This window comes from Pseudoalteromonas sp. BZK2 (genome assembly GCF_014349195.1).
GTDB classification, from domain to species: Bacteria; Pseudomonadota; Gammaproteobacteria; order Enterobacterales; family Alteromonadaceae; genus Pseudoalteromonas; species Pseudoalteromonas simplex.
In genome coordinates, this window is record NZ_JACSOG010000025.1 from 1 (window position 1) to 57,671 (window position 57,671).

The window sequence follows — 57,671 nt, forward strand, 5'->3', positions numbered from 1 at the left end:
TACTTTGCAAGAATGGCAGTCCCTTTTAAGAAGTAACAACGATGAGAGTAAGTGCCTGTGAAGCGCCCAAAGGGTTGGTTTAAAAGCGATTTATACTGCGTTCTTGATTTTAACAATAGAACCACTATTATTTGCAATCAATGCCTTGCCTAAATCGCTTTTAATTCCAACTGAAACTCGCATATTGAGGTAGTTTGGGTATATTTATACCAGCTAACAGTTTTTGAACAAGTTAAAAAAATTCATGCTAGGATCGCGCTCTCGTTTTTTTACTCAATAGCGACACCTATGCCAGCCAGTTTATGCTTAATTATTGCGACCTTTTTATGGGGTAGCTCTTACATTGCTTTAAAGCATGCAATCAATGTTTATGATCCTGTGTTAGTGATTTTTTTAAGAATGCTAACCACCCTATTGATTAGCTTATGTTTATGGCGCTATATAATCCGCTTTGAGTTCAAACCAGGCGACTGGAAGTACTTAATTGGTATGTCACTGGCTGAGCCTTGCTTTTATTATTTATTTGAAGGGCATGCCCTTGAATACACTTCGGCATCGCAAGCTGGGGTGATTGTCTCTTGTTTACCAATTATCGTCGCTATTTTGGCGTTCTTAATTTTAAAAGAGTACATCAGTAAAGCCATTGTCGTTGGTTTTACCTTATGTATTGGCGGCAGTATTTTATTAACGCTATTATCACCAAGTACTGAGCAAGCCCCTAACCCACTACTTGGTAACTTTTTAGAATTGATGGCAATGGTGTGCGCGGCGTTTTATACGGTGAGCGTAAAACACTTAGTCGCACGTTACTCACCGCTGACCTTAATAGCAATACAAGGGTTTAGCGGTAGCTTATTCTTTGCGCCTTTTTTATTATTTATCGAACTACCCAGCGAAAATCAGCACGATTTAAGTGCCCTACTGAGCATTTTATATTTAGGCTCATGTGTCACTTTAGGCGGCTATGGCATGTACAATTACGCCATCAGTAAGGTGTCGGTATTAACCGCTGCTGCTTACTCAAACCTCATTCCAATTTTTGCGTTAATTTTGTCTGCCATTTTACTTGGCGAAGTACTCACACTTTGGCAATGGGTGAGTATTGCGGTGGTATTTGCCGGTGTTATTGTTAGCCAACGTCATCAAGAACTGAAAGTTGACGTAGACGATAATTTATCAGCCGACACCAATAGCCTAAACTCAGTCCCAGAAGCTAACGAGTCAAAAGGGTAACAGGTTAATAAATAAAGGCCTGATTGTGCTAAAAACCCTTGCTCGCTTTGATGAATAACATCAACGCTGCGAACTTGATAGTGCTCAATTTGGCCATTTTGCAATTGCATACTGAATTGCTCACCCACTTTGACATGTTTTAGAAATGCAAAGTGGGTGTCGTTATGACCCGCAATCAACACCCCATTTGTGCTGCCAAGTTCACCGCTTGGCAAAAAATGCCCGGGGGCAAACGCGAGGTTTCGCCCCGATGCACCAGCAAGTACAGTCAATTCTTGCTGCTGGCTTGGCCATTCTATGTGTGCAGTGACATAACCATCGGCGTAAAACCAAGGCCTCACTTGCTGATTAGGACTTTGCAAAGCTTGCTGCCAAGCAGATTCAATCAGAGCCTGAGCCAGCCAAGCTTTCGCCTGCATATAGCCACCATTCACAAACAATGCCATGCCAAGTAAGGCGCTGCAAACTGGCAGCACTTTTTTTAGCGTCGCCATTGCCATAACCACGAAAAAGCGAGTAATAGTAACCCGATTAGCATAAACACGCGGCTTTGTCCGTCGGTTTGCGGTAGCGTCATGCCGTTAGGAAGTTTGTTTCTCACTTGCATTGAACGCTCTGCAATCTCATTATCCGCATAGTTATCAACTGCAATAAAGGCTGTAAAAGGGCTAAGTAAATGATGCTGAAGTGCTAATGTCTCGACTTCTGCGCGTACCGCATCCTTTTCATTATAGAGCAGTAGTGACTTAATTTTTTGTCTTGCCCAGAGTCTAGCGATACCTTCGCCGTTTGCGGCATTGGCCGTTGCTAAATTAATCGTCATTGGCCCTGTGTTTGTTTGCCCCTTTAATGTTAAGTGCTGACTGCCATCAAGCTTCACAGCAACCAAAACCGGCTCTGAAAAATACAAGTCAGGTAATGGCGATGGCCAATACTCAAGGGCTGCTTTGTCGCCTTCAAGTGCAAGTTCTGTAACCGCGGGATGCGCTAATTTATCAAATAGCAGCTGCATTTTGGGCTGTACTTGGCTGGTGCTACTTATAAAAGTGAATGTACCACGGCCAATATCAGCAGCTCTGGTCATAAAAAAGCTATTAGGTGCGCTACCAATACCGACGGTAAAGAGTCGGCTGTCACCTAAATCTGTTTGAATTTGTTTAAATAGCTGCGTTTCGTTACCCACACTGCCATCGGTTAAAAACACCACTTGGCGTACAAAGCCATCATGCTGTTTACCATCAAGTACCTGAGTCAGTGCTTTTGCTATTTCGGTGCCGCCACCGGCTTGTAAGCCATAAATAAAGCGCTCTGCACGGCGAATGTTAAAGTCATTGGCAATCATTGGCGTGTCACTTAATACCGACACTTCATTATCAAAGCCTATGATGTTAAAACTGTCATTTTCATCCAATAATGAAAGAGCATAAAACAAGGCTTGTTTAGCCTGCTCCATTGATTGGCCATGCATTGAGCCAGAGGTATCTACAACAAACACCATTTCGCGAGGCAGACGAGCTTGCGAAGTAAAGTGATCGCTTGGCGGTACTAACATCAGCAAACCATATTCTTGCCCTGCTACTGTTTCGGTAAAAAATGCAGCCTGAGAGTGGGCTTTATCAAGGGGCTTAAATGTCAGCTCAAAGTCTCTATCCATTGGAACATCACGATTAAGTGATAACTGGTACCGACCAAAGCTTGGGTTATCGATTTGCATGCCCGCTAAATTAGCGCTGATATCACTCAGCTCAAGACCAATATCCATCGAAATAGCAAGGTTTAGGCTCGCATCAGACTCTTGGCTTTGTGCACGATGAAAAACAGGCTTTAGCCACGCTGATGCCAATTGCGCTGTGTTAGCTGTTGCGTCGCTCTGTTGTTCTGTGTCTGTTGTTTCTAGATTCACTTTTTGCTGTAGTTCTGCCGTTAAAGGTTCGTAGCGCGGCGTAATAGTGGTTGGAAAACGCAGTGAAAACACACCATCTCGAAAACCGATGATCTCTTGGTATTGCAAGGTAATTTCAATCTCTTCCCCTGCTCCAAGGTTTGCTACATCAGTAGAGAAAATGTTCGCGCGTTGCTGACGTACTAAAGCAGCGCGCTTTCCCTGTTTTTGAGCTTGCTCAAATTGCTGTTCAGCCTGCTGCTTAAGGGCAATGTTACCGGTGATAATGCGCTCACCAATTTGCATTTGCATGGCATGAACTGCGCTTTCATCTGGTAACGGAAACACATAACGGGCATTTACTGCAAACGGGTGCGGGTTTTGATAACGCTGTTTAACAACAACATGATTAATAAGCCCAGTGAGCGTCATAGTGACATCGTTTTTCACTAATAAGCCCGACGACACTTGGCTATTAGAATCATCATAAAAACGTAGTTCGGCACTGGCATTGGCTGCAAATGCAGGGTTAACTGCATAACCTAATAAGAGGATAAAAAGGCTCCCAAAAAGGAGCCTTTTGGTACGGTTACTCAACATAATATGTCACTCCATCGACCGATGAATTAGTGGTTACTTTGTGCTGTGCGTAAGCTGCTTTGTGAAACAGGGCGTGTCGTTAAGGTTACGCGGCGGTCAAACACGTTGTCTTCGTAGTTATTTGAATCGGCAACACTTTGCTGCTCACCAAAGGCGGTAGCGGTTAAGCGCGTATGAGGCACACCTTGTTTAATTAAGTAGCTTTGCACTGCATTTACACGCTGTTTTGAGAGCATTAAATTAGCCAACTCATCACCACGCTGATCTGCAAAGCCATTTAAGTCGATAGCCAGATTTGGCTGAGCAATAAGTAACTGTGCGACTTTATTGAGCTGGTTAGCAAAGTGTGGGGCAATTTCGCTAGAGCCAGTTTTAAACTGTACCGTCATGGCCAATAAGGTGTTCAATTGGGCTTGTAGTAACTGCTCTTTTTCGTCAGCTAATAATTCAAGCTGCTCACTTAAGGCGGCGTTATCGGCAATTACTTGTTGGTAATCAGCGGTTTGCTCTTTCATTACAACTAATGCGTGTGCTTGTTCATCAATGGTGTTGTCTGCCGCTTCTTTTTCGCCAATTAAGCCACCAGCAAACGCGCCAATAAATGCACCCACTGGGCCGCCGACTAGGCCGCCAACAACGGCACCTGCACCTAAGCCAATGGCTGTTTCTTTTGGTGTTTCTTGTTTAGCTTGACTCGCAGCGTCTGCAAAAGGGGCTACAGATACAGCAGACGTGATAACAGCGGCAATAATTAATTTTTTCATGGTTTAATCCTTTTTCTACTTAATTGCTTGGCAACATTGGTTGGTGTTGCGAACTTGGTATGGAGCTATTAAAACAAGTCGAAATGGCAATAAAGGGGAGCAAAAAAGGCAAACTGCTGAGCAATTGTGGCAGAAAAATGGCAATCGCGTTTTTGCCAGTACGCAAGGCAAAAAATTAGGTATAGTTCGCTATAGAAAGAATTTAAGTAAGTATTAACAATGAAGAAAATAGCAATCGTTGAAGATGAAACAGCAATCCGCGAAAACTACACAGAAATGCTCAGCGCTCAGGGCTATCAGGTTGTAGGCTTTGCTGACAGAGCCAGTGCTGAATTAGCATTTAGTCAATCTTTACCAGATTTAGCCATTGTTGATATTGGCCTTGGCCATGAAGTGGATGGTGGTTTTTTACTTTGCCAAACATTACGCAGTCTTTCTAAAACCTTACCGATTATATTTTTAACCGCCCGGGATAGCGAAATTGATACCGTATGTGGCCTGCGCATGGGTGCTGACGATTACTTAACCAAAGACATCAGTATGGCGCATCTTGCTGCTCGCATTGGTGCCTTGTTTAGACGCCTTGATGCTTTCGATCAACCCGCCGATCAAACTGCTCTTTTGCATCGTGGCCCGTTAAAGTTAGATACCCAGCGCATGCAGGTTTTTTGGCAAGAGCAACTGGTTGATTTAACTGTGACAGAATTTTGGATGGTACATTCACTTGCACAGCGTCCAGGCCATGTAAAAAGCCGCAACGAATTAATGAGTGATGCGAAAATTTATGTTGATGACAGCACTATTACCTCACACGTAAAACGCATTCGTAAAAAGTTTATTGCTTTAGATGGTGCATTTGACTGCATTGATACCGTTTACGGTATGGGTTATCGCTGGGAGCAAGCTTAATGCTGCGTTTGGGGCTTAGAACAAAGTTTATTTTCTTATCCTGCTTTTTATTTTTATTGCCTTGGCTTGGCTATGAATATGTTTGGGAAATGGAAAAATTCTTAAGACAAGGGCAAGAAAAAACCTTAGTGGGCACCACCCGCGCACTCGCAACCGCATTACATGAGCGCCCTGCTTTGTTTGACTCGCAAACCAACTTTTTAGATCAAGTTGTAAAAGGCCGAGATTTATATGCCTATAATCTGAATAACCCGATTCAACTTGATGGTAAATTGTCAGAGTGGCAGCCTTATCAAAGCTTATTTTGGCATTACGACAAGCGCTACTTACAGGGGTTAAGTAATGATCATCAAGAGAGTGATCTAAGTTTTGATCACATGGTAGGCAAATACGAAAACTACCTTTATGCGGCATTTAAAGTCACTGATAACTCACTGGTGTATCGTGCTAAAAATGTGCTCAGCTTTACCCGTAATGATCACTTACAGATCATGTTAAAAACACCTGAAGGTGAATTTAAAAGCTATGTGGTGGCCGCCCGTCAAGATGGTTGGGTTAATGCCTTTGATGCTTCGACACAAGAGCCGGTCACTAAAATCCAAGGCTATTTTAAAAGCACCGACACGGGTTACAACATAGAGCTGCGTTTTCCGCTTTCGATGCTAGGGAATAAGCTTGGTTTTGCGATTGAAGATTGGGATGAAGACAAGGTTGAGCCTCAGCTTATGTCGACCTCAAACCTACAAAATCCCAATGATATCGGCTCTGTTTTAGTACCTTCGCCAGAAATTAACCGTATTTTGAAAGGCATGGGCCACAGTGGCAGCCGAATTTGGGTCGTCGATAACCATCATCGCGTACTTGCACAATCAGGCTCAATTCATCATGCCGATGGCGTTTGGGCTGACGGCCTAAAAGAGGAGCCCGCAACAACCTGGTGGCAACGCTTTGAGCAAGATTACTTACACCCACTTTACTATAAAATTTTAACTCGCCCAGAAAATGAGTTTATTGATACCTTACATGATGTCGCAGCGATGCAAGGTACTCACATAGCCAGTGCTTTAAATGGGAAACCTGCATCATCATGGCGCTTAACTCCAGATAACAAAGCCGTTATTTTATCGGCGGCCTACCCTATTTGGATCCAAGATAAAGTCATTGGTGCAGTAATCGCAGAAGAAACCACCAATGGCGTGCGCACTCTGCGTAATAAATCGTTAGAAAAGCTATTTAATGTCATTTTAGCGGTGATGCTTGTTGGTACTGTGACACTGTTCTTTTTTGCTTCAAGAATTTCCAGCCGTATTCGCCGCTTACGTGACAACGCCGAACAAGCCATTGATGCTCAAGGGCGGATCACCGGCAAAATTACTTATGCCGATTCGAATGACGAAATTGGCGATCTTTCTCGCAGCTTTGCCAACATTGTTAGCCGTTTAAGTGGTTATACTGATTACTTAGAAAATATGTCATCACGACTCTCCCATGAGCTGCGTACGCCCGTGGCTGTTGTGCGCTCATCGCTTGAAAATTTACAAATGCAGCCGCAATCTGAACTGAGTCAAAAATACCTCGACCGTGCTAGTGAAGGGGTTGAGCGGTTAGGTAAAATTATTACCACCATGAGTGAAGCAACGCGCCTTGAACAAAGTATTCAAAGTGCCGAGGCAGAAGAGTTTGACCTGACCAAGGTGATCACCGGCTGCATGCAGGGCTATCAAATAACCTATGGTGAAAGCCTATTTACCTTGTCGCTTTGTAAAGAGCCGTTAAATGTTAGTGGCGCACCAGAATTTATTGCCCAATTACTCGATAAGCTCATCAACAACGCACTTGAGTTTAAAACCTCGCAAAGCACAATTTCAGTTAGCTTAACCAAGCAAGAGCACCATGCATTATTGACAATCAGCAACCAAGGGCCTTTGCTCCCTGACGGTTTAGTTGAACACATTTTCGACTCAATGGTCTCGGTGAGAAGTCAGCAACATCAGCAGCAGCCCCACTTGGGTTTAGGTCTTTATATTGTAAGGCTTATTTGCGATTACCATCACGGTAAAGTATTGGCAGAAAATTTAGATGATGGCACAGGTGTTGTGTTTACTGTGGAGCTGCCTATTAAATAAGCATATTTGCGTTACATATGATTACAGTTTAGTGACGCGATGTTCACCGATAATTCAGATTACAGGACGTAATATTTGTAATACAAAAGGTAAATTATTCTTTGGAGGGCATCATGCGATCTGGATTACAACGTGAAGAGATTGAATTCATTATGGGGCTGTTTAGCTATAATGAAGCAACCGATAAACCAGCGGCTCCAAAAAAGCAGCCTGTAAAAGCTGACACTAAAAAAGTTGATACAGCGCAATATAAAGCAAACTACAAAGCAACTTATTTGACCTGAGTAAGCTGAGATCATTACAATGGCGCACCTTTGGAATATAACGCTTTGTAATGAAAAAACACTCACCTAAAAAAGAACTGATTTTACTGCCCGTTTTATTCGTGGCTATTTTACTTTGTGTTGCAGGTCACTTCCTACTCCAGCCCAACTATCAAGACAGCCATACCGTTGAGTATTTACTCGCTGCACTGCCATTTGCTTTGTTTGGATTGGTGATTATCGCCTTTAAAGTTGCCAGTAAAAACGATAACCAAGAATAGATCACAACACATGATAGCCAAACCAATCAGGCTTCATTGCTTGAGCTTGCCCGCTTGGCGTTAATTTGATTGATAAGTTGCTATCTAACAAGTCAATCGCAAAACAATCGTCTACATCGTGTAAGTCATCTTTATGAAGATGAGTCATCCCAGCCAGTAAAGATTCTTTAGCGCGTTGCTTTGCTTCTTCACTGCTACGGGCAACGTACAATGCAAAATCATGCTGCTCTGCAAGGCTATCAGCTCGGTAAGCACCCAAATTCACAAAATACAGTTTTTCAGCTTGGTGATGCGCACTATCAACCACTTCGACCTGATAACCATCAATGTGCTTAATTTGCATGTAACTATCCATGTGCACATTGCTTTTATCACCCACCCATTGTGCTTTTAGTTTTGAGTAGGTTTGCTCAATGCTATCGCCTACGACAAATCGAACGTCGTGCATTTCAATGTGGCAACCTTGAATACGACCGCCCAGATAGACTAAAAAAAGCGCCATGTTTTTCCTTATATTAAGCTTTCAACATTAATGTTGTGCTTTTTGATTAATTTATAAAAATCTGAGCGATTACGTTTCGCAAGCTTTGCGGCTTCGGCAACATTACCCGCTGACATTTTCAGCGTATTAATTAAATAATCTCGCTCAAATTCTTTTTTTGCATCATTTAACGAAAGTGGCTCAGCAATACTAACATTACTATTTAATGCACTCTCAACTAACTGAACAGCTATCACTTTACCAGGTGTAAGGGCTACTACCTGCTCTATCACATTTTGTAATTGACGGATATTACCCGGCCAATCATAGCGCACCAAAGCATGCATCGCATCATTGGCAAACTGCTTTTGCTCTTGCCCCATACGTTTAGCAATTAGACCTGCAAAATGCTGTGCTAGCAAACTAATATCTTCTCGGCGTTCACAAAGCGGAGGCAGTTTTAAGTTCACCACATTTAATCGGTAATATAAATCTTCACGGAACTGCTGATTATTGATTGCCTCTGGGAGGTTCTTATGAGTCGCTGACACCACCCGCACATCAATTGGGATTTCTTCTTGAAAGCCTACAGGACGAATGGTTTTCTCTTGTAAAACCCTAAGCAGCTTTACTTGTAAATTTAGCGGCATATCACCTATTTCGTCCAGAAAAAGGGTCCCACCTTGAGCTTGTTGAAACAAACCTTGATGGTCTTTTACTGCGCCTGTAAACGCGCCTTTTTTATGCCCAAACAATTCAGACTCTAAAAGCTCCCCCGGCACAGCGCCACAGTTAATTGCCACAAATGGCCCATCACTAACATGGCTATGTTGATGTATCGCTTGTGCAAGCAGCTCTTTACCTGTGCCGCTAGCACCGGAGATCAACACATTCACTTGCGTTGGACCAAGCAATTTAACTTGCTCAAGTAAATGCAACATCGCGCCGCTACGGGTGACAATATTTGTTTGTGTCGGTGTTTCATCACCGTGTACACCATGGATCTCAATAGCTTTAGCAAGGCTGTCGAACAGCTCATCTTTATCAACTGGTTTGGTAATAAATGCAAAAATACCTTGCTTCGTCGCTTCCACTGCATCAGGTATCGAACCATGTGCTGTCATCATAATCACCGGCATTGAAGGGTATCGACTTTGTAACTGGCGATGTAGAGCCATGCCGTCCATTTCATCCATTCTTAAGTCAGTGATCACCGCATCATAGGTTTGGTTTTTTAACGTTTGTAATGCCTCAATGCCACTTTCGACTGTGCTTACCAAATAGCCTTTAGACTCAATTCTAATCGCCAGTAACTTTAATAAACTCGCATCGTCATCTACTAATAAAACCCGTGGTTTTGTTACTTCATTCATGGTTACTGCTCCTTGGTTTCTTCACGTAGCAGAAGTTGTTGTTCGATAGTCGCAAGCGACGATAAGGTTTTTTCCATTTCATCACTTAGCGCCTGCTTAGCTTGTTTTGCTGCTAAATTCTGTTGTAAATATTGCTTTTGTAACCATAGATACTGCTTAATATCATCTGGCCAATAAAAAGCATGGTCACTTTTTTCAAGCTGACTAAGAGCTTTTTCTGGCTCTGAAGCACCGAGTAAACAAATCGACTCAAACAGACGCTTTAGCTCATTTTCGCCAACATAATTTGCTTTATCAGAGCTTGCCTTAAAGCCACCGCACTTGGCAGCATGCCAAGCAATAACTGTACTTGCAGGCGGATATAACGGCTCACTTTTCGGCCGAGGCTTTGGATTAGGTTGCCCTTGAGGTTTCACTTCTGTTGTCGGCTCTATTTGCTCTGCCTCAACATGCTTTTGCGTGATCGTGCACCCTGTTATAAAAAGTGTGCCTATAACAAGCATAAAACTGGCTTTATTCGCTAAGCCCATATCAGTTAACTCCTTGGGTTAATTGAATTGGTAAAATGGCTGTAAATACACATCCTTGTGGGTCATTATCAGTAATAGAGAGCTTACCGTTTAATTGTTCAACGGTTTCTTTAACTATGGTTAAACCAAGCCCGCTGCCCATTTCAGTATGTTGTTTTGCATTCTTACCTTGGTAAAAAGCCCCAAACACAGCGGCTTTTTCTGTATCCTCTATCCCTACCCCTAAGTCGCTGACACTCAAAATTAACTGTCCCTGCTTTAAGCTTGCTTTTATTGTCACTGACTCATGTTCTGGCGAAAACTTTAGCGCATTTGAAGTCAGCTGAATGAGCACCATTTCAAGTAGCTCAATTGAGATAAACAAGGCTTTATTTGGTAACTCGTTCACCCACACAATGGATAAGTCACGCGCTGATAATCGGTGCTCAAAATGACGCTCAATTTTATTCATCATCAAGTTAAAATTAAGCTCGCTTAGGCTTTGCTTACTCGTGCGAATGGCGTTGTAACTCAATAAGCTTTCAATCATGGCTCTGAGTCGCACCATACTTTGCGTTATTAGCTCAAGAACGGCTTGTTGCTCGCTATTGATAGGACCAACAATTTCATCTGCGAGTAAGTCTGTGCCTTCAACCATCGAAGCTAGGGGCGTTTTTAATTCATGTGTCACATGGCGTAAAAACGTATCTTTTTGCTGCTCAAGCATATGTAACTGCGCTTGAACCCACTCTAATTTATTACCTAATTCAACTAACTCTGACGAGCCGCGAACTTGAATTTTTTGCTGCCAGTGACCTTGTCCAAGTTTATCAATCACATGTGTGAGTTCTCTGAGCCGCCCGCTGATCCGCCAAAGAAAGCCGCCCCCGACCAATAACGTGAGTGGAATTAACGCAACTAACCAATTAATAAATGAAGCTTGAAGTGCTTTTAATTGCTGCTGATTTTTTGTGATGCGCAATTCATTTTGCTCTTTGAGCCAATTTGTTTGCTCACTGATAAGCTTACTAGCGGGTGCAAACAGCTCACCATCTTGCTTTTGTTCTATTAATAAATGCTGATGCGCAAATTGTAATACCTCAGCCAATTGCCGCCACTGCGAGACATAATCAGCGGTTGGGCTTAAGAAAATGAGCTCATCGACACTTTGCAATGACGATTGCCACTTGTTGGCAATCAAGCTATCGAGGGATTCACTTTTAAGCACCCAGTTTTGTCGAGTTGCTCGTTCAAGGCTATTTAAGTCTTGTTTGAGGTTGTTAAATGCTTTAGTAATCTCGTAATTGTCACCGACGATTTCTTGAGTCACCGCAAGCTGCTTATTAAGCGCATTTAAAAATAAAATCACCACCAAAGATAACGGTAGTAAAGACAGCAAAATGCTACAGACAAACTGGCCAATAAGACTAGGTCGCCAATTGAGTAACTGTTTTATTTTTATCGCTACTTTATTTTGCATATTCACTCTCAACATAATTGCAGATGCTGATTATTAGTGAACAAACTTAGACACTCGCTGAATCCGACCTTAAAAAGTACTGATTCCCCCCCCAAAAACCGATACAAAGTTGCTATTTGGCAACAAACTAACTCATTGAAATAAAATAGATAAACTTTTAACACCTGAAAATCGTTGCAAAAAAGACACAACACCCTGTAACTATTTCGCATTCAAAACCACACAAAAACCATAACCACCTGATAATTAATAACTTTTAATATTGGCACTGATTTTGATTAGTACTAAGCAAATTAGTTATTTAGGACACAAAATGAAAGTAACGGCCCCGGTAGCCACCCTGCTTATAAGTCTCATCTCGTTAAGTAGTTATGCACTTGATTTGCAAACAACGTTTAACGAACTCGATAAAGACAGCAATGGTTTTTTGAGTGAGGCAGAAGCATCTGAAGATGCCTTGTTGCACGGCAACTTTACGCAAATTGATAGTAATCAAAATGGCCAAATTTCATTTTCTGAGTTTCAGTCGTTTATTCAATAGGAGATTGTAATGAAACAACTTTTAGCTGCATTCTCGCTGATGTTTTTAGTTATCAGCGCCACCGTTTTAGCATCACAAATGGATGTTCGATTTGCTCAATTTGATACAAACGCCGATGGCGAGATTTCATTAACTGAAGCAACCAAACACGATAGCTTACTTAAGCAATTTGCCGATCTGGATGAAAACGGCGATCAGGTTTTGTCTGAACAAGAGCTTGAAAAATTCAAACCTTAACGGCTTAAAGTGCTTGCCATAATCCCAGAGGGAATGTGTAAACGGATTTAAATTTTGGGAGTTAAATTATGGCAAGCACTTTTATTTAGGAGACAATTATGAGAATTTTCTGGCTTGCTCCATGCACCTTAATTACTATAAGCTTCAATAGCTTAGCATTGGACGTAAAACAACGCTTTGATCACCTAGATAAAGATAAAAATGGCTTTTTATCTGAGCAGGAACTGTCGTCGCAACCGCACTTGCAAAAACGCATAGCGCAGTGGGATACAGATAAAGATCAACAAATCTCGCTCCTTGAGTTTAAACACTATTTAACAAACAAGAGTTAAAGTAATGTCAAAATTAACCTTTGCCAGCCTAGTTTTAAGTTGTGCATTTAGCACAATGAGTTTTGCTGCAGATAGTATTGGTGAAAAATTTAAACAACTTGATCGTAATGACGATGGTTACCTGACTCGTTCAGAGTCTGCGAGAGACCCAGCTCTGTGGTCGCGATTTAAAAATTACGACAGTGATAAAGATAATAAATTATCCCTCAGTGAGTTTAAGATTTATGCGAGCAAATAAAGAGTTATAGTTAATTATTAATCTCTGCTGAGTTGCAGTTTACTGCAACTCTGATACTGTTTTCATAAATCAATAAAAACTATTAGAAGATTATGAAACTCATCATCAGCTTACTCGCAACAGCTTCACTTAGCTGCTTTGCCAACACCACTGTTATTTATAATGTAAATGGCTATACGCCTACCTATAAAGGCGAAACCCAACACTTTTCTGCACTGGTTTTTAAAGACGGTAAAATCGTAAAAACAGGCAATGACTCAATTAAAAATAGCTTTCCTGACGCCACCGCAATTGATGGCAAGCAAGCCACATTGTTACCAGGCTTAGTCGATGCTCATGGCCATGTGATTGGTTTAGGAAATAACCTTTCACAACTTGATGTCAGGAATACGCGCTCGGCAGATGAGGTTGGCAAAATGCTGGCTGAGTTTGCCAAAGATAAACAAAGTTGGATCATTGGTCGCGGTTGGAACCAAGAGCAATGGCCTGGCGGTAAGTTTCCAACTGCAGCTGATTTAGACAAATACGTAAAAGACAAACCTGTGGTACTTTCTCGCGTTGATGGTCATGCTGTGTGGGTTAACTCAAAAGCCATGGAACTTGCAGGTATTACCAAACAAACTTCCTCTCCTGCCGGCGGTGAAATTTTAAAGCTAGATTCTGGCTTACCTTCTGGGGTATTCATTGATAAAGCCGAAACGCTTGTTACCCAACATGTACCAAAAGCAAGCCATGCCAGCATTAATACAGCCTTAGATAATGCAGGTAAACATCTACTAAGTTTGGGTATTACATCAACCCATGATGCCGGTATCGATTATGACACGTGGCAAGTGTACAAGCAGCGCACTGAGCAAAATACCCTTCCTATAAGAATCGTAGCCATGCTAAGTGCTGCCGATCCTCAATTAGAAACCATGCTCAAAGCAGGCAAATATAAAGACATGAATGACATGCTGTCGATTCGCAGTGTCAAAGTGTATGCGGATGGCGCTTTGGGAAGCCGAGGCGCAGCCCTCATTGAAGAGTACGCTGATCGTAAAAATCATCATGGCTTAATGCTTGAAACTCAAGAAAAGCTTGAGCAGCTATTTAACCTAAGCTTTTCCCATGGCTTTAGTGCAAACACTCATGCAATTGGTGATAAAGCCAATCACGTAGTACTCGATGCCTATGAAAATGTATTTAAAAAAACCGGTGGTATTTTACTTCGTAACCGAATTGAACATGCACAAATCGTGACTCCTGAAGACATTCCTCGTTTTAAAACATTAAAAATTATTCCATCAATGCAGCCTGTTCATGCAACCTCTGATATGCATATGGCAGAGCAGCGTCTAACTGAAAAACAGCTTGAAGGGGCGTATGCTTGGAAGACCTTTTTAGCACAAGGCTCAGTGATTGCAGCGGGTTCTGACTTTCCAGTGGAGCTTGCTAACCCATTTGATGGTTTATATTCGGCCATCACCCGAATGGATCATAATCAATTACCAGAAGGCGGCTGGCGACCACAAGAGCTGCTATCGCGTGATGAAGCTTTGCGTGCATTTACTTTAGGTGGTGCTTATGCTGCACATCAAGAGTTTAAGGTAGGCAGTTTAGAGCAAGGTAAATGGGCTGACTTTATTTTGATTGATAAAGACTATTACAAAGCGCCAATTTCTGAAATTCACGATATAAACGTGACGCAAACTTGGATTGCGGGCGAGCTGAAATATAAAAAAGAGGAATAATATTACTCGGCGTCAGCTTTTTGCTGACGCTTTAATTTAACGATGTGGTAAATATTCACAAACGCCAGTAAGCCATTAGTGAAGGCAACGGGCACGGCTCCTATTGCTAATCCGTAGAAGGTAAATGCAATACACCCTGCTAAGTTAAGCCAACGTAGTTTTACTACATCGCTCATTGTCAAAGAAGCAACCAACAGTGCTGACGCTAAATAGCCTAAATATTCCCAACTCAATTGTTCTCTCCTAGGCTTTAGGTTAGCATTGGAGCTTGTCATTTTTTTTGACGCACTCTGTGCTATTTTGACAATAAAATAAAAAAGCTAACTTACTAAAAACCTTGTAAAGCTTAAGAATAACCTTGGCTTTAAAATCATTACACGGGAAATGAAGGTATCAGTAACGTGAAACACCTTACTAGCAAGTTAGCGTAAATTCTTAGAATCTTAATGCTAACGTCATTAAGATGTAATAAATAGGACAATTGTCCGAAGAGCGGCGTTAATGTTTCAATATCATTTTTCAAGCTACCTTGTTGACCAATTACTGACATTTGCTGGCAGCAGTTTTCAACAAGCTAAAAAAGAGGTGCTGATCCACCAAGATCAACCCTTGTCAAAACTCGTATTAGTGAGAAGCGGCACAGTGTCGTTCAGCTATGACGTGGGTAATGGCCGACGCCTTCTTTTAGGCCAGCTTGATTGTAACAACACACTGATAGGTGAAATTGAAGCTCTGAATAACTATCCGTGTATTTATACAGTTACGTGCTTTAGCGATGTAAGCTATAACCTAATAGAGCTCAAGCATTGGCGCGCACTACTGTTAGAAAAGCCAGAGTTAAGCTTGTACACAGCGCAAACAATTGCCGCTAAATTCCAAGAAAACCAAAAAATAAACTTAGATAAGCTGCTATTACCACTTAGCTACAACATAGCTAAAGATTGCTTATTAAGAGCTGAAAACAGCAACCCAACGTTACTGCGTGCCTACCCTACCGTAAATGCTGAAGCTGAGCGCTTTGCTACCACCGAAAGAGCATATAGACGCGTCGTTACAGAGTTAGTTGAAAAAGGCTTAGTGCAAAGAAGTAATCAAGGTTTACAAGTAGTAGATATCGACAAGCTTAGTGATTACGTCGAAAGTTTTGCGCAGTTATAAATGTGTTACAAATTTTTCTTAAATGCTTTAAAATAATTTTACCAAACTGAATAATAAAGTCAGCATAAGTTCAGTTGGACAATCTATAAATATTCATAGAGTTAAGCTTCTTAATGGCATAGCTCTGTATTATAATTTTGCAAAGCGGTTGGTTAACAGAATTTACACTCGAAAGATAAGGTAAAACTTTCTTATTTTATTAATGAAAGTATATATAATGTTCACTTGACGTATATATAATGTACGCTTATCCTTCAATAACAGATAACCATGTGTGGCGTATTTTCGGTGCACAAACCGGTACTATTTGCTCTAATAAAAGTCTGATTACTTTACGAGAAAGGAAAGAAAGGTAACGATTATGGGAAACAATGAATTTAAACTAACCAAGCTAGCGCTAGCGTTAGGTGTCACTTTAAGCTTAAGTGGTTGTTTGAGTGATGACGACAAAAACGACACAGTGCCTGAGCCACCTGTACCTACAGTAGACGTTCCTGTGGCTGATACACCTGAGGATTTAACGTTCTATGTTTCAGGAAACGTAGTTCAAAAATCAACAGGTAACCCAATTGCTGCAACTATTATGTTCTTCCAAGACGGTTCTCCTTCTGAAAATGTTGTAGATATCGATGGTAACGCTATTACTTCTATCACAACTGAAGATGGTTCTTTCACATTCAACCTAGCTTCTTCTGATGTATCTACGCTTAAAATGATTGTTTCTTCAGATGAGTTCATTTCTAAAACTTCAGTTTTAGACTTTTCTGAAGTTGATGATTCAGAACCATTTGAAGCATTCGTTCAACTTACAAAACTTGATGACACTGTTACTTCCGCCTCTGGAACAGGTACAACAACTTCTGGTCAACTTGCCGAAGAATTAACTGTATCAGCAGATGCAGACTCAAGCTCAGCTTCAGTTGCTATTGGTACTGATGTTGTATTACAAGATGCTGATGGCAATGCAATCTCTGACGGTGATATTAGCTTATCAATTGTTACTGCTGATGTTGATGCCGCTTCAGGTAAAGCAAAAGCAATTGACCTTGTCCCAGACGGTTTAAATGAATCAAGTACAACTACAGTTCAAGTTCCAGTTTCAATGATGAATGTTGAATTGAAAGCGGGTGATACAAAAGTTAAAAACTTTTCTAGCCCAATTTCTCTTACTGCATCATTACCAGCAACAGTTAATGGGCAAGCTATTTCTGAAGGCGATTCTCTAAGCGTAATGTCTTACAACGAAGATACAGGTGAGTGGGCTCCTGAAGATTCTGTAACTGTAGATGCTGACGGTAACGCGACAGTTTCTACCGATCACTTATCTGGCTGGCCTTTCCTGTGGAGCTTCCCTGCTTGTACAGCAGTTCCAACTTTTGCGCTAGGTGGTTATCCAGGCAGCGTACCTTTGATTATAGATATTGATACTCCTCAATTCTCTTACAGCCGTCGTATTAAATCTGGCAGTGGCAACCTATTTTTACGTGCTGCGGCTAAGTATGGTCTATGGAATACACTAAATGCTCGTGTTTCTGTTCGTGATTTACTTGGTAATTCATGGGGTTTCAGCTCACAATTAGTTTGTGGAGCCATTTCAATTCCGGTTGTTCAACCTTACGAAATTGTTAGTGAGAACATCAATGTTACTTATTCTTGTTCAAATGCTAGCGAAGATTTCCAAGATAATACATACCCATTCACAGGTGCTTTAGTTAAATATGCACAATCAAACAGAATCAAAACAGCGGCAAGTGGTTCTGAGGGTTCATACAGCTTAATTGGCTTACAAAGCGGTTCAGAGTATGATGTTGTATTCACACCTCGTGGAGTTGACGTTGATGAACAAACATTCACTATTACAGCCGATGGTAATGATGAAACATTTAACATCGTCCGAGATAACTGTGAAGTAGAAGAAGTTCCTGTAACTGGTGGTACTGGTGGTACTGGTGGTACTGGTGGTAATGGTAACGGTGGCTAGTCCACAGCTAATGAAGCTTTTAAAACCGCGCTTATGCGCGGTTTTTTATTGTCTTTTTAAACTATACACAACACTAATCTTCTATTTTGTGATAAGCATCAATGTATTTGCACAGCTTAAACTACCACTTTTATCAATAGAGTGTTTTATACCATTCCGCTTAAATATCTGAGCTAATATAGGCTATATAAAACCACCGGCTAATAACATTGAACCCAAACATATCTGAATAACTTTTGACGCTTTCTCGAAAAGAACCAAGCGCACGAAAACACTTGCGATTGCTCGCAGTGTCATTATTTTATGAAAGTAATAGCAGAACCGATATTGCAAAACGTCTAAACACAGCAAGAAGTAGTGTTAATAAATGGGTTTCTAGTTACCTAGAGCATGGGCTAGATGCCTTAGACAATAAGCCTATTCAAGGACGTCCATCAAGGCTGCAACAGCAACAACTTGTACAACTGTCTGAGTTTATAAAACGTACGAACACAGACCTTCGAGGTGGCCGCCTTACCGTTGAAGACATTGTGCATTACATTCAAACTGAGTTTGGTATTCATTACCACTTAAATCATGACTATAAAATTCTAAAGCAACTTGGCTTTAGTTGGATCACAAGCCGCTCTAAACACCCGAAGCAATCATCACAGAGCCAAGAGGCTTTTAAAAAACTTCCAACTGGAAACGATCCTTCACACACCAGGACATCTTCCTCTTGCTCGTATCGACGTATGATTTCAAGATGAAGCGCGATTTAGCCAGCAAAATCCGACTACGCGCATTTGGGCTGAAACAGGCACTCGGCCACGGATTGTAAAAAACAGTAATTTGACTATGGATACTTATTTGGCGCGGTATGTCCAGCCACAGGCCAGACAGAAGCGTTAGTAAGTCCACTTGTAAATAAAGAAGCAATGACGCAGCATATGCGTCAGATATCACACGCGGCACCTATTGGAAGGCATGCTGTAGTGATAATAGATGGCGCAGGCTGGCACACATTTGATACTGCGGCAGAATTTAAGAACCTGACACTGATAAAGCTTCCTCCTTATTCACCTGAACTAAATCCAATAGAGCAAGTATGGAGCTGGATACGACAACATTGTTTATCCAATAGAGTATTTTCGGGCTATGATGAAATTGTCGATGAAGTTTCAAAGGCATGGAATCACTTTATTTCGATACCAGATAGAGTGAAGAAAATGTGTAATCGGGAATGGATTAAGTTGATTCAATCTTTATGCGGAATGGTATTATCCCCCTAACTTCAAGCAATAAAAAAGGCTCACTAAGAGCCTTTTATGAAACATCTAGACAAGATTACTTTTCAAGTAAAATGTCTTGGATGTTCGCTAAATCTGACTTACCTTCGATAATTTCGTCTGGCGTTAGGCCTGAAAGCTCATGAGGGAACACTAACCACTCTTCAGACTCATGAATGAAGTAGTCTGGCACCATGTCTACCTTTGAGTTCTTTGGCTTGTAGTATGGGCAAGCAACGCGAATATCACGTGGTAGATTTAAGCGCATTAATTCAGAAAGCTTTTCTTTTAATGCAAAAATACTGCGGCCAGAATCGAACACATCATCAACGATTAGTAATGAATTGTCTGCATTGGCATTTTCAATGATGTAATGCAAACCGTGAACTTTAATCTCTTTAGATTGCTGGTTAATACCGTAATACGAAGAAGTACGCACTGCGATATGGTCAGTTTCTATACCTTTGTAATCGTAATATTCTTGAACTGCGATACCAATTGGAGCACCACCACGCCAAATACCAATGATGAAATCAGGACGGAAACCATCTTCATAAACTTGTGCCGCAACACGAAATGAATCTTCAAGAAGCTGCTGCGCAGTGATATAGCACTTATCTGACATAAATAGAGACCCCAGTGTCAATTGATCATTCAAGTGTAGCTAATTTAATAAAAACTAACCACAGGATGAGAAAATGTGGGGCGGGATTTTATACTAATTTACTCAAAAAAGCTTGTATCAGTTTGTAAAATTCCCCTTTAGATCAAAAAAGCCCCTTAACTTAGATAAAGTTAAGGGGCTTTTAATTAGGGCGTGTTGGCCTTTGTGGATTAAATTTGTTCACTCTAGGGACGATTTAATCGCGGCGCGAGATTTGTAACCTAATGGGCTAAGTAAAAATTGAGCAACAAAGAGTTAATCGCCCCTAGGAAGAACCCGAAGGGCAGCACGTGTTTGGCATTAATGCTGCGTTATCGCCTATTTATGTGGAACAACCACACTACATTGGCTCTGCCTTGTCTAAATACCAAACACACTGCTGCAAAGTTAATCATAAAAGGTCAACACGCCCAATAGATAATTTCTTATGCTTTTTCTAGTAAAGTTCTTGCAACGGTACGCATACCTTGTGTTGTTGCGCCTGCAGCCCACTCGCTTGTGCTACCCATGTTAAATGCAGCAGCAAGGTCAATGTGCACCCAACCTTTGCCTTCATTTGGTACAAAGCGTGATAAGAAACCAGCCGCATTAGAAGCACCACCGTAACCACCACCTTTTTGAGGACGGCTATTTGCGGTATCTGCATATGGCGACGGGCAATTTTGTTGATGCCATTTTTCAAGTGGTAATGGCCATGCAGCTTCCATTTCTTGCTCTGCAAAGTCTTGTACGTCACGTACAAGCTCTTTATCAAGACCGAACAATGCATTGTACTCTTGACCAACAGCAACAAGCGCAGCGCCTGTTAGTGTTGCCGCATCAATGATTAATGGCGCGCCAGACTCACCTGCAGCCATTAAGCCATCAGCTAGGACTAAACGGCCTTCAGCGTCGGTATTAACGATTTCAACTGTAGTGCCATTTTTATACGTTAAGATATCACCAAGTTTGTAGGCATGACCTGAAATTAAGTTTTCAGCACAACATAAGAACAATTTAATACGTTTGTTGATACCACGGCTAATAGCAAGTGCTAAGCCAGCTGTTACTGTAGCAGCACCGCCCATGTCGCACTTCATGCCTAACATGCCTTCACTTGCTTTGATTGAGTAACCACCTGAGTCAAAGGTAATGCCTTTACCAACTAAAGCGGCCGCAACAGGTGCGTTTTCGTCGCCCGTTGGGTTGTAATCTAATGCTAATAATACCGGTGGACGCTCACTACCACGGCCTACCGCGTGAATACCAATCCATTGTTGCTCTAATAAAGCATCGCCTTTAATGATTTGGTAGCTTACGTGCTCAGGCGCTAATGACTGAACAAACTCAGCAGCTTTACCAGCTAGGCTCTCTGGGAAAATATCATCCGCAGTGCCATTGATCATTTGACGAGCCCACGTCGCAGCTTGCTTTAACGAAGTCAGCTCTTTGCTGTCTGTTTTTGCATTTTCAACAAACTCAATTGCGTCTAAATTCTTTGGTGATACAAAACCTTGATAAAAAGCCCACTGTGTTTCTGTGCACCAAACATCGCCTACTAAGGCAATATTTTTTAAGCCTTGATTAGCTAACGTACGTGCTGCTTTTTGTACGTTTTTAAGTGTATCTTGCTCAGTTAAATGAACAGTTGCGCCTTGTTCAGTAAAAGAAAGAGCGGCTTTTTCGCCCCAATGTGCGGCAGCGCCCTGCTCGCTAAGTTGAACTAGAAATTTTTCTGACATGTTAGAATACTCTTTGCGCTAAAAATGTTGATTGAGTTTACTACAGCCAACGTCAGTTCCCAACAGCTTGCGATAAATAGCGTTATGAAGTGTGGTTTAATCCGCGTAATGAATCACTTACAATAAAGAAAAACCAATCAGGTAAAGTCATGAAGTTTACTCCTGCATTACAATCAGCCACCTTAATTAAGCGCTACAAGCGCTTTTTAGCCGACTTAAAAACTGCCGATGGCGCAGAGTTTACAGCTCACTGTGCTAATACAGGCAAAATGACGGGCTGTGCAGAGCCTGGGTTTAAGGCTTTTTATTCAACCAGTGATAATGCTAAACGTAAGTACCCTCAATCCTTGCAATTAACTCAGAACCAATTCGACCACTTAATTTGTGTTAATACCGCTATTGCAAACCAGGTTGTGCTAGAAGCTTTAAATACAGGCGCGATTGCTGAACTTGTTGACTATCAAACCATTGCTGCAGAAGTAAAATACGGCCAAGAAAATAGCCGTATCGACTTTTTACTAACAGATGAACATAAACCCCATTGCTATGTAGAAGTAAAATCTGTGACATTACTTTCACAAACAGAACCACACTCCGGACAAGGGTATTTTCCGGATGCAAAAACTGAACGTGGCCAAAAACATGTCAGGGAATTAGTAGAAATGGTACAGCAAGGGCATCGTGCCGTTCTGCTTTTTGCAGTTTTACACGACGGTATCAATCAAGTAAGTGCAGCAGAACATATCGATCCGAAATATGCCCAGCTTTTGACTGAAGCTATAAAAAAAGGGGTTGAAGTGATTGCTTATAAAGCAGAAATTTCAGCCAGCCAGATCAGACTGGCTGAAAAAGTACCTTTTATTGCTTAGTCATTGACAGGTCGACTTCATCAATCAGGTTAAGCTCAATATCTTCATCTTTAAAAAGTAAAGGTCTAAGCTTAGCCGACTGAGAATAATAGCGACTTTGATCATCAAAATGTTCTGAATGTGAGTCTGAACTTTGTGACATGGTTAACAAACCTTTTGCCTCAGGGCCATTTTCTGTAAAGTTCATTACAAACATCCAACTAGAGCCATAGTTAACAGGGTATCCCTGCGGCGTTAAGTTTGATGCAAGAGGTTTACCCGTCACAGCATCATTTAGAACAGCATAATCCGTGTAGGGGATTAGTGTTGAACGCGTTAAGTTACTGCGATCATATCTGAACACGTTAAACCCACCTTCCACATGCATAGGACCAGCCCAAGGTAGCTTTTCACCTGAGCCACTGCCACCGGCAAGTGATTTTTCGACAAACTGTAATTCATCTAAGCGACTATCCAGTGCAACATTATTTGCTTGTAAATTATAAACAGCATGTGCCAATGCAGTTAAAGCAACTTTATCTTTGCGTAATGTATTTGGCGTATTAGCAGGGTTAGTCACATCAAAATTGTCATAAAGATGCTCTTTTGCGTTAAATAAGTGCGCAAACTCGCGAAATAAAGCAGCACCTTGCGTATCTAAGTTCATTTTACCATCGGCATTAGCTAATAAATCACATGCTTGGCTGATATAAACTTGCGTACCGTTACTTAATTCAATTGGTAAGTCCCCTTGTGCAAAACATTGTAATGCCAGCTCTTCAAACACTAAACTCTCAAGGTAAAAGTGATTACCAACTAATGCCTGCTCTAACTCATCCAAGGTAAATTTAGCATCTTCGCCTCCTCCTTGCTGAAGAAGCTTCAATCCCATTCTTGTTCTTAGTGATAGGGGTTTATGCACATCACCATATTGAGCCGCAAAGCCGATGAGTGGCTCGTTAAGATTAGTAACCCAATAGCTGTCATTAGAATTTTGTACATAATCTGTGCGTGTTAATTGCGGCGCTTCGTTAAATGGTACTTTGCCTTGGCTTTCAAATAGCTTCATATTGCCAGGAACAATGTCAAAGCCGACGGACTCTCTCAAAGCAACAAGCTCTGGTTGTAATCGAATGGCTAAGTTCGCTTGATCGTCAAGCTTTAAAACCGTGCTATCGTCAACATAAAAGACATTACCTTCTTTGTCTGCTGCCATGGTGTTATTGAAAGACACACCATCAAACTCAGCAAAGGCTGCTTTCATATCTTCAAGGCTTACAGCTTGGTTTAAAGCCGACCACTGAGCAACGACATCCATATTAAATTCGTTAGCATCTTTTATCGTAAATGCTTGAGTATCACTCCAACCTAAGCCATTTTCTACAGGTGTTTCGAGCATTAATCCATGATGGCTATAATAAAAGGGCTTGCTCAACTCAATTGTGCTGCCAGCACCAGTAGCCACTTCAACAGTAACGACTTTTTCAGTAATTGAGTACTGCTCATCTTCAACACTATAACTCATTCTATCATTTTCATTTAAAGCCAATTGATAAATTAAAAAGTGACGCGCAGTCGAAAAAGTATGCGTCCAAGCTACATGCTCGTTAAAGCCAATATTAATAACGCCCGGCATTCCCTGAAGACTCCCCCCCATTACATCCATAGCACCAGGTATGGTCAAATGAGACTGCCAAAACCGCAAATTTCCCTCATAAGGAAAGTGTGGATTAGCGAGTAATCCTCCTTTGCCATTGGCCATCATGTCTTTACCTAGGCCCCAACCGTTTGAACCCAAATGTTTATATTTTTTTTCAAGTTTAAATTGCGCAGCTTGCTGAGCAATGTTGTTAGTGATACTAGAAACAGCTGAAGGAGCACCGCTCATTGGTACAGGTAAATATTCATTGCTATCCCCAGGGTTGGCAAAAAAAGCTAACTCTAAAAAATTAGCTGAACTGGCTAACTGCACGGTAGCCATTGAATAGGCAAGCATATCTTGTGCTGTTAGTTGAGTAACCCAAGGTTGCGATGCACACTCTGGAGCAAGGTTTTCAACACCGGTGTCTGTTACGTATTTATTAAACCCCTGTACAAACCCCTCGTAGTGGGCGCGACTGTCTTCATTCAGTTCATCATAATGTTGCAGTGCGTACTCATTCACTCCTAATGCTTTATAACCAAAGTCTGATATTAAGTGCTGTGAATCTCCACTTCCAGCAACCTTATCTGGGCCATAGTATTTTGAGCGTTCGCCTCGCACTTTAATAATTTGGTCCGTTAATAAGCAAGCATGATCTTTTGCATATGCAAACCCTGCTCCAAACGCCAAACTCTCTAAATTTGCTGCTGTGATATGGGGTACACCATAGGTTGTCCATCGCACATTCGCTTGTAACGTATTGCCTTCGGAAAATGCAGGAATATCTACTTTTACAACTGGATCTGGGTCAGGGGTAACAACGGGAGCTGTGGTGTCATTGTTATCTTTATCTGAATTACAGCCGACGAGCAAAGCCGCAGCAATACCGATTAGCAGGGGATTGAGTTTCATTGTGGATCCTTATTATGATTGTATGTCCACCCCCCAGCTTGCCTTAAATAGTAGGCTAAATCTTGACCTTTCACGCAAAAAATTGACTTTGCGCGCCAACTAATGCAGCGTTACTTCTATTAAAATAATAATAACTATGAATGACCTATGTTTTATATCAGTTGCCAGATAATTCGCTCACTTGTATTTTTTTTAGAACGCCAAGGCATGTGTAGCAAACAAATTGAAGCTTTGCTCGGTGAACGACTGAAAGATTTGGACGATGTAAGCGCCCGCTTTCCTATCGCTGACTATGATTCACTCATGCACTATGGCGATAAAATATTACAACAAGAGCATATTGGGCTGGAGTTTGGCAACTCTTTAAAAGCACAAAATTGGGGGCTATTAGGTCATGTTGCATTAGTGAGCAAAAACTTAGAAAAAGCACTGGAGCATGCACAGAGATTAAGCAAAACAATACGAAACATTGGTCACATTGAACTCGTTTCTGAAGACGAGTTTTGTCGTCTAAGCTGGCATGCTCAAAGTAACATACAGCATTACATGGTAGATGAATTATTTAGCAGTTGGCTTTCATTTGCTAAGCACTGTTGTCACAATCATGCCGATGTTAGCCTTGAAAAAGTACAGTTGACTAGACCCACCCCAACCCCAGAAAGTTTAACTGTTTATAAACAGGTTTTTAATTGCCCTATTGAGTTTTCAGCTAACTCAAACTCTCTTATTTTTAGTAAATCGATTCTTAAATGTCGACTGCAATCTCCTAACCCCGAGCTTGAAAACATTTTATTATCTCAAGTCGATACAGCTGTATCACAGCATGATTATGCCTCGCAGTTAGTTACTTTCATTAATACCCAATTGCCTCACATACCGACCCTTGAGCAAGCATCAATTCAACTCAATATTAAAAAACGCACTTTACAACGTCACCTTTCAAATCAGCAACTTAGTTTTTCTAAACTCATTGATCAGCAACGAAAACTACTTGCAAAAGAGATGCTTCTAAAAGGCCTATCTGCACTGGAAATTAGCAACAAGTTAGGCTTTTCTGAACAAAGCGCTCTACAACGCGCCTTTAAGCGTTGGTACAAAACCACGCCAAAAAAGTTTTTAGCTTTATATACTATTTAAGTTGTATTATTTTTTTTTGCCCATATAACTTAGCAAATTTAAAAAAATGACGAGTAGTTAAGGGCTTACCAAACCGCCCATAATTATTTGAGCAATCATTAGCACAAGGTCAAGAGGATTAATTAAAAATAAATTTGCCTCAGTCTAATGATTCTGCTATTTATAGCCGCCGGCTAACGCTGGGCAAAATATTAAGGATTTAGGAGAAAGTTATGCCAGACCAAAAAAGACTAGGGTTATTGGCTCAGGCCGGGTTGGAACCATACCAAGAACAGCCAGGTGAAGAGTACATGAATGAAGCACAACGTGCTCATTTCAAAACAATTTTAGAAGCTTGGCGTAACGATTTACGTAACGAAGTAGACCGTACTAAATCGCATATGCAAGACGAAGCAGCTAACTTTCCGGATCCAGTAGACCGTGCAGCACAAGAAGAAGAATTCTCATTAGAACTTCGTACTCGTGACCGTGAGCGTAAACTGATCAAGAAAATTGAAAAAACGATTCAATTAATCAAAGAAGATGACTTTGGTTTCTGTGAATCATGTGGTATCGAAATTGGTATCCGCCGCCTAGAAGCGCGTCCTACAGCTGATTTATGTGTAGACTGTAAAACGCTTGCGGAAATTAAAGAAAAGCAATCTGGACGCGGTTAATATCCTTTAATTAGCCCATGTCTACCACAGCCGTTAACACGCCAATGCGTGAATATCGTGGCCGCTTTGCGCCATCCCCTTCAGGGCCATTACATTTTGGCTCACTTATAGCGGCTGTGGGTAGCTTCCTTGATGCAAAAGCAAATCAAGGAAAATGGTTAGTACGCATTGAAGATATCGACACAACGCGTGTTGTAAGCGATGCTAGCGACGATATATTACATACCTTAGAGGCTTACGGTCTTTACTGGGACGAGCCTGTCATATACCAAACCCAGCGTCATGAGCAATACCAAGCCATTGTTGACGAGTTAATTTCGCAAAACCTTGTTTATGCATGTCATTGCACGCGCAAAGAAATTAAAGCAATCGGTGGAATATACCAAGGCCACTGCCGGTATAAAAACCACGCTTTAACTGATTCAGCGCTACGTTTAACCCAGCAATTTGCAACCAGTCACTACCATGATTTAATTCAAGGTGAAGTGTATGTTGATAGCCAACTTGCCAAAGAAGATTACTTAATAAAGCGCAGCGATGGTTTATTTGCTTACCAACTGGTCGTAGTCGCCGATGATATCGCACAAGGTATTACAAGAGTCGTTCGCGGCGCTGATTTACTCGAGCCGACTGCACGACAACTCAGTTTGTTTAAGCAACTAAATAAACCGGCCCCAGAATACGCCCACCTTCCTTTAGCGGTAGCTAAACCTGGTTTTAAGTTATCAAAGCAAAATTACGCCCCAGCAATAGCAAAATCAAATCCAAAGCCCGCGTTGTTCGATGCCTTGCGCTTTTTAGGTTTAAAGCCAGAAAGTTCACTATTATCGTTAAGTACTGAACAGATGTTAGCTTGGGCTGTTGAAACTTACCGCCTTGAACACATACCAAAGGTGCAAGAAATACAAGTTAGCGAGGATCCTAACTCTCCTTTTTGTAACTTTGTTACTATTGAAAAATAAATTGCCAATTTTAAAGGCCGAGTAACTTAATTTTTCAGCCCTGCTGGTATATGATAGCGACCCAAAGTGTGCGAATCATCAACACCTTAATTTAGCGCCATTTAAAACACACTGATTACACGTCAATCTCACATCGGCGAAGTATCAAACAAACGCTATACTTGATGAGTCGCAAAGTCCGCGTCGTAGGAGACAGATTATTATTTCTAAGCTTTTTCAATTTTGTCGGCAGATTATTGGCCCAAATGCCACGACATCAAGTGATGCTTTGCCAACGAGCGAGTTACCTTTGGTGATCGAGCGCAGTGAACATGGTATTTCGCGCAAACAATTTAGCCCAAATGCAATCAAAGTATTGTACCGCCTTAAAGAAGGTGGTTTTGATGCCTACCTTGTAGGTGGTTGTATTCGAGATATATTGTTAGGCCAACAACCAAAAGACTTCGACGTTGTAACAAACGCAACCCCTGAGCAAATCAAAAAGCTATTTCGTAACTGTCGTCTAATTGGTCGTCGTTTTCGTTTAGCCCATATCGTGTTTGGTCGAGAAATTATTGAAGTGGCGACCATGCGCGGCCATCACGAAGCCGAAGAAAGCAAAAATCAAATTAGCCAATCAAGCGAGCACGGCCAACTCCTGCGCGACAATGTCTATGGCAGCATCGAAGAAGATGCCGAGCGCCGCGACTTTTCGATAAATGCACTTTACTACTCAATTAACGACTTTTGTATTTATGACTATGCCAATGGCATTAGCGCGATAAAAGCAAAACAAATTGAGCTGATTGGCGACCCAGAAACACGTTACCGTGAAGACCCTGTGCGCATGTTACGCGCAGTGCGTTTTGCCACCAAACTAGGAATGAGCATTGCACCTGGCACCGAAAAGCCAATTAAAGGCCTTGCTAATTTACTCGACCATATTCCGCCAGCTCGTTTGTTTGAAGAATCACTCAAGTTGTTCTTAAACGGCAAAGCAGAAGAAAACTACTTAATGCTACGCCAGTATGGTTTATTCAAAGCATTATTCCCTGCGCTTGATAAAATCTTAGATGCTAATCCTGAAGGCTTTGAACATACGTTTATCCTGCAAATGTTTAAAAACACCGATAAGCGTATTAATGCTGATAAAAAAGTCACTCCAGCCTTTATTTTTGCAGCCCTTTTGTGGTTCCCATTACTGAGCATTGCTAAAAAATTACAACAACGCGATCAACTTTCAGAGTACGATGCATTTGCACAAGCGATGAACAAAGTACTGAGTGAAAACGCACAACATGTAGCAGTACCAAAACGCTTCACACTGGGTGCACGCGATATTTGGCATATTCAGCAACGTCTTGATAAACGAGGTGGTCAACGTGCTTATAGGCTGACTCAACAGCCTCGCTTCAAGGCAGCCTATGATTTCTTACTATTGCGTGTGCAAGCTGGCGAAGAGCAGCAAAAAGAGCTTGCTGATTGGTGGACAACCTACCTAAGCCAAGACATCAACGGCCAAAAAGAGATGGTTAAAAATTTAGGACACCAAGGTGGCCCTAAGCGCCGTCGTCGCCCACGCAAGAAAAAAGTAGACTAAGTATGCATACCGTTTATTTAGGTTTAGGTGCCAATTTAAACGCGCCACGTAAACAAATTCATGCTGCTGTCGCTGCCCTAAAAGCATTAGAAGATGTTGAGTTTGTTTGTGTATCCCATGATTACGCAAGCAAACCCATGGGGCCACAAGATCAACCCGATTATGTTAATGCGGTCGCATGTGTTAAAACTGCACTTATGCCAGAGCAGTTGCTTGATTTAACGCAAGCCATTGAGCTTGAGCATGGCCGTGTTAGAAAAGAACAGCGCTGGGGTCCGCGTACCCTTGATATAGATATTTTATTGTTCGGTAATGACGTAATAGACACCCCTCGCTTAACCGTGCCTCATTATGGCCTAACAGAGCGAGAGTTTGTTGTTTACCCCTTGTTGGAAATTGCACCAACACTTGTACTACCGAATAATCAATCACTTGCTGATATAACAAAAACGTTGCCTTTAAACGATTTACAACAACTCCCTCAGCAGTAATCAACCAAGGCTAAGCCTTAGAGGAAATTATGTCTAAAATCACCGTTTCAACCTTGAATAAAATGAAACAAGAACAACAAAAAATCACCGCATTAACAGCTTACGATGCCAGTTTTGCTAAATTGTTTCATGATAATGGCGTCGAGGTGATTTTAGTTGGTGACTCTTTAGGTATGGTATTGCAAGGTGCTGATGACACATTAGCAGTAACCAACACAGAGATTGCTTATCATACACGCTGCGTACGAGCAGGTAGCCGTGAATTATTTGTAATTGCTGACTTACCCTTTATGACCTATGCCAACCCAACTGATGCCTGTAAAAATGCTGCAGAGCTGATGCGTGCTGGGGCAAACATGATCAAGCTTGAAGGTGGCGAATGGCTGCACGACAGCATTCGTGCGATGACCCAACAAGGTATTCCAGTATGTGGCCACCTAGGCTTAACACCTCAGTCAGTGCATGTATTTGGTGGCTTTAAAATTCAAGGTCGTGAGCAATCTCAAGCCGATAAAATGGTTAGCGATGCGAAAGCACTTGAGGCGGCAGGTGCGCAGTTACTTGTTTTAGAATGTATTCCAAGTGAGCTTGCTAAACGTATTACTGATGAGCTGAACATTCCTACCATTGGTATTGGTGCAGGTAATCAAACTGATGGGCAAATCTTAGTTATGCACGACTTAGTTGGTATTTCAGCAGGCTATATTCCTAAGTTTTCAAAGAATTTCTTATTAGAAACCGGCAATATGCCAGCAGCAGTGCAAAAGTATTGTGAAGATGTAAAAAGTGGTGCTTTCCCAAGTACCGAACACGAGTTTAAATAAATGCAATCAATCACTGAAATCAAATCGTTACGCAGCCAAATCAAAGCTTGGCGTCAAGCAGGCCTGAGCATTGCACTAGTGCCTACTATGGGAAATTTACACCAAGGTCACTTTTCACTGGTTGAAAAAGCCAAAACCTTAGCTGATAAAGTGGTTGTGAGTATCTTTGTGAACCCAATGCAGTTTGGGGCTAACGAAGATCTTGATAGCTACCCACGTACACTTAACGAAGATAAACAAGGTTTAGCTGAACTCGGTACTGATATCGTGTTTACACCCTCCGTTGAAACGATTTACCCAAATGGTTTAGGCGAGCAAAGCTTTGTCGATGTGCCGGGTGTTTCTATGGGTTACTGTGGCGGCTCGCGCCCTGGTCACTTCAAAGGCGTCGCAACCGTTGTCACTAAGTTATTTAATTTAGTACAGCCTGACTTTGCTTGTTTTGGTGAGAAAGACTTTCAGCAGCTGCAAGTGATTAAAACCATGACACGCGATTTATCTATCCCTGTAGAGATAATTGGCGTACCTACTTGCCGTGAAATCTCTGGGTTAGCAATGAGCTCTCGTAATGGCTATTTATCTGATGAGCAAAAAGACACTGCAAAAGTACTGTTTGCCACGTTAAATAATACAGCAACAGCACTGAAGCAAGGCAATGCAGACATTGCTACACTTGAGGCTGATGCAAAAGCACAGCTTGAAAGTGCAGGCCTTAAACCTGACTATTATGCGGTAGCAGAGCGCTCAACATTAAAGCCTGCAACAACGGCTGATAAACAACTTGTTATTTTAGCTGCTGCTTATTTGGGCTCAGTACGTTTAATTGACAATTTACAAGTTGAGCTGGATTAAATAGCAATAATCTGGGTAAGATGGATTGCAAAGAAAAGACATAAACTAGGGATAAGCATGAAAAAACTACCTGCAATTGCAGCAACATTATTTGCTATGACATTACTGTCTGCCTGCTCAAATAAAATAGAAAACCCAGAAATGCAACAATGCGCTCAACAAAACTACCAATGCGAGGCAAGCTGTGAACAACAAAGCACTGCTGATGGCTTAGTTCATAAGGTGTGTAGCAACAAGTGCATCGAAGCTTATAATCAATGTAAAGCTAATGCCGAAAAATTAGGTGAAGTTAAATAATACTTACTTTTAGCTCGCTTATTAGGGCACTGAAACCTGTTCGGTGCCTGCACTTCTCTTCTCGATTACAATTTCATTTCCATAATTAAGCCTCTGGTAATTTTGTTCATATTTTTGTTTACCCTTTAATCTATTCATATTAGGGCAAGCTTTCGTTCATTAAACTTCTCTATATTGGTGACGAATAAACAACTGCAACCATGTAATTGTTTCTCACTAATTTCAAAATTTTACTCTTCGCATTTAACTGCACCAACTCAAAGTCATTGAGATTATTAGTTTTTATTTTGGGTTCAGTAATTGCTAAGGGATATGAATGAATTAACGTGATTTACGGCTAAAGGAAAATTGAATGAGACCAGAAACTCGAACCAAGCTCTTCAGTGCTGCTAAAAAGAAGACCTTATTGGGCGTATTATTAGCCATGAGCGCAGGTCATACATACGCAATTGAAGAACAAGATCAATCAAACGTAACTAAAACAGAACAAACAGCCGTTAAAGTTCAAGCAGCCGAAAATGAAAAACTGGCCTCAAAGGAAAAGGCTGCTGTTGAGCTTAAGCCTGAGATGATCACTATTCCCCAAGAAAAGCTATTTGATGTTATCACTGCGCGTGCTAAAAAACTCGCTTCAGAGCCTTATGTAGCCCCGAAAGATCTTGAACTTGAGGCGCTCACAAGCATCAATTACCAAGACTACCGTGCAATCCGTTTTCGTACTGAGCAAGCGATTTGGAAAGATCAAAGCCTTTATGAAGTGCAGTTGTTCCACCCAGGCTTTTTATATCGTTCACCGGTTGCAATTAATACTCTTGAACAAAACGCTGAAGTAAAAAGTTTACCTTTTAAAACAGATTACTATCGTTATGATGCAACTGCTGCCCCGTTAGAGCAAGAGATCAGTACTGCGATTGCCAATACACAACTTGGCCATGCAGGTTTTCGTTTGCATTTTCCACTGAACAACAACCAGTACAAAGATGAAGTGGCTGTGTTCCAAGGTGCTTCATATTTTCGTTTAGTTGGTCCGCACCAAGTATATGGTCTGTCAGCCCGTGGACTTGCGGTGGATACTGCTCTTAGTTCAGGTGAAGAATTCCCTGTATTCAAAGAGTTCTGGTTAGTAAAACCAGCACCCGAAGATACCACTATCGTGCTCTACGCATTATTAGATAGCCCATCTGTGTCGGGCGCCTATCGTTTTGAATTAACACCTTCGACCAACACTGAAGTGAAAACTCAAATGCAAATTTTCGCCCGCAAAGACATCAAAAAGCTTGGTATTGCCCCGCTAACAAGTATGTTCTACCACGGTGAAAACAGTACTAAGTTCTTCGACGACTACCGCCCTGAAGTACATGACTCTGACGGCCTTCTAATGCAATCAGAACAAGGTCAATGGGTTTGGCGCGCACTGAATAACCCGAAGAAGCTAAGTGTCACTTCGTTTAGCTACGAGAACCCGAAAGGCTTTGGTCTTGCACAGCGAGACCGTGACTTTAATAACTACCTTGATACCGAAGCACATTATCACAACCGTCCGAGTATGTGGATTGAGCCAGAAGGTAATTGGGGTAAAGGGCGCGTTGAGTTAGTAGAGATCCCAACAGATACAGAAACCAACGACAATATTGTTAGCTACTGGGTGCCAGAGCAGCCAATGAAAGCCGGTGACAGCTTAAGCTTTAGTTACAAGCTTTCGACTTTCAATGCCACGCTTGCAACTCAAGATAAAGCGAGTGTGTTAAGAACTCGAATTGGTAGTGCAGCATTACCTGGTGAAGACAATCCACCACCAAAAAGCCACCGCCAATTTACCGTTGATTTTAGTGGCGAAACCATTAATCAACTATCAGCTAATTTTGCCATGCAAGCGGATCTTACACTCTCTGCTGGGCAAATAAGCGATAAAACGGTACAGCAGTTACCAAACAATCAAGGATGGCGCGTAGCCTTTAAAGTGGCGCCAGAGGGAGATAAGCCAGTTGATATGCGCTTATCGTTAAAACTACGTGATAAAGAAATCAGCGAGGTATGGAGCTATGTCTGGTATCCAAACGACGTCCAATAGTAAAGCGTTAGAAGCAACAGCAATGCCATTTAAGAAAACCCGCGCTTGGCTTTTTTCGAGCCTAGCGCTCAGCATTACCGCCTATGGCGTGTGGATCATGTTCGATATTTTAAATTCTAACGGCATGACACCGCTTGAGTACGCTTTACTGGCATTATTTACAGTCACCTTCGCGTGGATTGTTACAGCCTTTTGTAGTGGCTGTATGGGCTTTATCTTGCAATTATTTCGTATTGACCCGTTGACCTTAAAACGTCAAAAGCCAATCGAGATTAATCAGCATGCCTTGAGCCAAACGAAAACAGCCATTGTTATGCCTATCTACAACGAAGATACAGAGCGTGTAATTGCCGGTTTTGAGGTTAGCCTTCGCTCGCTAGCCAAAACAGGACAAATGCCACATTACGATTTTTACTTACTTAGTGATACGCAAGACCCTGAAATCGCACGTAATGAACTAAAAGCATGGAATGCTCTCACTAAGCGTTTAGGTGATTTAGCTGCGCATACTTTTTATCGTCGCCGTGAAGACAACAAACACCGTAAAGTAGGTAACTTAACTGATTTTTGTGAACGTTGGGGCAGCCAATACGATCATATGATTGTGCTTGATGCCGATAGCATTATGACGGGTCAATGTATGCTTGAACTGACTTCTAGCATGATCAGCAATCCAAAATCAGGTTTGATCCAGACGATCCCTATTCCGGTTCGCCAAGACACGTTTTTTGGTCGCTTTTTACAGTTTGCATCGATTTTATATAGCCCAATGTTGGCAACTGGTTCTGCTTTTTGGCAAACAAACCAAGCAAACTACTGGGGTCACAATGCAATTATTCGCGTTGAAGCATTTACAAAATGCTGCGGCCTGCCAGTTTTAAAAGGCAATGCCCCATTTGGCGGTGAAATCTTAAGTCATGACTTTGTTGAAGCTTCACTTCTTCATCGTAGTGGCTGGGATGTGTTACTGCTGAGTGATGTTGAAGGTAGCTACGAAGAAGTGCCAAGTAACATTCTCGATTACGCAATTCGAGATAGACGATGGGTGCAAGGAAATATCCAGCATTTAGGTTTATTGCCAAAATCTGGCCTGAAGCTAATGAGTAAAATGCACTTTTTATTTGGTGCCACAGCGTATATTTCATCGTTAATCTGGTTATCAATGCTGGCATTAAGTACCTTAGATGCAGTGACTCGTGCTCTTAATAGCGACGTATACTTTAACCATGCTTATCAGCTTTTCCCAACCTGGCAAATTGCCAAAACGGATCTAATTGATTCGTTGTTATTCATTACTGCCGTATTACTGTTACTACCTAAATTAATGGGTATTATTGTGACTTTAGTACACCGTAATAAAGCCTTTGGTGGCACGATGAAGCTAATTGCAGGTTCACTCATCGAAACGGTTTTTGCTATTGTGATTGCGCCGCTAATGATGGTATTCCATAGCTATTTTGTCGTGTGCGTATTTTTAGGTAAAAAAGTGAGCTGGGATGCACAGCCTCGTGAAGGTAGAATGGTACCGTGGAAGGAAGCGATTGGTTATACGTTATTTTCGACTATTACCGCGATTATTTGGGGCTCGGTTGCTTACTATTACACACCGACCTTCTTTTGGTGGTTATCACCTATTTTAGTGGGCCTTATTTTAGCAGCGCCAATTGTACGTTACTCAAGCAGCATCGGCTTAGGTGTGAAAATGCGTAAAATGGGCTTATTCTTATGTCCAAGTGAAGTTGAAAACGATGATACCTTAGCGGCACTTCGTGTACATCAACAAGAAATTGGTTTACCTAAGGATGAGCACGCTGACTTTAGTATACCTGCACTACCTAATGAATACCCAACGGTAATGCCAATTCAAAGCTTTAAGGCTCCCTCGGGTAAAAAGCGTAAGCAAGTACGTCTTGCTCAGCAACGCATTAAGGAAAAATTATTTGCTAAAAGCTAAACGAAAAAAAACCGCTCACTGAGCGGTTTTTTCGTCTATGTCTGTATGGTTGTTACAGAAGGCCTAGCTTTTTAAGTTCAGCCATTGCCATTTTACCTGAAAGTGGCACATAACCATCTTTCTCAACAATTTTTTGACCGTCTACAGAAAGAACCATTTTTAAGAACTCTGCATCGATTGGTGAAAGCGGCTTGTTAGGGTGCTTGTTCACGTAAACGTATAAGAAACGAGATAGTGGATATTTACCTGTTGCTACGTTTTCTAATGTTGCATCAACAAAGTTGTCGCCTTTCTTAGAAAGTGGAACCGTACGTACACCTGATGTTTTATAACCGATACCTGAGTAACCAATCGCGTTCACTGAAGAAGAGATTGACTGTACTACAGATGCAGAACCAGGTTGTTCGTTTACGTTGTTACGGAAGTCACCTTTACAAAGTGCTTTCTTCTTGAAGTAACCGTAAGTACCCGATACTGAGTTACGACCGTAAAGCTGGATATCTTTTGCTGCCCAATCGCCCTCAAGACCTACTTCGCTCCAACGATTAACCTGTGCATCAGCACCACATTTACGTGTTGAAGAGAAAATCGCATCAACTTGGTCAATACGTAAACCTTTGATTGGGTTATCTTTGTGTACGAATACAGCAAGAGCATCGATTGCAACGCGTACTTCAGTTGGCTTGTAGCCGTAACGCTTTTCGAATGCTTCAATTTCTTTTGACTTCATACGACGGCTCATTGGGCCGAAGTTTGCTGTCCCTTCAGTTAATGCTGGAGGAGCAGTTGAAGAACCCGCTGCTTGGATTTGAATGTTTACGTTTGGATAGAAGCGCTTGTACTCTTCTGCCCAGAACGTCATCATGTTTGCAAGCGTGTCAGAACCTACAGATGAGAAGTTACCAGAGATACCACTTACTTTAGTGTACTCAGGCATATCTTTATCAACTGCAGCTGCTTGTGCTGATACAAATGTTGTTACAGCCACACCCATTGCGGCAACGAGATTTTTGAATTTCATAGGGGTTACTCCGATTTGTTCGTCCCATTTCCTAACTGCGGTCTACTCTAATGACACTAGATGACAGTTAGATTACCCTTAAATGACATTTTTATGACTTTGCCGTTTTCTTAATATTATCTGTTAAACGCACGACTTTTTCGCTACCAAATGCAAACGCAAAGGTCGAGCCTTGGCCTAATTTACTGCTGATATCTAAACGACTGTCATGCCTTGTAAGTACATGTTTTGTAATCGCTAAACCTAATCCAGACCCACCTGTAGTGCGGCTACGAGCCTTATCAACACGATAAAAACGTTCCGTTAAACGGTTAATATGTTCAGCAGCAATACCATCACCATTATCGGTCACACTAAACGCGGCTTGGTTATTTTTAAGCTGCCAATCAACCACAATCTTGCCACCGGGCTTGGTGTAATGAATGGCGTTAAACACAAGGTTAGAAAAGGCACTTCGTAATTCATCTTCGGCCCCTTTAATGTCTAAGCTCGCATCAACATTAAAGATAAGCTCATGGCCTTTGTCTTGGTTTAATGACTGTGCTTCGGTTTGAATATAGGTAAGTAACTGCGGCACATTAACCGGCTTATCGTTATCTTGACGACGTGCCCCTTCAATACGCGACAACGACAATAATTGATTAACCAGACTGTCCATGCGCTTACATTGTTCAAGCATGGTAGTTTGCGCTTTTTGCCACATTGCAGGAGGTGGTAAGCTATCTGAATCAAGCATTTCTAAGTAACCGGTTACCACTGTAAGTGGTGTTCTCAGCTCATGAGAAACATTGGCCACAAAATCTTTACGCATCTGCTCAAGTTGCTTTAAGCGAGTAACATCACGCACCACCATCATCAACTGTGAACTTGCATAGGGCATAACACGAAACTCTAAGGTTTGATCGTAGCTGTGGCCACCATCAAGCTCGAGCGGTTCATCGAAACAGGCTTTATGCATGTACTTTGCAAACTTAGGATCGCGAATAAGATTATCTAAGCGTTGCCCATGATCGGTAGGCCACTGTAACCCTAAAACCTTTAAAGCCAATTGGTTACACCAAATGATGCTGAGATCTTTTTGTAAAACCACTACCGCATCAGGCACAGCCTCGGCGCCATCACGAAAGCGGCGTATTAAGTCTGCAAGTTCATTACGTTTTTTACGGTTTCGATGTTGTAAGTGATAGATCCCTTCAAAGACTTGCTCCCACGCTCCCTCCCCTTCGGGTGGGTTGAAACTACGTTGATTAAGAAGCCAATCGCTGAGGCGATATAATTGATGATAATGCCAAATTAGCAGTGCAAAAGAGCCTAAAAATAAAAGCAAAAAAGGCGCACCTACAAGTACGCCAACTAATAACAAGGGTAAGAAATACATAAACAGGCGTTTTGCTAACGCCTGTTTATTCACTACTCGATACATACACTCACTTTACCTTAAGTATGTAAATTAGCTTGTTAAGGTCATTGCTATGACACTTATAATTTACTTGAAAAACGATAGCCTGCACCGCGAACGGTTTGTACTAAACGGTCATGCCCTAATGGTGCAATCGCTTTACGTAGACGACGAATATGTACATCAACTGTACGGTCTTCTACATATACATTTGTTCCCCATACATGATCAAGTAATTGTTCACGGCTGTAAACACGTTCTGGATGTGTCATGAAGAAATGGAGTAATCTAAATTCAGTAGGACCCATATCTAATTCACTCCCTTCTGATGTTACACGGTGTGAGATTGGATCAAGGCGTAAACCATGAACTTCAATGGCTTCTTCTAATGAGGTTGGTGAAACACGGCGAATAACCGCTTTAATGCGCGCCATTAATTCTTTAGGAGAAAATGGTTTTGTTACGTAATCATCAGCACCTACTTCAAGACCGCGTACTTTGTCTTCTTCTTCACCGCGAGCTGTTAGCATGATGATAGGAATTTGACGAGTGTATTCGTTTTGCTTAAATTTTTTCGCAATTTGAATACCGCTACCACCTGGTAACATCCAATCTAATAAAACCATATCTGGGTATGGTTCTACCATAGCTTCAATTGCAGAGTCATAATCTTCTGCTTCAATTGCTTGAAAACCATTTTGCTCTAGAACAAAAACCAGCATCTCTCTGATAGGCGCTTCGTCATCGACGACTAGTACTTTACGTGACATTCCAATTTATCTCTTTCGTTAGCGAACTGGTTTCATTATTATGACTAAGTATGACATTTTTATGAAAGTCTAACGAGTAATTCAAAAAGCGCAAAAAAATCAATGCAAAAATAGCCATTTTTTACGCTTTAATAGTAAATTTCGGATTAAAAGTCATACCTTAAAGTGACTGCCAAGTGATCTTCGTCAGCATTATTATCTAGTGAAAACTGCGTATACCACATGTACATACGTGCTTGTTTTGACAGGCTTCGTTCAACGCCTACAGAGGTACCACTCCCCGAGTCTTTCAACTTACCGAAGTTACCATCAGTATCTTGGTATTGCGCCAATAACTTATATTTATCTATTTTGTAGGATGCACTTACCAAAAAGCCATCTTCTTTATCAGAACCAGCTACTTTTTCGCTTTGTTGATACATACCACCTAAGGTTAAATCGCCTAATTTACCTTGCGCCGTAAACCGTGTTGTATCATAACCGGCTACTTTACTGTCGTGGGCAACACTGACAAAGTAAGGCGCTTTTTTAAATTTACTATCACCATACATAAAGGCCGCAGAGATACCGGTTTCTTCGTCTTGTTTAGAATTATCTTCAGCAATATAGGTGACCACAAATTGCATATTGCCGACAATTGGCGAGCTATAATGAACCACATCGCCAAGGCGATTTTCGCCATTAAATAAGGCTTTAACATCACCATTAAAGTCGTTCATTAAATCAATTTTACCCTGCGATACTTTTAACGCTGTATCATGTCGACCAAGCACTACCTGCCCATAACTGCCTTGAAGACCAACATATTGGTTACGAGCGGTAATATTCTCTTCTGTTTTACCATCGCTATCTTGATCAGCCGCATTTACTGCAAATTCAAACTTATATACAGCTTTTAATCCATCACTTATTTCACCACTGCCTTTAATACCCATACGTGAACTGTAGCTCTCAATAGACGTTTCGCTGCCATCGCCAGTGTCGCTATTAGCAACCCCTAAATGGGCCCGACCATACACATCTACAGCTTCGGCAGCACTATGAAAAGAAATAAAGCACATTGCAAAGCTCGACAACATCATGGCAGGTTTATTCATGGTAGCGATCCTCAATTTAAGCAATAACTTAAAAATCGAACATAAAGGGCTTTTGGTCAAGGCAAGGTGGCTATATTTCACATAAAAATCACGGATCACAGATCTACTAACTCTATCAGATCAAGATCAGGTTTTTACCAAGTTGATCACCCACAGATCAGTTTTTTACTTAGAGAGTAAGATAACTTGTTGATTTAATGTTAAGACACTCAGTATTTCGTTTAAAAGCTGAGCAAAGAAAAGCATATGATCAGTATACAACTAGTAAAATAATGATCCGTGGAAGCGAAGGTTAGTAAAACAGTGATCCTGGAAAAGCACGAGTAAGTAAATGGCTGATCCGCCTTGATCAAGGCAATAAAAAGCCGGCATGCAAGCCGGCTTTTTCAATTTATTATCAATTACTTGATTTGTGGATCAAGTTCACCCGATAAGTATTTAAGGTGCATATCATCTAAAGAGATAGGCTTGATCTTACCAGCTTGGCCTGCCGTACCAAACGCTTCGTAGCGAGCAACACAGATCTCAGTCATTGCTTTCGTTGCTTCAGCTAAGTATTTACGTGGATCGAAGTTAGCTGGGTTTAAAGCTAAGTGGCGACGAATTGCACCTGTAGATGCTAAACGAAGATCGGTATCGATATTTACTTTACGAACACCGTATTTAATACCTTCGATGATTTGCTCTACTGGCACACCATAGGTTTCAGGGATTTCACCACCGTATTGGTTGATCACTTCTAACCACTCTTGTGGCACTGAAGACGAACCATGCATCACCAAGTGTGTGTTAGGAATACGCGCGTGGATCTCTTTGATGCGATCAATCGCTAAGATATCGTCTGTTGGTGGACGCGTGAATTTGTACGCACCATGTGATGTACCACAAGCAATAGCAAGTGCATCAACTTTAGTTTTACGAACGAAATCAGCGGCTTCTTCAGGATCTGTTAGCATTTGATCAGTAGATAATTTACCTTCTGCACCCACGCCGTCCTCTTCACCTGCTTCACCTGTTTCAAGTGAACCTAAAACACCTAACTCGCCTTCTACAGACACACCACAAGCATGTGCCATTTCAACAGTTTGACGAGTAACATCAACATTGTATTCATAACTTGAAGGAGTTTTACCATCAGACATTAATGAGCCATCCATCATTACTGATGAAAAGCCTAACTGGATTGAACGCTGACATACACCTGGTGAAGTACCGTGGTCTTGGTGCATTACGACTGGAATATGTGGCCATTCTTCAACGGCAGCTAAAATCATATGACGAATAAAAGGGGCACCAGCATAGGCACGTGCGCCTGCTGAACCTTGTACAATTACCGGGCTGTTTGTTTTGTCAGCCGCTTCCATAATTGCGCGCATTTGCTCTTGGTTATTAACGTTAAAAGCAGGTACGCCGTAACCATTTTCAGCTGCATGATCAAGAAGTTGTCGCATACTGATTAAAGCCATTTGGTATTCTCCAAATTGTATCGACAGTAGTTTCCTACTATCTAGTTTGAACGGATAAGTTATTTTTTGATGCATCACTGCATCACGAAAAGCTCGCGCCTACCGTAACAGCTGTAAATAAAACGAGGGTGAGAGGTATTTTATTAACAGCTAAACCAGCGTAATTACCTAATAACTACGCTGGCATACGCACTAATTACTTAGCACGTTCTTCAAGCATAGCAACTGCTGGTAATTTTTTCCCTTCTAAAAATTCAAGGAAAGCACCACCACCGGTTGAAATGTAAGAAACTTTATCGGCAATGCCGTATTTATCAATCGCTGCAAGCGTATCACCGCCACCAGCAATCGAGAATGCACTTGAGTTAGCAATCGCATCAGCAATAGCACGTGTACCGTTGCCAAATTGGTCAAATTCAAATACACCTACTGGACCATTCCATACAATGGTGCCTGCATTAGCAATGATTTTTGCTAATTGGTTTGCTGTATCAGGACCAATATCGAAGATCATGTCTTCGTCTGTTACTTCATTCACATCTTTTAGTGTTGCCACTGCAGATTCTGAGAACTCATTACCTACAACAACATCAGTTGGTACCGGGATTTCACCGTTATTAGCTTTTGCTGCCGCACTTAATTTATTTGCTTCATCAATTAAATCAGCTTCAAATAAAGACTTACCTACTGAGTGACCTGCTGCTGCGATGAAGGTATTAGCGATACCACCACCTGTTACAAGTTGGTCAACCACTTTAGAAAGTGAATCAAGTACAGTTAACTTAGTCGATACTTTAGAGCCACCAACAATAGCAACTAAAGGACGAGCTGGGTTATCAAGCGCTTTACCTAGTGCGTCTAACTCTGCCGCAAGTAGTGGACCTGCACATGCAACATCAGCAAATAAACCCACACCGTGAGTCGATGCTTGTGCACGGTGAGCCGTACCAAATGCGTCCATTACGTAAACATCACATAATGCAGCTAGTTTTTTAGACAATGCTTCGTCGTTTTTCTTTTCGCCAGCGTTAAAACGCACGTTTTCGAAAACAACCACTTCGTTATCAGCAACGTCTACGCCTTCTAGGTAGTCTTTTTCTAGACGAACTGTTTGCTCAAGGGCATCATTTAAATAATTAACCACAGGGGCAAGTGAAAACGCTTCATCATATTCCCCTTCCGTAGGGCGGCCAAGGTGTGACATCACCATTACTTTAGCGCCTTTTTCTAACGCTAATTTGATAGTTGGTAATGCTGCACGAATACGCGCATCAGAGGTCACTTTACCTTCTTTTACAGGCACATTTAAATCTTCACGAATTAACACGCGTTTGCCGTTTAAATCTAAATCTGCCATTTTAATGACCGACATGGACTTCTCCTTAGTTAACGATACTAATATTATATTTATAAATTATTGGCTTACAGCCATCATCGCACGCGCAGTGTCGAGCATACGATTCGCAAAGCCCCACTCATTATCGCACCACACTAACAACTTTATCAGTCGTTTATGACTAACACGTGTCTGAGTGCCATCTATGATACAAGAATGTGGGTCATGATTAAAATCTACCGATACCAATGGCTCTTCAGTGTAACTTAAAATACCGTCAAGGCGGTCTTTTGCAGCTAACTTAAGTGCTTGATTGACAGTCGCTAAATTCACATCGGTATTCACTGTTACACTTAAATCCATCGCCGTCACGTTGATAGTGGGTACCCTAACAGCAATGGCTTCAAAGCGACTATGAAACTTAGGCAAAATACGCTCAATACCACGAGCAAGCTTTGTATCTACCGGAATAATAGATTGGCTTGCAGCACGAGTGCGGCGTAAATCATGATGATACGCATCAATCACTTGCTGATCATGCATCGAGGCATGAATCGTTGTAATAGCCCCAGATTCAATCGAAAATGCGTCATCCAGCACTTTAATCACTGGCACAATACAGTTTGTGGTACATGAACCGTTTGAAACAATCGTATGTTCAGCTTTTAGCTCATCATCGTTAATACCATACACAATTGTGGCATCGACATCAGCATCTGCAGGCTGCGAAAACAATACTTTTTTTGCACCAGCAGCTAAGTGTAGTTCTGCATGTTCACGAGAGTGATACACCCCAGTACATTCAAGAACCACATCAACATCAAGCGTTTGCCATGGCAGTTCTGCAGGGTTTTCTTCTGCAAATAAGGCTATAGAGTCGTTAGCAACCGTTAAAGTATCTTCGCCAAGATTAACTGGAAATGAAAAGCGGCCATGAGATGTATCGTATTTAAGGAGATGGGCAATGCCCTTAGGGTCGGCTAATTCGTTAATAGCGACAATTTTGATTTGATCTTCAAGCCCAGACTCATACAGAGCACGGACGATGTTGCGCCCAATTCGACCAAAACCATTAATTGCAAGTTTGATTGCCATGAAGAAGAAAATCCACTCTATTTGCTTGCAGATAAAGGCAGCTGCCTTTTAGATGGCGGTATTGTAATCGACCTTACACATTATTATAAGAGGTCAGCCAAAATAAAAATTGCTTAGCATATTTTAGATGGCTCAATTTTGGTAATCGACCTTACACATTATTATAAGAGGTCAGGTGAAATAAAAGTTGCTTAGCATGTTTTAGATGGCTCAATTTTGGTAATCGACCTTACACATTTTTATAAGAGGGTAGGTAAATAAAACTACTTTAACAACCCTAGATAGCTCAATTTTGGTAATCGACCTTAGACATTTTTATAAGAGAGCAAGGTAAATAAAACTGCTCTAGCAACCTCTCTCTTTTTTCCTTTATAGCCAGCGACGAACAGATTTTTTGTATTGCTGGTATGCTGACCCAAATTTCTCTGCCATAAACGTTTCTTCTGGCATAATTTGAAATCGGTTCATATAAAGAATAAATACCGGCAACATAATAAAACTCGCAATATTACCAAGATAAATTCCCCAACCAACTAGCATTAGTAACATACCAACATACATTGGGTTACGGCTAAATTGATAAACACCACTTGTAACAAGACTCGCCGACTTTTCTGGAATTCGAGGGTCAACAGTCGTACCTTGCTTACGAAATTGATAAACACCTAATAAAGCAAACACCACACCTAAAAATGCAATGAGTAGTGCTACAAAAGATGATGCAAAAAACGAGAAGCTAAAACTCATAAACAACTCTGCTATGCCCCACATCATCAACGCAATGATCAGCAGCAGCGCGACTGGAGGAATTTTTAATTCTAACTGATTCACACAAGCTCCCCTACTTTCAATGCCTTACCACGACTGATTTGATGACACTGGGCTAAGAATAACTCGGCCGTTGCCATGGCATCAGTCAGGGCATGGTGCGAGCTGTAATGCGGTAAGTTGTAGCGTTTACGGCATTCGCTAAGTGTTAAATCATCGTGGCCAATTTCGTGGCCTTGCTGGTGCAGGCGTTTTTTTTCAATAACAAAGGTATCAAGAATTAAACGCGCTTTTGCATCTAAGCCAAGCGTTCTGCAGGCCTGTTTTAAAAACCCCCAATCAAGTGCCGCGTTATGAAACACTAAAATGCACTCACCAAAATGCTGATGCAGCTTTCCAAGAATGCTTTCGAGGCTTTCACCTGTATCTATATCTTGTTTTGCAATACCGTGATAAATCGGACTTTGCTCTAAGCTTTGCACGTCTTTATTTATTAAGTGCTGCGCACCGCTGAGTTTAATGCATTGATCTTCTATCATCACCCACGCCACCGAGACAATTTCGTGCTGGCGAGGATCTAGGCCCGTTAATTCCATGTCTATCACTACGTAGCGTTCTTTATAGGCATCGGCTGCCAAGAGTTGCTTGCGCGCTAAATACCGACTTAACCAGCGTTTAACCATACCCTCTCCTATAAACTACCGCGAGCAAATTTAAATGCGGCGGCTTGCTGTGCCTGTTTAACCAAATAAAATGCTTCTTTTAATTGATGTCGCTCTAATGAATTCAACGCATTTGGGTTAATACAGTTGCTTGGCAATCCCTCTTCGTTAATTTGTGTGCCTAAACGCAGCTGGGTTAAAAAGCGCCAACAGTCTTTTAGGTTATATAAGTCATCTTTATTGAGTAGCGAAAATTTCATTAATGCATCAATACGCTCTTGCGTATTAGCACGCTGAATACCCGCTTTGAGGGAATATAAACGTACTATGTCGTTGATGATCACCACACCGCGTTTTTTTAAGTCGAGGTACTTATGCTGCTTTTCGTCTTTCTCTAATTTAAATTGATTAAACAAACCAATGGGCACTGGCGTATTTTTAATGTCGCTGGCCATAGCCGCATAGAATAAGTCATTTTTAGAAATGCGTTTTAGCTGCTCACAAAAGCGCGCATATAAGGTAGTGGAACCTTCAATAAAACGTAGGTCAAAAAATATCTTACAATTGAGCATCGCCTCTGGTGTAGGTGAGGTGATCCACTTATGAAACTTTTCTGTCCAAGCATTAATGCCCATACGGCACTGTGCATTGCTCGCCATAATATTGCCAGGGCAACGTTTTATACCGCACTCAATTAAATGCTCACAGACATACTCGCCCATGCGCTTAAAGTAATCGTGTTGTTCTTCTGTTAAATCATCAGGTAGCAACAGGCCATTATCTTGGTCAGAATGCAGTGTTTGTTCTTCTCGTGCTTGTGAACCAAAACAAATAAAACTAAAGCTGGTTTGTGCCGCGCCATTATCTTCTTGGAACAAACGAATTAACCGCGAAGTCAGTGCATCGGTTAAGCCACTTAATAATTTACCAATCAAGGAGATGTCATCAATATTGTTTGAAAAACCTTTTAATAAACCGGGTATTTCTTGCGAATAACGCTTTAAATCAACCACGCTGTGCGCTTTGTAAATTCGTCCGATCAATTGTACTGGGTCGCTTTTTTGCTGACGCAGTAAATCCGTACTGGTGAGCATACCAAGCGGTTTGTGATGTTCATCAAGCACAGGTAAATGGTGAATATTGTGCTTAAGCATTAAGTGTAGCGCCGAAAACACGCGGTTATTTTCAAAAATAAACTTGGGCTTACACGTCATGATGCTACTTACTGACTCTTGTGGGTCAACCTCATCGGCTAATACGCGGTTGCGTAAATCTCGGTCGGTCACGACTCCTACAAGACGCTCATGTTCAGTCAACATAATCGATGAAACACCCTGTTGTTTCATTTTTTTAGCGGCTTGACGAATACTTGCATCTGGCGCCAAGGTGACGGCCTTGCGATTCATCAACTCGCAAATTTTTTTCTCCGACCAACTGTCGTTTTGACTTTTATAATGAGACGACAATAAACGGTTTTTATGGGCACGAACAAAGTATTGCTCAAACACCTTATACTCACGGCGTAAGTAATCAAATGCCGCTTGGTTAAGCATGTAAACAATGCCTTCCTTTTGCACTGAAATGCTATTTTGAATTGCTTCGCCAGTTAACAGTGAAGGAAAACCAAAGTAATCGCCACTTGATAACTTAGTGATCACATCACCTTTTGGGTCGAGCAAATCATAATCGCCAGAGCGAATTAAAAATAATCTTAGATTATCCGAACTTAACCACTGATTTTGATTCTCACGGGTCAAATAAATAATATCGAGATGGTTTACAAAATACTCACTGGCAGCGCCATCAAGCTGATTAAATGGCGTTTGCTGCATCACAAATTGGGCGACTTCCTGTTGCTCGGTATTCATGGTCATTCTCGCTATAAAATAGAGACAATATCTACACTACCCCTGTTTGAAATAAATAAAAAGCCCGACTTAAGTCGGGCTTTTAAACGTCAAGAGTGTGTTCTTATAAAATGGTTTTATTAGTGCGCGTGTGCTGCGCTCGAACCTTTAGGGTTACGGATACCTTCAACCATTTCTTGGATTTCAACTGGTGTTTCAGCCGTTAGTTTAAGTACGATTGCTGCAACTACAAAGTTAACAATCATACCAATAAGACCGATACCTTCAGGTGAAATACCAAATAACCAGTTTGCCGGTGTATTCAACTCAGGGCTTACGAACTTGAAGTAGATAATATAAGCCGCTGTGAATGTAATACCTGTCACCATACCCGCAATCGCACCTTCTTTATTCATCTTCTTAGAGAAGATACCCATAATGATGGCTGGGAAGAAGCTCGCCGCTGCTAAGCCGAAGGCGAAGGCAACAACCGAAGCCACGAACCCTGGCGGGTTAATACCAAAGTAAGCTGAAATCACAATCGCTATCATCGCAGCTAAGCGCGCTGCAAGTAGCTCTTGTTTGTCACTTATATCTGGTTTTAAGGTGCGTTTTAATAAGTCATGGGATACCGAGGTCGAGATCACCAATAGTAAGCCTGCTGTTGTTGATAGCGCTGCTGCGATACCACCTGCTGCGACTAGTGCAATCACCCATGCTGGTAAGTCTGCAATCTCAGGGTTTGCAAGTACCATGATGTCGCGGTCCACTTTAACTTCGTTTGCGCTGTTTGGATCATCAATCTTACCTGCTGAGTAGAACATTTTGCCGTCACCATTTTTATCGTTAAAGGTGATTAGGCCTGTTCTTTCCCAGTTTTTAACCCAAGCTGGTGCTTCTGCGTACTCTGTACCGCTACCGTCTTTACCGTTAATTGTATCAATCATGTTTACACGAGCGAATGACGCTACAGCAGGTGCTGTTGTATAAACAACTGCAATGAAAACAAGTGTCCATGCAGCTGAGATACGCGTGTCTTTAACACGTGGAACAGTGAAGAAACGAACGATTACGTGCGGTAAACCTGCTGTACCAACCATTAGCGCGCCTGTGATTGCGAATACATCAATCATGCTCTTCGAGCCTTCGGTGTACTGCGCAAAGCCAAGCTCGGTACTGAGTCCATCTAGTTTATCAAGTACAAACTGTCCTGAGCCATCGCTAAGGGTTGCACCGAAACCGGTTTGTGGGAAGAAGTGACCTGTCATCATCATTGAAATGAAGATTGCTGGAACAAGGTAAGCAAATACTAGTACACAGTACTGAGCTACTTGCGTATATGTAATCCCCTTCATACCGCCTAATACAGCGTAGAAGAATACAATCACCATACCAATGTAAACACCGGTCTCAATATCTACTTCTAAGAAGCGAGAGAAAACCACACCTACACCACGCATTTGACCTGCGATATATGTGAAACAGATAAAAATAGCACATAAAATTGCAACAACACGTGCAGCTTGTGAGTAATAACGGTCACCGATGAAATCAGGTACCGTGAACTTACCAAACTTACGTAGGTAAGGAGCTAAACAAAGTGCAAGTAGTACATAACCACCTGTCCAACCCATTAGATATACACCACCGTCATAACCCGCAAACGAGATAATACCCGCCATTGAGATAAACGATGCCGCACTCATCCAGTCAGCAGCGGTTGCCATACCATTTGCTAGCGGCGGTACACCGCCCCCTGCAACATAGAATTCATTTGTTGACCCAGCACGAGCCCAGATTGCGATGCCGATATAAAGCGCGAAGCTTAAACCGACGATAATAAACGTGAGTGTTTGAACATCCATTGCTTAGCTCCTATTCGTCTACGCCGTATTTTTTATCTAACGTATTCATTTTGAAAACGTAAACAAAAATCAAAGCAACAAAGGTGTAAATAGCGCCTTGCTGGGAGAACCAGAAGCCGAGTTTAAACCCAAAGAAACGTATCTCGTTAAGTACGTCTACCAGTAAAATGCCGAAGCCAAATGACACGACAAACCAAATTGCTAATAATTTAAATAGCAGTGCGAGGTTTTCCGCCCAATAAGCTTTTGCTTGTTCTTCATCTTTAAAAGCCATTTTTTATCCCCTTATGCATTACAAAAAAGTAATGAGTGGTATTAGTTGTCATTAACTAAGTTAGCAAGGGTTCTGATTTATGGAATTGAGACCATAGTCGTAACAGTTAGTTTACGTTTACGTAAACTGCAAAACACCATTTGTTAACGAATGGTAAAAAACAATATTTAACAACAACTTAACCTATAAAGATAAATTTGCGAAATAGCGAAAATAGTAAAAACGAATGATCTGCGACATTAGTCTAATAACAGCGCATAAAACAGTACTATCTTTTAAATATCAACAACTTGCTTTTTATTAATTTTTATTGCAAAAAATCTAGCCATCGAAATCGCGCATAATTCTGGTAAGGTAGTGTTATTACAATAATTACTGAATTTAAACATGACAGCTGCGCTTTTATTTGTTGCACTCGCCTATATTGGCGTGTTGTTTTGGTTGGCAAATTGGGGAGACAAAACCACTCCTCTTGCAAAAAGAATTAGTCACCACCCATTTGTCTATTCTTTTTCACTAGGGATTTACTGTACGTCTTGGACCTACTATGGTTCGGTTGGTACAGCAGCCACCAGCAGTTGGAACTACTTACCTATTTTAATTGGCCCTGCGCTGCTATTTTTCTTCGGCCAAGGGTTTTTACGTAAATTAGTACTGGTCAGTAAAAAGCAAAATATCACCACTATCGCCGACTTTATTTCTGCTCGCTATGGTAAACGGCAAACCACCGCGATTATGGTAACGATTATCGCTTTATTAGCGACTATTCCGTATATCGCACTGCAATTAAAAGCACTAAGTAGCAGCTTCTTACTGCTGCAAAACGACGATCGTATTTCGGGATCTATGCTGGCCCTTTCAGCAACACTTATCATGGCAATGTTTGCGATATTCTTTGGTACTCGTAAGGTGGATGTAACCGAATATCGCTCGGGGCTGATGCTGGCTGTTGCCTTTGAATCGATGATTAAATTACTGGCTTTAGTGGCCGTTGCTGGGCTTGCTTTATACACATTATTTAATTTAACTACGGTGCAAACCGAGCAACTAAAGGGCTCTATTTGGCAGCACTGGCATAACTTCGACTTTTTTAGCTTTAACTTTATCGGTCAGTCATTAATGGCAGCTGCGGCGATTATCTGTTTACCAAGGCAGTTCCATGTAACTGTGGTCGATAACCAAGATAAACGCCATCTTTATACAGCCCGCTGGGCATTCCCCCTGTATTTGTTACTGACTGCTGCAATGATTTTCCCTATTGCAACGGCAGCTATACACCCAGGCATTGGTAGTGGCTTCTCTCCAGATAGCTTTGTATTAGCCCTACCGCTGATGCACGAAAACGCCTTTTTAACGACCTTTGTATTTATCGGGGGTCTATCAGCGGCTACAGCGATGATTGTTGTAGCCACACTTACACTCAGCACCATGATCTCAAACGATGTGGTATTGCCGCTAATGCTGCGTCGTAAGTTTAAACGTAACCTCATCACCAGCAGCTATAAATCACAAATTCTGTTAGTTAGACGATTCACAATTGCTGGCATTTTGATTTTGTCGTATTTCTACCAGCAATGGTTTGGCCATGGTAAAGCTTTGGCTAGTATGGGTTTAGTCGCCTTTTCTTTAGTCTCGCAATTACTGCCTGCTATTGTGGGTGGTCTATATTGGCGAAAAGGCCATGCTTATGGGGTTTATGCGGGATTATTAGCAGGCTTCATTTGCTGGGTTTTATTCTTAATGCTACCTATTTTAGATGCAGGCAATACCTTAAACGCAGAGCTACAACAAACACTCATTACTCGTGGCACCCTCATTGCTTTATTTGCCAATATTGGCTGTTACATTAGTTTTTCGCTCGGTGCAGATGAGCGTTTAATTGATAAAATTCAGGCAGCTGCCTTTGTTAATCCTAAAGATCAAGCTGTGTTTGCTAGACGCTTGAATAAAAATGTGAAAGCCACCGTCTACGACTTTAAGGTTCTACTACAAACCTTCTTGGGCGTACAGCGATCGCAACAAGTTTTAGCCCATTACTCTTTAACTCATAACTTAGATAATAATAACGCACACCCAGAACCTGAGTTTATTGCCTATTGTGAACGCGCCTTAACTGGTGTGCTTGGTGCCTCTTCAGCACAGGCGCTGATCCACACAGTTGCCTCAGGTAAACGCATGGCCTTTGAAGAAGTCGTTAACTTTTTTGATGAAACCACACAAGCTCTGCAATTTAACCAAAACCTATTATTCACCTCACTTGAAAACCTCAGCCATGGTATTTCTGTTGTTGATAAAGAGCTTAATTTAGTGGCATGGAATAAGCGCTACGCAGAAATGTTTGACTACCCAGAAAACTTTTTAGAGGTTGGTCAACCCATAGAGGAAGTGATCCGCTACAATGCCGAGCGCGGCGAGTGTGGTCCAGGTGAAGTTGAGCGCCATGTAGAAAAGCGCGTGCAGCATCTTAAAAACGGCACGCCCCACCACTTTATTCGCCACCGCCGTAATGGCCAAGTGTTCGAAATGATTGGTAACCCACTGCCAGATGGTGGCTTTGTAACAAGTTTCTCTGATGTTACCACGCATATCGAAACGCAAAATGCGCTTGAAGAAGTAAACATGGACCTTGAAAACCGTATTGAAGCGCGTACTCAAGAAATCCGTACTATCAATAAAGATTTACAAGCACAAATCGATAGCCGAGTACAAACTGAGCAAGCACTTACTTTAGCTAAAAAAGAGGCAGAACAAGCTAATGACAGTAAAACGCGATTTTTAGCCTTAGCAAGTCACGATATTTTACAACCGCTGAATGCGGCGCGCCTGTACCTTGCAGCCATTGATGATAAAACCCTCTCTAACAACAACTTAAATAACTTTGAAAAGCTTGGCGCAAGTTTAGATTCAACGGTGCATTTGATGTCTGCGCTGTTAGAAATTGCCAAGCTCGAGCAAGGGGCAATGACGCCAACTCCACGTCACTTTAGTATTGATGACATACTTGCCCCGCTTAAGAACGAATACGCCATTATGTCGAGCGAAAAAGGCTTAAAGCTGACGGTGCGTTCAAAAGGAGTAATTGTTCACAGTGATATCACTTATTTACGACGAATTATTCAAAACTTGGTGTCAAATGCGGTTAAATACACTGATAGTGGCCGAGTTTTAATTGCTTGTCGCAAACGCAAACATCATTTACGTATTGAAGTATGGGACACAGGCCCCGGCATTACAGAAGTAGAGCAAGCGAAGATCTTTAATGACTTTTATCGTATTGAAGCGGGAGATAACAAAGGGGTTGGCCTTGGCTTAGGAGTTGTAAAACGAATGGCCGACTTACTCTCTTTACGATTAGATGTCAGTTCAAAGCCTGGCAAAGGTAGCCGCTTTAGTATTGAAGTACCTTATGGTGAAAGCCAATTTATTCAACAAAAAGAGGCACCTAAAAAAGGTGTTGAGAACCGCAGTGCAATGAATATTATTGCGGTGGATGATGACCCAGAAAACCTTAATGCCATGGCAAGCCTATTGCAAAAGTGGCAGGCCAATTACCAACTCTTTGATCAAGTTGAAACCGTGATGGCCTATGCCAAAGAGCACCGAGCGCCCGATGTGATCTTAATGGATTATCAGCTCGGTCATGATTGCGATGGCATCACGCTTATTAAAACCCTACGAGAAATTTGGCAAAGCCCAGTACCGGCAATTTTAATCACAGCGGTACGTGATGAAGCGCTAAAACAGCAAACCAAAGAAGAGCAAATTCATTACCTTAGTAAACCTGTTAAGCCCGCAAAACTCAAAGCACTGCTTAACCACAGTACTTAACAATAGTGCTTAACCAACGTTTTTAAAAACATAGATTTAAGGCAAAGCAGTAGGCTTTGCCTTAAATTTTTGGAACAACCAACTAAGCGCAACTAACGACAAGCCTAAGCCGATAAACGAAATAGCCCGCAATAATCCAGTTAAGTTTGCCATATCAATCAAGAACACTTTTAACACCACCAGCGCCAATAAGCCAAGGCCAAGCTTTTGTAATAACGTAATGGTTTTTAAATGCCCTATCACAACTACCATAGCTCCGATAATAAGCCAAACTAAAGAATAACTGTAAAGCTCGGCATCTGAGGTTGGCAAAGCAATATTTATAAACTCGCCTTGCCAGTTGTGGCGAATTTCCGCATTGATATATAAAACACTCATCACACCTGCAAGTACTGTAAACAGCTTTTGTAAATAGTGCTGAGATTTCGTCAGTCGGCTTGCCCAAATTGCAATTAAAGCTGGTACTAACCAAAGTAATAGTAACCAGTTAATAATCGGCCAACTGCCTATATTTACCGGTTCAAAAAACGGATTTACAGCGGTAAAGCTTTTCACTACTAGCAAACCGCTTAATGTTAATAACGCAAAACCAGCCATTTGATAGAGCTTAGCCAATTGCGCAGTAAAGCGTGAGCGCAGTAAGTAAACACAGCCCAAGATGCCCCAGTTACAGGTCAGTAAAATATGCTCATACACAGACAAATTCTCAAAGTCAGGATAGCGCCCTACTAACTGATAGCTCGTCTCTGTGGTAATAAATAAAGCAATGCAATGTAGGGCTGCACCCTCTAGCCACATTCGAACAGATTGCTGCTGCCAATGCCTTGCTGCCAAGTAAAATAAGCAAGCACATACAGGATAAACAACCAAACTCCAATGTACACCGAGCAGCAGCGCATCACTGTAATCCGCTGACCAAGGTGCAAAACTTAATCTAATGAGTAAAGCACCAACTAAACCTTTAAGCGGCCAAGTCAGTATGCTGAGTGACTGTTTATTAACATAAAAACTGATCAACAACACTTGCACAGCAAGCGCTAAGGTCAAGCTGCTACCTTCAAGGAGCATGGTTAATGCCAAACTAATATTGGCATTACCGCCAAGCCAGTAACTAAATACTCGCATTGGATTTGTGCTATTGATGGATAACTTAAATAGCCAGGCAGACAGTGCCAGTAATACAAAGCACCAAACCGGGTATGCCGTCATCAAGGCATGGTCGGGAGTGATGAGATATAAGCAACTAATAATCACAAAACTTGAAAGTGATGCGAGTAACGTAAAGCCAAAGCGTTTAGGGTATTTACGACCAAATAAAAAACCATAGCCTGCAAACAGAGCAATAAAAAACAGCCCTGCTCCGTAGTTTTGCCTAAATACAAAAAGCTGCTCAGAATAATCAACAGTATTATTTTGCCCTGTCAGCAAACACACCACACTCACCACAGATATTATTAGCCAGTGATCCCATGCACTGTTTTTTAATACCAAAAACAACAGTAAAGCCACTAACAACAACATACTCAATTGCCAAGTAAGCAGTTGGTTACTACTCATGAGTAAAAGATAAAGTGGTACGACAACCGCTAATAACAGAGGGTTGTCGGGCAGTTGTTTCAGTAGCGTTTTAAAGCGATGTGGGCGGTATTCAATTTGCTTAAAGCCCAGCCCAAGGCGTGGAATAGCAATTAACAATATGATGCTAAATAGAGCATAAAGATTAATAAACCAATGCAGGTTTTTAGATACTGTCAATGCAACTAAAATGTACCAACCTAAATGACCTGCCCATAACAGATACCACAGCCAATGACGTTTTACATAATGCGCTACCAGCGAAGCAGAAACACTAACAAAAGCAACATAGGTAAGCAGCGCTATAAAATCATTATTCCCAGTATTGACCCAAACCGGCACGCTGTAGGCGCCAATAATACCAATGACCGCAAGCACTGGACCAAAACGCAGCGCCATCCAGCTTGCAGCTACAGAGATTAAGGTTAAAACGCTAAATGCAGGTAATGCTTGGAGTAAGCCATAATGGCTGTAGGCCAGTAAAGTGAGCGCAAAACAACTGATAAAGCCGCCGCTAGCAAGCGCAGCGGGAATATAGTTACTAAACCCATCAAAGATAATACCTTTACGATGTAACACCTCAGCCGCAACAATTAAGCTCAGACCAAAAATAGCCCCAAGTGTGAGTCGCATAGTTTCGGATAATAAGCCTGCTTCCAGTGAATAGCGGGCTAAAAAGATACCACCAAAGGCAAGTGCAACCGCTCCTACCCAAGTTAGCCAATTGGCTTTGATTTGTGTAACGAGTTGGCTTACTAGCGGATTTAAAATGGCAGGCTTGGGTTTTGTTGGCTCTGGCTTTTTAGCGATAACCTCAATCGGCTTAATAATAGCTTTCGGCTTTGGTTCAAATTTTGCTGTGTCAGTCAGATCTTCGTTTGAATTTTCAAACGTGTTTGCAGTATTTGTTTGAGGGTTATTAACATATGTCGCGTTAAGTTTTACTCGAAGAGCAGCCACCTCTCGCTTTAAACTAGAGAGTTGAAAAAGGGCAATAATGCCAGCAATTGAGCCACCTACAACAACTAGTGCTAGTAAGACTAGTAACGCAATACCGCCGTCCATACTCTCTCCTTGTGTATACTTTAAACAAAAAAGCAAAAGCCTTAATTGTTTATACAATAAACACTTAGCAAGAGTAAATAAACAACGATATTGCGTTTTAACCAGTTAAGACTGTTCAGTCACCGTACGCTCTAAGGTCATTTTGTAACCTGAGTCAGTGGTTTCATCGTGTTCAATCACCAAGATATAATTACCTTCTTCGGTAAAATCCATATCGCTTTGTTGTAATAGCACAATCTGCTGGCCGTTATCTTCAAACACCACATAAGTTGTATAAACTTCGTTATCAACCACCTGCTCTTGTTGGTCGTATTGATCTAACCCTTCAACAACATTGCTAGTATCTTCAACCGTTTCGCCATTGAGGGTAAAGTACACATCGACTTCGTCTATCTCTTGCCCTGCATAGCTATCAATTAAGTTAACCACAGTAACTGCGTGGCTGTAGCTGCTTGGTGTTAGATTTTCTTCAATGGTCATCATACGAGGGCCGTAATCTTTGTCATTGTAGAAAAGACCAACCGCACTTTGCTCACGCTCTAATGTCATTAAGAAGTTATCTACAATCGTGTCGCCAGCTTCATCTAACATGGCGACGCTGTAACTATTTGGCGACATGCTCATGTATTCAGAGTAACTATCGTTGCTAACAACTTCGGTGTTAGTCGCCGTTGTGCCTCGGGTTACTTTAAACTGGGTTTGCGTGTAATCATCAATGGTATTAATAAAACGCAGCTGACCTTGCGCGTCTTGGTGGTTTAGTTGTGTTACAGAGCTACTTGCCGTCACGACATCAAGCGTAATGCCATCTTCTGCTGTTGCATAACTTGGGCGGATCATCGCCATGTACGTTGCTTCATCATTAAAATACACGGTTGGTGATTCAAAAATCACATCTGTGCTGCCGCTAGCGGTAATATAAATAGTGTAATAACCTTCCTCAAGCGTGGCTAATTCTGGCTCAACGAGGTATTGCGAAGTCATTAATAACTCTGCGGTATCAAATACACCATCGTCAGTGGCAACATATACATCGTAAAGATTGTCTTCGCCAACAATATTAAAAAAGCCGACATTGAATTCATCTTCATCGCTTGACGTCGGCACACTTAGCTCTGTAAAAATTGGTTCAGCAAAGTCACCATTCATTACTAATAACTGAGTTTGATCATTTTTTATATTGATAGTTTCTTCGTCAATCGTAATATAACTGTCGTTGGCATCAACATATTCAAAACTGAGATCATACTCCCCCGAACTGTAGTTATGACGAGTTGATACATCACCAAAGTCTGCCCCCGAGCGCTCAGTGTCATCAACAAATAAACGCGTGTATGGGCTGTTGTAAGAGCCATTGTACAGTTGCACATAGCCACTGTTGCTACTGCTGCTGTCATCGCTTGAGCAGGCAGCTAGTACCGAAAGCAAACTTGAGGCAACAATTGTTTTAAGCAGAGTGCTTTTCATGGAATTTTTTCCTTATTGTTTGTAATACCCCATTCTGACTCGAATAGTGCGAAAAAATTCTATGTTTTACAAACTATTACCTTCACTTACAGTTACTTACGATAAGGTTAAAAAGTGTAGAAAATGATGTAGAAAAG

The 57,671-nt window shown here is 41.6% G+C and carries 49 protein-coding genes and 1 pseudogene; 25 read left to right on the top strand and 25 right to left on the bottom strand.

Features of this window, described 5'->3' with window-relative positions; all coding sequences use genetic code 11:
• Positions 1–288: 288 nt before the first annotated feature.
• Entirely contained in the window at positions 289–1,233 is a 945-nt protein-coding gene (locus tag BIZ38_RS14870) for a DMT family transporter (RefSeq protein WP_138616362.1), read from the top strand.
• Here BIZ38_RS14870 and BIZ38_RS14875 read toward each other — a convergent pair.
• From BIZ38_RS14875 to pdsO, 3 genes are read right to left on the bottom strand one after another with little or no spacing between them, the layout of a single operon-like run.
• Positions 1,143–1,727, bottom strand: a complete 585-nt coding sequence (locus tag BIZ38_RS14875) for a class GN sortase (RefSeq protein WP_187490622.1) — start codon at positions 1,725–1,727, stop codon at positions 1,143–1,145. The genes BIZ38_RS14870 and BIZ38_RS14875 overlap by 91 nt on opposite strands.
• Complete coding sequence (locus BIZ38_RS14880; RefSeq protein WP_187490623.1) at positions 1,715–3,715, bottom strand: marine proteobacterial sortase target protein; 2,001 nt, start codon at positions 3,713–3,715, stop codon at positions 1,715–1,717. The genes BIZ38_RS14875 and BIZ38_RS14880 overlap by 13 nt, the downstream gene beginning before the upstream one ends.
• A 26-nt stretch (positions 3,716–3,741) precedes the next feature.
• Positions 3,742–4,479, bottom strand: a complete 738-nt coding sequence (pdsO, locus tag BIZ38_RS14885; protein WP_054551198.1) for a sortase-associated OmpA-like protein PdsO — start codon at positions 4,477–4,479, stop codon at positions 3,742–3,744.
• A 219-nt stretch (positions 4,480–4,698) separates the two neighbouring features.
• Between pdsO and pdsR the strand changes: the two genes are divergently transcribed.
• The 4 genes from pdsR (at position 4,699) to BIZ38_RS14905 (ending at position 8,058) form a co-directional block, all read left to right on the top strand.
• Positions 4,699–5,388, top strand: a complete 690-nt coding sequence (pdsR, locus tag BIZ38_RS14890) for a proteobacterial dedicated sortase system response regulator (RefSeq protein ID WP_054551197.1) — start codon at positions 4,699–4,701, stop codon at positions 5,386–5,388.
• A complete protein-coding gene (pdsS, locus tag BIZ38_RS14895; RefSeq protein WP_187490624.1) occupies positions 5,388–7,514 on the top strand; it encodes a proteobacterial dedicated sortase system histidine kinase in 2,127 nt (708 codons plus the stop codon). Before pdsR ends, pdsS begins: the two co-directional genes overlap by 1 nt.
• A 113-nt stretch (positions 7,515–7,627) precedes the next feature.
• A complete protein-coding gene (locus BIZ38_RS14900) occupies positions 7,628–7,798 on the top strand; it encodes a hypothetical protein (protein WP_156426462.1) in 171 nt (56 codons plus the stop codon).
• 50 nt (positions 7,799–7,848) lie between these two features.
• Positions 7,849–8,058, top strand: a complete 210-nt coding sequence (locus tag BIZ38_RS14905; protein WP_054551195.1) for a hypothetical protein — start codon at positions 7,849–7,851, stop codon at positions 8,056–8,058.
• A 1-nt stretch (position 8,059) separates the two neighbouring features.
• Here BIZ38_RS14905 and BIZ38_RS14910 read toward each other — a convergent pair whose 3' ends face one another.
• The 4 genes from BIZ38_RS14910 to BIZ38_RS14925 are packed head-to-tail and all read right to left on the bottom strand — an operon-like array spanning position 8,060 to position 11,901.
• Positions 8,060–8,560, bottom strand: a complete 501-nt coding sequence (locus BIZ38_RS14910; protein WP_187490625.1) for a DUF1543 domain-containing protein — start codon at positions 8,558–8,560, stop codon at positions 8,060–8,062.
• Positions 8,561–8,568: 8 nt separating this feature from the next.
• Positions 8,569–9,912: a sigma 54-interacting transcriptional regulator gene (locus BIZ38_RS14915; RefSeq protein ID WP_187490626.1), complete on the bottom strand. Its 1,344-nt coding sequence runs from the start codon at positions 9,910–9,912 to the stop codon at positions 8,569–8,571.
• A 2-nt stretch (positions 9,913–9,914) separates the two neighbouring features.
• Positions 9,915–10,442: a hypothetical protein gene (locus BIZ38_RS14920; RefSeq protein ID WP_187490627.1), complete on the bottom strand. Its 528-nt coding sequence runs from the start codon at positions 10,440–10,442 to the stop codon at positions 9,915–9,917.
• A 1-nt stretch (position 10,443) separates the two neighbouring features.
• Positions 10,444–11,901, bottom strand: a complete 1,458-nt coding sequence (locus tag BIZ38_RS14925) for a sensor histidine kinase (RefSeq protein ID WP_187490628.1) — start codon at positions 11,899–11,901, stop codon at positions 10,444–10,446.
• A 313-nt stretch (positions 11,902–12,214) separates the two neighbouring features.
• Here BIZ38_RS14925 and BIZ38_RS14930 point away from each other — a divergent pair, with 313 nt between their 5' ends.
• The 5 genes from BIZ38_RS14930 to BIZ38_RS14950 all read left to right on the top strand — a co-directional run bounded on the left by BIZ38_RS14930 (position 12,215) and on the right by BIZ38_RS14950 (position 14,982).
• Complete coding sequence (locus BIZ38_RS14930) at positions 12,215–12,442, top strand: EF-hand domain-containing protein (protein WP_187490629.1); 228 nt, start codon at positions 12,215–12,217, stop codon at positions 12,440–12,442.
• 9 nt (positions 12,443–12,451) lie between these two features.
• Positions 12,452–12,679 (top strand): hypothetical protein, encoded by a 228-nt coding sequence (locus tag BIZ38_RS14935; protein ID WP_187490630.1) that lies wholly within the window; start codon positions 12,452–12,454, stop codon positions 12,677–12,679.
• Positions 12,680–12,777: 98 nt separating this feature from the next.
• The gene (locus BIZ38_RS14940; RefSeq protein WP_054551188.1) at positions 12,778–13,011 is read left to right on the top strand and encodes an EF-hand domain-containing protein; all 234 of its coding nucleotides are present in this window, start codon (positions 12,778–12,780) and stop codon (positions 13,009–13,011) included.
• 4 nt (positions 13,012–13,015) lie between these two features.
• A complete protein-coding gene (locus tag BIZ38_RS14945) occupies positions 13,016–13,249 on the top strand; it encodes an EF-hand domain-containing protein (RefSeq protein ID WP_054551187.1) in 234 nt (77 codons plus the stop codon).
• A 92-nt stretch (positions 13,250–13,341) separates the two neighbouring features.
• Entirely contained in the window at positions 13,342–14,982 is a 1,641-nt protein-coding gene (locus BIZ38_RS14950; protein WP_187490631.1) for an amidohydrolase, read from the top strand.
• 2 nt (positions 14,983–14,984) lie between these two features.
• On the opposite strand, the gene BIZ38_RS14955 is transcribed toward BIZ38_RS14950, so the two are convergent.
• Positions 14,985–15,215: a YgjV family protein gene (locus BIZ38_RS14955; protein WP_054551185.1), complete on the bottom strand. Its 231-nt coding sequence runs from the start codon at positions 15,213–15,215 to the stop codon at positions 14,985–14,987.
• A gap of 268 nt (positions 15,216–15,483) precedes the next feature.
• Between BIZ38_RS14955 and BIZ38_RS14960 the strand changes: the two genes are divergently transcribed.
• The 3 genes and pseudogenes from BIZ38_RS14960 (at position 15,484) to BIZ38_RS14970 (ending at position 19,392) form a co-directional block, all read left to right on the top strand.
• Entirely contained in the window at positions 15,484–16,140 is a 657-nt protein-coding gene (locus BIZ38_RS14960; protein ID WP_054560870.1) for a Crp/Fnr family transcriptional regulator, read from the top strand.
• Positions 16,141–16,501: 361 nt separating this feature from the next.
• Entirely contained in the window at positions 16,502–18,121 is a 1,620-nt protein-coding gene (locus tag BIZ38_RS14965; protein ID WP_187490632.1) for a hypothetical protein, read from the top strand.
• Between the two features lie 236 nt (positions 18,122–18,357).
• A pseudogene (locus BIZ38_RS14970) lies at positions 18,358–19,392 on the top strand (IS630 family transposase).
• Positions 19,393–19,447: 55 nt separating this feature from the next.
• Here BIZ38_RS14970 and BIZ38_RS14975 read toward each other — a convergent pair.
• Entirely contained in the window at positions 19,448–20,014 is a 567-nt protein-coding gene (locus BIZ38_RS14975) for a phosphoribosyltransferase (RefSeq protein ID WP_187490633.1), read from the bottom strand.
• Between the two features lie 464 nt (positions 20,015–20,478).
• On the bottom strand, positions 20,479–21,774 hold the full coding sequence (gene pepB, locus BIZ38_RS14980) for an aminopeptidase PepB (protein ID WP_187490634.1): 1,296 nt from the start codon (positions 21,772–21,774) through the stop codon (positions 20,479–20,481).
• A 149-nt stretch (positions 21,775–21,923) separates the two neighbouring features.
• Here pepB and sfsA point away from each other — a divergent pair, with 149 nt between their 5' ends.
• Positions 21,924–22,643, top strand: a complete 720-nt coding sequence (gene sfsA / locus BIZ38_RS14985; RefSeq protein WP_187490635.1) for a DNA/RNA nuclease SfsA — start codon at positions 21,924–21,926, stop codon at positions 22,641–22,643.
• Here sfsA and BIZ38_RS14990 read toward each other — a convergent pair.
• Positions 22,633–25,176, bottom strand: a complete 2,544-nt coding sequence (locus tag BIZ38_RS14990; protein ID WP_187490636.1) for a penicillin acylase family protein — start codon at positions 25,174–25,176, stop codon at positions 22,633–22,635. The genes sfsA and BIZ38_RS14990 overlap by 11 nt on opposite strands.
• Positions 25,177–25,323: 147 nt before the next feature.
• Between BIZ38_RS14990 and BIZ38_RS14995 the strand changes: the two genes are divergently transcribed.
• The 10 genes from BIZ38_RS14995 to mdoH all read left to right on the top strand — a co-directional run bounded on the left by BIZ38_RS14995 (position 25,324) and on the right by mdoH (position 35,999).
• The gene (locus BIZ38_RS14995; RefSeq protein ID WP_187490637.1) at positions 25,324–26,313 is read left to right on the top strand and encodes an AraC family transcriptional regulator; all 990 of its coding nucleotides are present in this window, start codon (positions 25,324–25,326) and stop codon (positions 26,311–26,313) included.
• A gap of 212 nt (positions 26,314–26,525) precedes the next feature.
• Positions 26,526–26,969, top strand: coding sequence for an RNA polymerase-binding protein DksA (gene dksA / locus BIZ38_RS15000; protein ID WP_054551179.1), 444 nt, complete (start codon positions 26,526–26,528; stop codon positions 26,967–26,969).
• A gap of 17 nt (positions 26,970–26,986) precedes the next feature.
• Positions 26,987–27,931, top strand: coding sequence for a tRNA glutamyl-Q(34) synthetase GluQRS (gene gluQRS, locus BIZ38_RS15005; protein ID WP_187490638.1), 945 nt, complete (start codon positions 26,987–26,989; stop codon positions 27,929–27,931).
• Positions 27,932–28,223: 292 nt separating this feature from the next.
• Complete coding sequence (gene pcnB, locus BIZ38_RS15010; protein WP_235373295.1) at positions 28,224–29,510, top strand: polynucleotide adenylyltransferase PcnB; 1,287 nt, start codon at positions 28,224–28,226, stop codon at positions 29,508–29,510.
• Between the two features lie 2 nt (positions 29,511–29,512).
• Positions 29,513–30,001 carry a 2-amino-4-hydroxy-6-hydroxymethyldihydropteridine diphosphokinase gene (gene folK, locus BIZ38_RS15015; RefSeq protein WP_054551177.1) on the top strand — a complete coding sequence of 163 codons (489 nt, stop codon included), beginning with the start codon at positions 29,513–29,515 and terminating at the stop codon, positions 29,999–30,001.
• 29 nt (positions 30,002–30,030) lie between these two features.
• Positions 30,031–30,825: a 3-methyl-2-oxobutanoate hydroxymethyltransferase gene (panB, locus tag BIZ38_RS15020; RefSeq protein WP_054551176.1), complete on the top strand. Its 795-nt coding sequence runs from the start codon at positions 30,031–30,033 to the stop codon at positions 30,823–30,825.
• Positions 30,826–31,677: a pantoate--beta-alanine ligase gene (panC, locus tag BIZ38_RS15025; protein ID WP_054551175.1), complete on the top strand. Its 852-nt coding sequence runs from the start codon at positions 30,826–30,828 to the stop codon at positions 31,675–31,677.
• Between the two features lie 96 nt (positions 31,678–31,773).
• Positions 31,774–31,974: a hypothetical protein gene (locus BIZ38_RS15030; protein ID WP_370625252.1), complete on the top strand. Its 201-nt coding sequence runs from the start codon at positions 31,774–31,776 to the stop codon at positions 31,972–31,974.
• Positions 31,975–32,326: 352 nt separating this feature from the next.
• Positions 32,327–34,045, top strand: a complete 1,719-nt coding sequence (locus BIZ38_RS15035; RefSeq protein WP_187490639.1) for a glucan biosynthesis protein — start codon at positions 32,327–32,329, stop codon at positions 34,043–34,045.
• On the top strand, positions 34,017–35,999 hold the full coding sequence (mdoH, locus tag BIZ38_RS15040; RefSeq protein WP_187490640.1) for a glucans biosynthesis glucosyltransferase MdoH: 1,983 nt from the start codon (positions 34,017–34,019) through the stop codon (positions 35,997–35,999). The genes BIZ38_RS15035 and mdoH overlap by 29 nt, the downstream gene beginning before the upstream one ends.
• Before the next feature lie 52 nt (positions 36,000–36,051).
• Here mdoH and BIZ38_RS15045 read toward each other — a convergent pair whose 3' ends face one another.
• The 12 genes from BIZ38_RS15045 to BIZ38_RS15100 form a co-directional block, all read right to left on the bottom strand.
• Entirely contained in the window at positions 36,052–37,020 is a 969-nt protein-coding gene (locus BIZ38_RS15045; protein ID WP_054551171.1) for a PstS family phosphate ABC transporter substrate-binding protein, read from the bottom strand.
• A 91-nt stretch (positions 37,021–37,111) separates the two neighbouring features.
• Positions 37,112–38,443, bottom strand: coding sequence for a phosphate regulon sensor histidine kinase PhoR (phoR, locus tag BIZ38_RS15050; protein WP_138616392.1), 1,332 nt, complete (start codon positions 38,441–38,443; stop codon positions 37,112–37,114).
• Between the two features lie 56 nt (positions 38,444–38,499).
• A complete protein-coding gene (gene phoB / locus BIZ38_RS15055) occupies positions 38,500–39,189 on the bottom strand; it encodes a phosphate regulon transcriptional regulator PhoB (protein ID WP_054551169.1) in 690 nt (229 codons plus the stop codon).
• A gap of 146 nt (positions 39,190–39,335) precedes the next feature.
• Positions 39,336–40,286 carry a porin gene (locus BIZ38_RS15060; protein ID WP_262387616.1) on the bottom strand — a complete coding sequence of 317 codons (951 nt, stop codon included), beginning with the start codon at positions 40,284–40,286 and terminating at the stop codon, positions 39,336–39,338.
• A gap of 401 nt (positions 40,287–40,687) precedes the next feature.
• Positions 40,688–41,752 carry a class II fructose-bisphosphate aldolase gene (gene fba / locus BIZ38_RS15065; protein WP_187490641.1) on the bottom strand — a complete coding sequence of 355 codons (1,065 nt, stop codon included), beginning with the start codon at positions 41,750–41,752 and terminating at the stop codon, positions 40,688–40,690.
• A gap of 196 nt (positions 41,753–41,948) precedes the next feature.
• Positions 41,949–43,124, bottom strand: coding sequence for a phosphoglycerate kinase (locus BIZ38_RS15070; protein WP_187490642.1), 1,176 nt, complete (start codon positions 43,122–43,124; stop codon positions 41,949–41,951).
• 42 nt (positions 43,125–43,166) lie between these two features.
• Positions 43,167–44,183, bottom strand: a complete 1,017-nt coding sequence (gene epd / locus BIZ38_RS15075; protein ID WP_054551164.1) for an erythrose-4-phosphate dehydrogenase — start codon at positions 44,181–44,183, stop codon at positions 43,167–43,169.
• A 369-nt stretch (positions 44,184–44,552) separates the two neighbouring features.
• Entirely contained in the window at positions 44,553–45,014 is a 462-nt protein-coding gene (locus BIZ38_RS15080; RefSeq protein WP_187490643.1) for a methyltransferase family protein, read from the bottom strand.
• Positions 45,011–45,634 carry a 3'-5' exonuclease gene (locus BIZ38_RS15085; RefSeq protein WP_119852378.1) on the bottom strand — a complete coding sequence of 208 codons (624 nt, stop codon included), beginning with the start codon at positions 45,632–45,634 and terminating at the stop codon, positions 45,011–45,013. The genes BIZ38_RS15080 and BIZ38_RS15085 overlap by 4 nt, the downstream gene beginning before the upstream one ends.
• 8 nt (positions 45,635–45,642) lie before the next feature.
• On the bottom strand, positions 45,643–47,481 hold the full coding sequence (locus tag BIZ38_RS15090) for a DUF294 nucleotidyltransferase-like domain-containing protein (RefSeq protein WP_187490644.1): 1,839 nt from the start codon (positions 47,479–47,481) through the stop codon (positions 45,643–45,645).
• Positions 47,482–47,600: 119 nt separating this feature from the next.
• Positions 47,601–49,325, bottom strand: coding sequence for a sodium:solute symporter family protein (locus tag BIZ38_RS15095; protein WP_054551161.1), 1,725 nt, complete (start codon positions 49,323–49,325; stop codon positions 47,601–47,603).
• Positions 49,326–49,335: 10 nt separating this feature from the next.
• Positions 49,336–49,599 carry a DUF4212 domain-containing protein gene (locus BIZ38_RS15100; RefSeq protein ID WP_054551160.1) on the bottom strand — a complete coding sequence of 88 codons (264 nt, stop codon included), beginning with the start codon at positions 49,597–49,599 and terminating at the stop codon, positions 49,336–49,338.
• Between the two features lie 387 nt (positions 49,600–49,986).
• On the opposite strand from BIZ38_RS15100, the gene BIZ38_RS15105 reads away from it, so the two are divergent.
• Positions 49,987–53,427 (top strand): PAS-domain containing protein, encoded by a 3,441-nt coding sequence (locus tag BIZ38_RS15105; protein ID WP_138618560.1) that lies wholly within the window; start codon positions 49,987–49,989, stop codon positions 53,425–53,427.
• Positions 53,428–53,463: 36 nt separating this feature from the next.
• Here BIZ38_RS15105 and BIZ38_RS15110 read toward each other — a convergent pair whose 3' ends face one another.
• Both BIZ38_RS15110 and BIZ38_RS15115 read right to left on the bottom strand, forming a co-directional pair.
• Positions 53,464–56,067: a DUF2339 domain-containing protein gene (locus tag BIZ38_RS15110; RefSeq protein WP_187490645.1), complete on the bottom strand. Its 2,604-nt coding sequence runs from the start codon at positions 56,065–56,067 to the stop codon at positions 53,464–53,466.
• A gap of 105 nt (positions 56,068–56,172) precedes the next feature.
• Positions 56,173–57,534: a DUF4397 domain-containing protein gene (locus BIZ38_RS15115; protein ID WP_187490646.1), complete on the bottom strand. Its 1,362-nt coding sequence runs from the start codon at positions 57,532–57,534 to the stop codon at positions 56,173–56,175.
• Between the last annotated feature and the right edge of the window lie 137 nt (positions 57,535–57,671).

What these genes read in the sequence shown, in the direction of transcription:
- BIZ38_RS14870 (WP_138616362.1), top strand. Translation starts at nt 289, where the DNA reads ATGCCAGCCAGTTTATGCTTAATTATTGCGACCTTTTTATGGGGTAGC.
- BIZ38_RS14875 (WP_187490622.1), bottom strand. Translation starts at nt 1,727, where the DNA reads ATGGCGACGCTAAAAAAAGTGCTGCCAGTTTGCAGCGCCTTACTTGGC.
- BIZ38_RS14880 (WP_187490623.1), bottom strand. Translation starts at nt 3,715, where the DNA reads ATGTTGAGTAACCGTACCAAAAGGCTCCTTTTTGGGAGCCTTTTTATC.
- pdsO (WP_054551198.1), bottom strand. Translation starts at nt 4,479, where the DNA reads ATGAAAAAATTAATTATTGCCGCTGTTATCACGTCTGCTGTATCTGTA.
- pdsR (WP_054551197.1), top strand. Translation starts at nt 4,699, where the DNA reads ATGAAGAAAATAGCAATCGTTGAAGATGAAACAGCAATCCGCGAAAAC.
- pdsS (WP_187490624.1), top strand. Translation starts at nt 5,388, where the DNA reads ATGCTGCGTTTGGGGCTTAGAACAAAGTTTATTTTCTTATCCTGCTTT.
- BIZ38_RS14900 (WP_156426462.1), top strand. Translation starts at nt 7,628, where the DNA reads ATGCGATCTGGATTACAACGTGAAGAGATTGAATTCATTATGGGGCTG.
- BIZ38_RS14905 (WP_054551195.1), top strand. Translation starts at nt 7,849, where the DNA reads ATGAAAAAACACTCACCTAAAAAAGAACTGATTTTACTGCCCGTTTTA.
- BIZ38_RS14910 (WP_187490625.1), bottom strand. Translation starts at nt 8,560, where the DNA reads ATGGCGCTTTTTTTAGTCTATCTGGGCGGTCGTATTCAAGGTTGCCAC.
- BIZ38_RS14915 (WP_187490626.1), bottom strand. Translation starts at nt 9,912, where the DNA reads ATGAATGAAGTAACAAAACCACGGGTTTTATTAGTAGATGACGATGCG.
- BIZ38_RS14920 (WP_187490627.1), bottom strand. Translation starts at nt 10,442, where the DNA reads ATGGGCTTAGCGAATAAAGCCAGTTTTATGCTTGTTATAGGCACACTT.
- BIZ38_RS14925 (WP_187490628.1), bottom strand. Translation starts at nt 11,901, where the DNA reads ATGCAAAATAAAGTAGCGATAAAAATAAAACAGTTACTCAATTGGCGA.
- BIZ38_RS14930 (WP_187490629.1), top strand. Translation starts at nt 12,215, where the DNA reads ATGAAAGTAACGGCCCCGGTAGCCACCCTGCTTATAAGTCTCATCTCG.
- BIZ38_RS14935 (WP_187490630.1), top strand. Translation starts at nt 12,452, where the DNA reads ATGAAACAACTTTTAGCTGCATTCTCGCTGATGTTTTTAGTTATCAGC.
- BIZ38_RS14940 (WP_054551188.1), top strand. Translation starts at nt 12,778, where the DNA reads ATGAGAATTTTCTGGCTTGCTCCATGCACCTTAATTACTATAAGCTTC.
- BIZ38_RS14945 (WP_054551187.1), top strand. Translation starts at nt 13,016, where the DNA reads ATGTCAAAATTAACCTTTGCCAGCCTAGTTTTAAGTTGTGCATTTAGC.
- BIZ38_RS14950 (WP_187490631.1), top strand. Translation starts at nt 13,342, where the DNA reads ATGAAACTCATCATCAGCTTACTCGCAACAGCTTCACTTAGCTGCTTT.
- BIZ38_RS14960 (WP_054560870.1), top strand. Translation starts at nt 15,484, where the DNA reads ATGTTTCAATATCATTTTTCAAGCTACCTTGTTGACCAATTACTGACA.
- BIZ38_RS14965 (WP_187490632.1), top strand. Translation starts at nt 16,502, where the DNA reads ATGGGAAACAATGAATTTAAACTAACCAAGCTAGCGCTAGCGTTAGGT.
- BIZ38_RS14975 (WP_187490633.1), bottom strand. Translation starts at nt 20,014, where the DNA reads ATGTCAGATAAGTGCTATATCACTGCGCAGCAGCTTCTTGAAGATTCA.
- pepB (WP_187490634.1), bottom strand. Translation starts at nt 21,774, where the DNA reads ATGTCAGAAAAATTTCTAGTTCAACTTAGCGAGCAGGGCGCTGCCGCA.
- sfsA (WP_187490635.1), top strand. Translation starts at nt 21,924, where the DNA reads ATGAAGTTTACTCCTGCATTACAATCAGCCACCTTAATTAAGCGCTAC.
- BIZ38_RS14990 (WP_187490636.1), bottom strand. Translation starts at nt 25,176, where the DNA reads ATGAAACTCAATCCCCTGCTAATCGGTATTGCTGCGGCTTTGCTCGTC.
- BIZ38_RS14995 (WP_187490637.1), top strand. Translation starts at nt 25,324, where the DNA reads ATGTTTTATATCAGTTGCCAGATAATTCGCTCACTTGTATTTTTTTTA.
- dksA (WP_054551179.1), top strand. Translation starts at nt 26,526, where the DNA reads ATGCCAGACCAAAAAAGACTAGGGTTATTGGCTCAGGCCGGGTTGGAA.
- gluQRS (WP_187490638.1), top strand. Translation starts at nt 26,987, where the DNA reads ATGTCTACCACAGCCGTTAACACGCCAATGCGTGAATATCGTGGCCGC.
- folK (WP_054551177.1), top strand. Translation starts at nt 29,513, where the DNA reads ATGCATACCGTTTATTTAGGTTTAGGTGCCAATTTAAACGCGCCACGT.
- panB (WP_054551176.1), top strand. Translation starts at nt 30,031, where the DNA reads ATGTCTAAAATCACCGTTTCAACCTTGAATAAAATGAAACAAGAACAA.
- panC (WP_054551175.1), top strand. Translation starts at nt 30,826, where the DNA reads ATGCAATCAATCACTGAAATCAAATCGTTACGCAGCCAAATCAAAGCT.
- BIZ38_RS15030 (WP_370625252.1), top strand. Translation starts at nt 31,774, where the DNA reads ATGACATTACTGTCTGCCTGCTCAAATAAAATAGAAAACCCAGAAATG.
- BIZ38_RS15035 (WP_187490639.1), top strand. Translation starts at nt 32,327, where the DNA reads ATGAGACCAGAAACTCGAACCAAGCTCTTCAGTGCTGCTAAAAAGAAG.
- mdoH (WP_187490640.1), top strand. Translation starts at nt 34,017, where the DNA reads ATGTCTGGTATCCAAACGACGTCCAATAGTAAAGCGTTAGAAGCAACA.
- BIZ38_RS15045 (WP_054551171.1), bottom strand. Translation starts at nt 37,020, where the DNA reads ATGAAATTCAAAAATCTCGTTGCCGCAATGGGTGTGGCTGTAACAACA.
- phoR (WP_138616392.1), bottom strand. Translation starts at nt 38,443, where the DNA reads ATGTATCGAGTAGTGAATAAACAGGCGTTAGCAAAACGCCTGTTTATG.
- phoB (WP_054551169.1), bottom strand. Translation starts at nt 39,189, where the DNA reads ATGTCACGTAAAGTACTAGTCGTCGATGACGAAGCGCCTATCAGAGAG.
- BIZ38_RS15060 (WP_262387616.1), bottom strand. Translation starts at nt 40,286, where the DNA reads ATGAATAAACCTGCCATGATGTTGTCGAGCTTTGCAATGTGCTTTATT.
- fba (WP_187490641.1), bottom strand. Translation starts at nt 41,752, where the DNA reads ATGGCTTTAATCAGTATGCGACAACTTCTTGATCATGCAGCTGAAAAT.
- BIZ38_RS15070 (WP_187490642.1), bottom strand. Translation starts at nt 43,124, where the DNA reads ATGTCGGTCATTAAAATGGCAGATTTAGATTTAAACGGCAAACGCGTG.
- epd (WP_054551164.1), bottom strand. Translation starts at nt 44,183, where the DNA reads ATGGCAATCAAACTTGCAATTAATGGTTTTGGTCGAATTGGGCGCAAC.
- BIZ38_RS15085 (WP_119852378.1), bottom strand. Translation starts at nt 45,634, where the DNA reads ATGGTTAAACGCTGGTTAAGTCGGTATTTAGCGCGCAAGCAACTCTTG.
- BIZ38_RS15090 (WP_187490644.1), bottom strand. Translation starts at nt 47,481, where the DNA reads ATGAATACCGAGCAACAGGAAGTCGCCCAATTTGTGATGCAGCAAACG.
- BIZ38_RS15095 (WP_054551161.1), bottom strand. Translation starts at nt 49,325, where the DNA reads ATGGATGTTCAAACACTCACGTTTATTATCGTCGGTTTAAGCTTCGCG.
- BIZ38_RS15100 (WP_054551160.1), bottom strand. Translation starts at nt 49,599, where the DNA reads ATGGCTTTTAAAGATGAAGAACAAGCAAAAGCTTATTGGGCGGAAAAC.
- BIZ38_RS15105 (WP_138618560.1), top strand. Translation starts at nt 49,987, where the DNA reads ATGACAGCTGCGCTTTTATTTGTTGCACTCGCCTATATTGGCGTGTTG.
- BIZ38_RS15110 (WP_187490645.1), bottom strand. Translation starts at nt 56,067, where the DNA reads ATGGACGGCGGTATTGCGTTACTAGTCTTACTAGCACTAGTTGTTGTA.
- BIZ38_RS15115 (WP_187490646.1), bottom strand. Translation starts at nt 57,534, where the DNA reads ATGAAAAGCACTCTGCTTAAAACAATTGTTGCCTCAAGTTTGCTTTCG.